We start from the raw sequence: 54,816 nt of genomic DNA on the forward strand, positions 1-54,816 counted from the left end.
GCTCATTTCCTCCTCAATCTGAGACTTGTACGAGCTCTAGTGACAGGAGGTAACATGCTGTTCTTTTTTTTCAAGCAAAAGAGCGAAATACGAGTGGCATGCCGTCTCGGGGGCTCGGAGATTTGTATAAGGGACAGTCGGTGCCCCGCCCACCATCACCGTGATGCGCCGCCCGTCCTCCTTGCGGATCATGACCCGCGCCACGTCCAGGTACGGTGGCACCAGCGAGCCGAGTTCGGTGGCACCCAGCGTCGGCAGGCGCGCGAGCAGCGGGGCGTGGATCGCCGGAATCGTGCCGCGTTCCAGCCAGACACCCTTGTCGTCGACCGCCGCGAACCAGAGGTTGCCCCCGGCCTCGGCGTCGAGCTTGTTCCAGCGCGGCTGGTCCAGCACCAACCGCCCGCCTTCACTGTGCACGGCCTTGGCCACGGCTTCAGCCATGAACATGTCCATGCCCCAGGTGTCCTTGTCGCCCCAGGTCAGGATCAGCGCAACAACTGCGAACAGCACGGTGAAGGCCTGCGCCAGGAACAACCGCCAGGCCAACCCCAGCGTGATCGAACGGATCGGACGTGTCGGACGCGCCATCTCAGGCCTCCGCCAGCAGGTAGCCGACGCCGCGGATCACGTGGATCTCCACACCGGCCCCGGCCTGCTGCAGCGCCTTGCGCAGCTTGGAAATGTGCGCATCGAGCGCATTGGACTGGATCTCATCATCAAAACCGTACACCGCCGCCTCCAGTGCGCTGCGGGTGACCGTGCGCCCCTGGCGCATCGCCAGCGCCTGCAGCACCAGTACCTGGCGCCGGGGCAGCGCCAGCAGCTGGCCCTCCACCTGCGCCTGCAGCGATTCGAAGTCGAATTCCAGCCGACCCAGATGCAGGCTTGGCGTCACCATCGCCGAGGGCCGCCGCGAGACAGCACGGATCCGCGCCATCAGCTCCTCGATCGCCACCGGCTTCACCAGGTAGTCATCGGCACCGACATCCAGGCCCTCGACCTTGTCCGACAACGTGCCCTTGGCCGTCAGCATGATCACCGCCAGGTTCGGGCGCAGCGCACGTGCAGTGGCGACGAAAGCCACGCCATCGCCATCGGGCAGCTGGCGGTCGAGCAGCATCAGCTGGTGCACCGGCTCGCGCAGCGCGACCGCGGCTTCGGCCAGGCTGCCGACCACGTCGGCGACCACGCCCTGCCGCTCCAGGCCCGATTGCAGGGCACGGGACAGATCGGGATCGTCTTCGACCAGGAGGATGCGCATCAGGGGCTCGGCTACCGGAAACGGTGCCGATCATAGTGCCTGGCGCCGGGTTTGGGCGCCTTCGCGTGCCGATTGCCAAGGCGCAATGTTCTGACAATGTTGTGCGCGCACCATACACAGCCATCCCCCGCAAAGTGGCTGATCGATGCCGTCGTTGTCCCCGACCCTGCTGCGCCCGTTGCTGTTCTCCGCTGCCATCGGCCTGCCGTTGATCGCCCACGCCGCCGACCGGAACCCGGGGGTGCAGGCCGGTATCAGTGCCGGCGCGACCTCAGGGGCGTACGCCCACTACGACGTCAAGCCGCTGGTCGTACCGTCCATTGCCTGGCAGGGCGAGCGCTTCTTCGCCAGCCCGGGCTCGCTGGGCATGTACGTGTACAAGCGCGATGGCCTGCGCCTGTCGGCGGCGGTCACGCCCTACACGCTGCGCTTCAAGACCGACGACGTGAACGATCCTCAGCTGCGTCGCCTGCACAGCCGGCAGATGTCCGCCATGGCCGGCATCAATGGTGAATACAGCGCCGACTGGGGCATCGTCGAGGCCAGCGTGATGCGCGAGGTCACCGGGCACGGAGGTGGCATGGAGTCGCGCCTGCACTACAGCTATCCGATCCAGGCCGGTCGCTTCACCTGGGTGCCCAAGGTCGGAGTGGTGCACTCCAGTGCGCGCCTGCTCGACTACTACTACGGCATCACCGACGAAGAAGCGCTGCGCTCGGGACTTGCCGCCTACAACCCGGGCAGCGCGACATCACCGAGCCTGCAGATCGCGGTCAGCACGCCCCTGGGCACGAAGTGGCGCGCGACCGGCGTCGTCGCCAACCAGTGGTTCGGCGATGCAGTAAAGGACAGCCCGATGGCCCGTCGCGGTACGCAGACGTCGGCCTTCGTTTCCCTGATGCGCTCATTCTGATCGAGCGCCCGCAACGGACAAGGACCCCCCATGGCCTCCGTCTCCCCTGCTGCTGAAGCACACGCGATCCTGCGTGCCCCGGACCTGGACAGCGCCGAGCGCGCCTACCTGGGGCTGCTGCCCGACCTGGAACACGTGAACGCGCTGACGCGCCGCGCACTGGGCCTTTCGCGTGCTGCCGATGCGGCACGCGGCTATGCGTTGTCGATGACGCTGGTGGGATTGCGCCTGCAGGAACTTGAGATGGGCGAAGCGACCGCAAAGGAACATCGCCAGGCCACCCTGCGCAGCCTGCGCCAGGCCTTCAGCGCCTGAGCGCAGGCCAGCAACGCTGCCGGTGCTGCAGGGCAGCGGGAAGACTCAGCGGAACGTGGTCCACGCCAGCACTGCCGCCAGCAGGGCCACCCAGATCACCGCCTTGAAGGTGCCCTCCAGCATGTTGCCGCCGAACAGCAGCTCGAGGATGGGATTGGGCCGGGAAACCGGAACATGCTCGCTCATCGGTGTTTGATCCTGGTGGTTGCGGGGTGCGCGTGCCTGACCGCGCAGGCACCACTCTAGTACAGGCGGCGCCTCTACGGACGTGCGGGGAACATCGCCTTAACAACCCGCGCGCCCGTTCGGGTATGTTCGGTCCAACGCTGTGTTCAAGGATGATCGATGCTCAAGCGCGTCCTGTTCCCCGTTGTCGCCCTGCTGCTGTCCGCGTTGATCGTCGCGCTGGGATGGCAGAACCGCCAGCTCCGGCAGATCAACGCGCAGATGGCTGCCCAACTGCAGAACATGCGGCTGGAAGCACATGGCCTCGGCCTGGGCAGCCGTCCGGAAGCACTGGCGCTGCGCACGACCCAGCACACCCACGTCGATATCGGCGGTGCGCGCGACGCACCTCAGATCCTGTACTTCTTTTCCACCACCTGCCGCTACTGCCTGGCCTCGATGCCGCAGTTGAAACAGATCGCAGCGGCGCGCGGCCGCAGTGAACTGATCGGTGTGGGACTGCCCCCTTACGACCAACTGGCCGACTACGCCGGACAGCATGCATTGCAGTTCCCGATCGCCATCGACAGCGAAGGCGATGCGTCCAAGCGCTACCGCGCCACGGTCACGCCGATGCTGATGGTGCTGGCCACCGATGGCAGCGTGACCTACAAGCACGTGGGCCAGCTTGATGAGCAGGTGGTACGCGCCGCCATGAACTCGCTGACGCCGGCCCCTGCACTGCCCTGATATGCCGCGCGCCGCATCGGCGCACGCGTCGTTGTTCACCGCATACGCGCCACAACCGGCACTCCGGTGCCTTCGGCAACTGCAACTCCACAACGCCAACCAAGGAGATACACATGATCGGAAAGAAAGTGCTTTCGTCCGTCGCCGGTATCGTCGTTGTCGCGGCCATGGCCTTCGGTGCCAGCCAGGCCTTCGCCGTCGCCCCCAAGACCGGCTATGCGCCCGGTTGCGAGCCGCATCCGAGCTGCCCGTTCGGCAACTCGGGCAAGCCTGGCCAGGTACTGTGCTGTGATCCGCTGTAATCGAAGCCGCGTCGCAGGTCGGCCCCGCTGATCTGCTGCAGGCCCTGCAGCGCTGATCCAGCGCTGCGGCGATGATCGGTGCCCACCCGCACATTGGGCACCACGCCGGGCCGCCTCCAGGGGCGGCCCGGCTCTTCCGGCCCCGGATTCATCCTTCCCCGGGCGCCTTGGCGCGCGCTTTACCGGCTTTCGTCGCATACCGGTTTCACACCGCAGAGGGCAGTGCCACGCTGGACTCCCTTCTCCGGAGCACCGTGCCATGCCGATGCTTGCCCTGCTGCTGTTGTGCGCTGGCCTGTTCGGCCGCGATACCGACGCCGGGGATCCTTCCCTGCGCAGCCAGATCCTGCAGGCCGACGCTGGGCAGGCAGAAACATCCTCGATGCCGGATCGGAACGCGGCCCCAGCCACCCTGCAGCTGTATCGGCTGCGCCAGGATCGCGTACTGCGCGTGGGCAATCAGCCCCTGCAGGCCGACGCCCCGCAGCGGCACGCCGGCTCGGCGCGTTTCGCGCAGGTATGGGAACGCGTGGACGGGCACTGGCGGCTGCAGCGCATGATCAGCATTGACGAATGGGTGGCCCAACGCTGATCGCGGGTTGCAGCCCACCGGCGCAAACGAAAAAAGCCGGCCCAAGGCCGGCTTCCATCGTGATCCACCGCTGCACCAGCAATGCCGGGAGCCAGGTGGTGGGCGGTACAGGGTTCGAACCTGTGACCCCTACCATGTCAAGGTAGTGCTCTACCGCTGAGCTAACCGCCCATCTTGTTCTTGCCGCCCGAAAGCTGGCCTTGCTACGTAAAAACCCGGCGCCAGGGCCGGGCTTTGCAGTTCACGACAGCCTCCTTCCGGAGACTTCGTGGTGGGCGGTACAGGGTTCGAACCTGTGACCCCTACCATGTCAAGGTAGTGCTCTACCGCTGAGCTAACCGCCCGTTTTTGCTTCTGAACGTCCGCGATTGCGTCGGTGCAGGCCGCGTATATTACGGATGCCGGCCGTGAAGCGCAACACTTTTGTGAAGAAGATGCTGCACTGCCGCGTTCAGCCCAGGCTGGCTTCCTTCAGCTGCCGGATCTGGTCACGCACGCGGGCGGCATCCTCGAATTCCAGGTCCTTGGCGTGCTGGTACATCTGCTGTTCCAGCGCCTTGAGACGGGACGCCAGCTGGGCCGGGCTGAGCGATCGATAGTCACTCCCCTCCTCGGCAACGCCGGGCCTGCCCTTGCCCTTGCCCTTCTTTGCTTCCTTCTCGGCCGCATCGGAGCGCGCACCCTCCAGCACGTCGGTGATCGGACGCGCCACCGAGCGCGGCACGATGCCGTGCTCCTCGTTGTACTCGACCTGTTTGGCACGACGGCGGTCGGTCTCATCGATCGCGGCCTGCATCGAACGGGTGACCTTGTCCGCATACAGGATCGCCTTGCCACGCACGTTGCGCGCGGCACGGCCGATGGTCTGGATCAGCGAACCGGTGGAACGCAGGAAGCCCTCCTTGTCGGCATCGAGGATCGCCACCAGTGATACCTCGGGCATGTCCAGGCCTTCGCGCAGCAGGTTGATGCCCACCAGCACATCGAACTTGCCCAGGCGCAGGTCGCGGATGATCTCCACGCGCTCGACCGTATCCACATCCGAGTGCAGGTAGCGCACGCGGATGCCGTGCTCGGTCAGGTATTCGGTGAGGTTCTCGGCCATGCGCTTGGTCAGCGTCGTGACCAGCACCCGGTCACCGGCCTTGATGCGCGCGTTGGCTTCACTCATCAGGTCGTCAACCTGGGTCCCCACCGGGCGGATCTCCACCACCGGGTCGATCAGGCCGGTCGGGCGCACCACCAGCTCGGTGATCTCGTCACCGGCCTCGCGGTACTCATAGGGGCCCGGCGTGGCCGACACATAGATGCTGCGCGGGCAGCGCTCTTCCCACTCCTCGAAGCGCAGCGGACGGTTGTCCAGCGCCGAAGGCAGCCGGAACCCGAACTCGACCAGCGTCTCCTTGCGCGAACGGTCGCCCTTGAACATGGCACCGATCTGCGGAATGGTCACGTGCGATTCGTCGATCACCAGCAGCGCGTCGGCCGGCAGGTAGTCGAACAGGGTCGGTGGCGGTTCGCCGGCGTTCTTGCCGGTCAGGTGCCGGGAGTAGTTTTCGATGCCGTTGCAGAAACCGACCTCGGCCATCATTTCCAGATCGAACTGGGTGCGCTGCGCCAGGCGCTGCGCTTCGACCAGCTTGTTCTGCGCGTACAGCTGCTCCAGGCGCTCCTTCAACTCGACCTTGATCGTCTCGATCGCTGCAAGCACACGCTCGCGCGTGGTGGCGTAGTGGGTCTTCGGGTAGACCGTGAAGCGCTGCATGTTGCGCAGCGTCTCGCCGGTGAGCGGGTCGAACAGGGTGATCTTCTCGACCTCGCCATCGAACAGCTCCAGGCGCAGCGCTTCGCTGTCCGACTCGGCGGGGAACACGTCGATCACTTCGCCACGCACGCGGAACGTACCGCGCTGCAGCTCGTACTCGTTGCGCGTGTACTGCAGCTGGGTGAGGTGATTGATCAGGTCGCGCTGGTCGATGCGCTCGCCCTTGGACAGGATCAGGCGCAGCGACAGGTAGTCTTCCGGCGCGCCCAGGCCGTAGATCGCCGACACCGTGGCCACCACGATCGCGTCCGGGCGCGACAGCAGGGTCTTGGTCGCGGCCAGTCGCATCTGCTCGATGTGCTCGTTGATCGAACTGTCCTTCTCGATGAAGGTATCCGACGACGGCACGTAGGCTTCCGGCTGGTAGTAATCGTAGTAGCTGACGAAATACTCCACCGCGTTGTGCGGGAAGAACGCCTTGAACTCGCCATACAGCTGCGCCGCCAGCGTCTTGTTCGGCGCCATGATCAGCGTCGGCTTCTGCACGTTCTGGATGACGTTGGCGATGGTGTAGGTCTTGCCCGAGCCGGTGACGCCCAGCAGGGTCTGCTTGGCGATGCCCGCTTCGAAGTTGCTGGTCAGCTTTGCGATGGCATCAGGCTGGTCGCCCGCCGGCGAATACGGCGAGACGAGTTCAAAACGGTCGCTCATGGTGTTGCCAGTTCCCGGGAACGGTGAGTATACGGGGCAAGCGGTGACGGCCGGCTGAGGGGTTTCCGGGCAGGCGGGCGCGGCGTTGGCTGATGGCGCCGCCGACGCCGGACGAGGGAGGCTGGACCCATGCGCCACTCCCCCTTCCCCAGCCCCACCGCGCCGCGAGGCATGCATCTGGTCGAACTAGTGGCGGTCGTGGCAGTGATGGCCGTGCTGCTGGCGGCGGGTTGGCCCTCCCTGCATTCGATGCTGTTGCGGCACCGTGCGGACGCCACCCGCATCAACCTGCAGTCCGGGCTCGCTACTGCGCGCTACCAGGCGATCATGCGCCGTACCTTGATCGGCATCTGCGCAAGTGCCGACGGCCATCACTGCGGCGACGACTGGAGCCAGGGCTGGATCATCTACAGGGCAAGCGGCGGGCGACAACCACCCTCTTCTGCCGACGCGATTCTGATGCACCAGGCAGGCTTTCCGAACATCAAGATCCGGGGAGCCACGAGCAGTGGTCGACCACAACTTTACTTCCAACCGGATGGCCGCAGCCCTGGCGCCAACCTGACGTTGCGCATCTGCGCGGACGGCCGTGAGCACTCCCGGATAATCGTCAGCAACAGTGGTCGCGTCCGATCAACACGGACCAGGACCGATCGACCCTGCTGATAACAAAAAAGGCCTGCGGATGACCGCAAGCCTTTGATGCGTATAACTTGGCGCCCGAAGTTGGACTCGAACCAACGACCCCCTGATTAACAGTCAAGTGCTCTAACCGGCTGAGCTATTCGGGCGGGGAGGCGCATTGTAATCACCTCGATCAGAGAGTGCAACACTCCTGTCCACGACGCCCGCTGGCGCACTTTTCCCACGTCACCAGCATTCGGACAGCGTGCCCTTGGACGTCTTCACATTGGCCTGGTTGAGAGACAGGTCACCACACTTGTCTTTGGCCTGAGCATTGGCAGCCGTCGCCGTAAATGTAAACGTCGATTGCGCGGTTTCCATGGACAAGGTGTAAGCCGCCGTACCACCCTCACGAGGAGAGTTGATCGAATCCGCGCCGCCCGGGAAGGTGAAGCCCACATAGGTGTTGTTGATGGTGTGGTAACGCTCGGCCAGCTGCGCGTACTCCACCAGGTCGGCCTTGGCCTGTGCCCGCCGCGACTTTCGCACATGTTCGCTGTAGTTCGGGTAAGCAATCGCAGCGAGGATCGCCACGACCGCCACCACGATCATCAGTTCAATGAGAGTAAATCCACGGGCCAGGCGGCCAGGGGCAAACGTCGTGTGCATTGCAGCAACTCCATTGATCGACGAAGCACGGACGCCACTCACTGGATCTGCCTCCACGACTGGCGACCACACGGGTAAGGCAAGTACATCGGTTTCGCACCTGCCACCGAAATCTGCATCAGGCAGGCCTCGCCCGGCGGCGTCGGTGGAGGAGTCCCTGGCTCACCCGGATCCGGCGGCGCAAGGCGAGGGACCACAGAGGTGGTGACATCCCTGACCGGTGCGTTACCGCCCGTTTCCAGGGGTACACCAGCCGTACCTGCCCCCGGCGACGTGCCATCCGGTGCACCGAAGCGCACCTGCGACATTGCCGCTTCGCCACTGCCGGCCTGCAGGCCAAACACCCAGTTCGCGCCATCCACCGAGCAGCCCTTGGCCTCGGACGGGATATAGGTTGGCATGAACACCACTCCGGAAACGATGCGCGGATTGCCGACTGCACGCTCCTTGTCGGACAGCGTTACGGTCCAGCCGCGGCTAAGCGTCGGAATAGTGCCCGGCAGCAGGGTACGAACGTCATTCTCAAACTGTGCCGCGAACGGACGCAGATTGGCCGAGGTCAACGTGGCACTGGGCTGCCCGGTTTCGACGTCATTGATACCATAGAGCGCCTGCACCGCGGCATCGTTCTCATCGCCGTAGTACGAGAAGCTGCCGGTCCCGAAGATCAGCATCACGCCACCGGACGGGCCCGCGGTGACCGTCATGCCGCCGGTGATCGGTTGGCGATAGGTCCGCTTGTCGCTGCGATCGACATGGGTATCGGTGGTGAACAGCGGAACTGTCGGTACCGCGTCGGCGCGCAGGTCGAACTTCCAGACCGCTCCTCGCTTGTCAGCACCATAGACGGTATCGGCAAGACCATCGCGGACCCGTTCGTTCTGTCCAGCCCCGCCCCAGCGATCGACCACGACGATGTTGCCCAGCCCATTGCTACCGGCGGGCAGATCCGTACCCGACTCGACCGCCTCGATCATGCGGATGGTCGGCGTATTGCCGGCCGCCATGTCGACCACGAACAACACGGCTTTGCCACTCTCGCTTTCATAGCCATTGCCAAAGATCGCCCGGAAGCCCACTGAGCCATCGGCGTTCTTCATCGGCACGATCACCGGCTTGCCCAGCACATGGCCGATATTCGCTCGCACATCGTCATCCAGTGCAGCGTTGAGATCACTGATTTCCCATAGCAGCGAGCCGGTGCCACCGAACTCGGCAGGATCGGACACATCCAGCGCAAACACGCTGCGGCCACCAGCACCGGCCGTACCCACCAGCGAGGTGGTCCAACCGCTGCTGCCATAGGTATCGCTGATTGTCACTGGACCATCGACGTAGTAGCGATGCTGGAAGCGCTGGATGTTCTGGTTGGTGGGATCGTTGGGCAACAACAGATTGCCCATATGACCCAACGACGTGGATGGGATATAGGCAAACAGCTCCTTGCCACCATCGCTGTCCATCTCGCCATCCGCGCCCATGCCGCCATCAAAGGCGTGCAGCATCCCGTCGTTGGCAGCCGCGTAGACCATGTAGCGTCGGTCATTGCGCTTGGTGACCATGTAGTCGGCATAACTGGTGCCCATCGCGCCTGGCAGGCGACGAAAACCGTAGTCATCCAGCGGCGAGCTCAGGGCCGGTGTAGAAGTGATGATGTCGCCAAGCACCGTACTGCGGTCGCGCAACTTGCCGCCGCTGCGCTTTTCATTGGCCGTGTCTCCACGCAGGTACGCCACCGCGGTCGCCGAATCCGTGGCGAGTCCTTCCAGTTCCGAAGCACTGCAGATCAGCATGCCCGGATACATCACACCCGACTTGTCGCACAGGTTGGCCAGGCTGACATTACTGCCAGTGAAATCAACCAGTTCGCCGTTGCGCCAGAACCGGATGCGGCGTGATGCGGCCGCTGGCATCTTCGCCGACGCTTCCCATGCCTCCTCCGAGACAATCCTGCGCGTTGAATCGTCCACTTTCAGCGAGTAGGCATGCAACCTGCCATACCAGTCGGTGCCGTTGTTGGTCGCCTCATAGAACGGCTCCACGGACAGCGAACCCACGCCGATGCGTGCACCGGTGAGAGAGCGCGAACCAGACGGTGTGGCGCCCTGCGCGACATTACTGATGATGCGACGCATGGCGGCAGTGATTTCGGCCGGGCGCGTGGCGTTGACCATTTCACCACGGGTGTCATAGACCGCGTTCCACAGTTCATCCACCGCCTCCGGCCTGAGGTCCTGCGTCGTGGTCGGGAAGTTGGGCTTGACCACGTACGGATCGGGACTGAGCACCCAGGGGCGCTTTGGATCCGGAAGATATTTGACGCCGAACTCTTTGCCCTGCGTACCCAGCGTCACACCGTAGAAATTCATGTGCAGCTTCCTGTTGCAGTCCAATGACGGGTCCGGACTGGAACTGCTGCACTCTGCAGGAACCGGCACAGAGCTGTTATCAAGGTCTTCGACCAGCGGGCCCTCGTAGTAAGGCGCCACCAGGTCCTTCATCAGAGTATTGTTGCCGCTTTCATTGATGTACCCATCAGTGAACAGCATGCCCGCATTCTTCTGGCAAGCCAGCAGCACAGGCGCACCTTCATCCGTGCGCTGGAACTGCTGGCCAAGGTATCTTGCGGCAGAACGGTTAGGCGTGGAGCCACTGGCTCGCATTCTGCTCATGATGTCGTACAGCAACTTCGACTTTTCGGTCTCGTCGGTCATGTTGTGCATCTTGACCTCCTCCCGATCGTTGATTCGGAACCAGCCCACGCGCAGGTTCGTAGTGCCATGCAGCGCATTGGTGGCCGCACCGATCAAGGCTTCGCGACGGGTCCGATACAGGCTGAACCAGTTGGCGAAGTTCCGCATCGCGTTGTTGAACTTGACCTGATCCTTGTTGAAGTTATCCAGCTTGATCTCATACTTGTAGAGCGTACCCGGGCGCCCGCCAACTGGGTTGGTCACCGCCACCGGGGATGCGGTATAGCCGTAATCGGCTGGCAGCGAGGCCGGGTTTTCCAGGAAGAACGTGGCCGGATAGAACACCATTGCGGCACTGCAGTTTCTGCTCAGCGTCACCTTCTTGTTCAGCACAGCGAAGCCGTCCTTCACACTACTGTTTCCGCCTCTTCCGCTGGTAATATCGCTGCAGCGATTGTCTTCAATCCTCGTATCTTTCGGCAGTTCCATACCGCTATAGAACTGAAAACGCCAGTTTGCGGCTTTTCCGCTCACGACAATGGACTTCATTGTCGAATCGGCGGTGAGGTCAAGGGTGCCGGTCTTCTTGCCGTCTGGCGTGCCCGGTCGCGGATCCAGGGGCGCTGCGGCCGGATCAATCGGATCACCTGGGAAATTGGCAGCCGAGCCCGTGAGCCCGGTTTTCCACGATTCATAGGTCTCGCGAGGATCAAAGTAGGAGCCGTTGACATCCGGAGATCGCACAAAGCCATAGGCATCCAATGGCGGAACTGCCAGATTTGAATCCCGGCCATAGTTTGGGAAAACATAGTGATACAAGTTCCCGAAATCGACATAGCCGTACGCCGCACTGCCACTGTAGAAGCTCGTCCCGTTCCAACGATAGACACCGTCGCGGGTATTGTTCAGCGTCTCCCACAGCATCGAACCGGAATCATCCAGTGCCATCAGGAAGGCCGGTGCCGTCTGCACCTGAATGTTCAGCGGCGCCTGTGCAAGCGTGCCCTGGCCCTGGGCCGCCATCAGGGTATAGATGAAGTAGCCCCCACCCAGCGCCAGTGCGGCGCCACCTGCGGCCATGAAGCGGAATTTGCGCGAAGCCATGGCCTGCGTCCTCAGAGTTTGAATACGGTATCGATGACAACTGCGGACGAGCTGGCATCCGCATCGTCAGTGGCGAACCCAGTGATCTGGTAGATCGGCGTGATGTCTTCCAGTGGTCGCCCCATCTCCAGTGCCGATTCACCAATTACGCAACTGTCGATCTGCCTTACATTGACGGCAGAGCGAGTATCGTCGCGGCGCTCTACGGCCCAATCGGCCGGGTCGAATCCATCATCGCAGACCCGCGACACATCGCTGGCCTGCACCAGGCTCTCGTCGCCGACATCCTTGCGATTGGCGATCTGTTCCACCGTGCGCTCGGCTGCACGCACCACGCCTTCTGAATTCTGGAACGCCCGGTTGGCGGCTCGGTAATTGGCTGCCATCTTCTCCTGCATGCCCGCCACCTGCATGCCAGCGATACCCAGCAATGCCAGCAGGATGAGCATGATCAACGAGACATACAGCACCGCACCACGCTGCTGGCGGGGAGCAGTGACCGGCCTGAACGAACGCTGGAAATGGGCCATGATCAGTTTCCGAACAAGCGATTGCGCAGGGCAATCGAGACTTCATAACTGGAGCGGTAGCGACCGTCGGGCTTGTCACTGTTGGTGAACTCAACGCCGAGCACCGATAGCGCATTGGCCGATTGGGCCGAGGACGACGGCGATGGGCTACGCGCCAGCAATCCGACCTGCACCTGCCCCACACGTAACCACTGTGCGGCACCTTCGGCATTGGCATCCGTGCTGACCCCGTCGGCTGCGGCGAGCTGGGTGATGTTGCCGGCCGGCGGAGCGCTGATACTGATGTTGGCGGTGTTGTCCAGGCCGTACATCAGCTGCAGGCTTTCGACGCCTTCCACGAGCTCTTCATTGATCTTGTACTCCCCATCGCTATCGGCACGCGCTCGCCGCAGACCAGGCTGTTTCGTCTCCGGATTGATACCCACGTAATAGACCATCGACTCGGCGCGATAGAGCATCGTCTGCCCGGTTGGCTGCGCCACGTAGCGCGACAGATCCAGAGAGGTCGCAGTCACCCGCGCAGCGCTCAACGTGCCTGCGAACACATCGGCATGCCCACAGTCAGCGATGCCGAACAGAGTGGGCGTGCTGATGCCATCGCTGGTCAGGCGCGCGACGTGGTCACTGTCCACGTCCAAGAGTGCATCGCCGCCATCGGAAGAGATCGCCGTGACCGGCACCCCCATGGGGGCGAAGAAGCGGAGCAACAGCACATCGCTGCCGCCGGCCGGTGCCGGGCTCAATCCGGCGATCGCAGCCGGCAGGCCTTGCGGCGCGGACCAGTCCGCGCCTAGCGCCAGACTGCCGCCGGGAGCCGTGTCGGGAGCGTCGAAGCCCTGGATGGAAACACTGAAATCCAACGGACTGCCAGCACCGGAGGTCGCACCGAGATGCGATACCGGGTCTCCCTGGTTCTTTACTACATGGGCCTGGTCGTTGACGCAGCCCATGTGCCCGGCCATTCGGATGTCCCGCTCCAGGAAGTCCAACGCGAATCGTGCATTTTCCTGAACGCGGGATGCTCCCTCAGACAGGCGCGAAGCCGTCTGTGAGGCAATGAACACCTGGACCACGCCCAGCATCAACACCAGGCTGATCACCAGCGCGACCATCAGTTCGACCAGCGATAGACCAGCCATGGCGGTACGACGTTTCATGGTCATGCTCACAGTTCCGTCGCCAGAGCGAAGGTGGTGGCCTTGTCCGGATCATCCGGATCCCAGCGCTGGTCGCCCCAGGTGATCGCCACGTTCACGACGCCCCCCTTGTAGGTCACCTCGGCGCCGGCATCGTCACCCAGCGCCTTTACAACCTGGCATTGCCAACGTTCAATCTTTGCACCAATAGCGACGTCGCCGGTATCGGCCGTGCACGCCTTCTCTGCAGTTTTGCTTCCTGCCGCAAACGACGCGGCGGTGTACCACGCCGCTTGATAGCGGTTGCTGCGCATCTGTTCGGTCAGGTCGTAGGCGAGATTGGTCGCTTGGGTACGGTAGTTGGCGCTCTGCACGAAGCGGACGTTCATGGTCTGCAGCAGGGCGAATCCCAGCAGGCCGAATGCCAACACGATGATCGCAATCAGCACTTCCAGCAGAGTGAAGCCCCCCGCCTGGCGCGCGCGGATGGAACGCGGATTCATGAACAGGTTTCCTTTGTGCTGCGGATCTGCCCAGAGGCATTTACCGTCAGAGTGCGTTTGTTCAGTGCGCCCTTGCTGCAGACATCCGGCTCCAGCAGGATCGACTGATCGCTGGCGGCTCTGCGGCGCCCCCGCCCATCGAAGGCGATCTCTTCCGACGGCCCACTCAGTTGCAGCTTGGGGCTGCCACTGACGAACCGCAGTACGGTTTCCTCGGAGGACATCGTGCCATCACCATCGGTGTCAGCGAAGGCCAACATGCCGGCAGACCAGCTACCGTCACAGCTCGCGCCGTTGCTGCTGCCACACACGCCACCGCCGCGGTTGCTGCGAATTGCCTCGCTTCGTGCCAGGCTGAGCAGGCCCAGGACCTCATTGTTTGCCGACGCAACCCGATTCGAGCGGAGAGTGCTTTGGAAGCTCGGAAAGGCGATCGCGGCCACGATCGCCAGCACGGCAACCGTGACCATCAACTCGACCAGCGTGAAGCCGTTTTGCCGGCGCAAAGACATTGGACGCTCCCCAGCGTGTTGATGGCCACGATGGGCCATCGCCCTGCCACCGGCAAGCGGCGGCAGGATGAACGGTCAATCCGGGGCGACGGGCGTCAACGCCTTGACTACCCGCCCTCCCCTACCGGTCCCGGCGCGATCCCCATCGCGCCGGCGCGGGCTCAGGCCAGCACCTGGTAGCAGGGCTGGTACTCGCCGGAGATCTTCATCCGGCGCTGCTCGACGAAGGCACGCAGCAGCCCGTCGAGGGCCTGCATCATGTCCGGGTCGCCATGGATCTGGAACGGCCCGAACTGCTCGATGCGGCGCATGCCGTCTTCCTTCACGTTGCCGGCGACGATGCCCGAGAACGCCCGTCGCAGGTCGGCTGCCAGCGCGTGCGGGGCACGCCCGTGGTGCAGATCCAGCGCAGCCATCGCCTCGTGAGTCGGCACGAACGGCTGCTGGTACTCCCACGGAATCTCGATCGACCAGTTGAAGAAGAACGAGTCCTTCTGCGCCAGGCGGTGCTCACGCACACGCTTGATGCCGTTGGCCATCTTCTTTGCCACCGCGACCGGGTCGCCGATGACGATCTCGTAGCGCTCGGCGGCCGCGTCGCCCAGGGTCAGGCGGATGAACCGGTCGATCTGCTCGAAGTACGGCGCCGCCACCGTCGGGCCGGTCAGGATCAGCGGGAACGGCAGGTCCTTGTTTTCCTCGCGCAGCAGGATGCCGAGCAGGTACAGGATCTCCTCGGCGGTACCGACGCCACCGGCGAACACGATGATGCCGTGACCGATGCGGACGAAGGCCTCCAGGCGCTTCTCGATGTCCGGCATGATCACCAGGTGGTTGACGATCGGGTTCGGCGACTCGGCCGCGATGATGCCCGGCTCGGTCAGGCCGATGTAACGCGTCACGGTGCGGCGCTGCTTGGCATGGGCAATGGTGGCGCCCTTCATCGGGCCCTTCATCGCGCCCGGACCGCAGCCGGTGCAGATGTCCAGGCCGCGCAGGCCCAGCTCGTAACCCACCTGCTTGGTGTACAGGTATTCGTCGCGCGAGATCGAGTGGCCGCCCCAGCACACCACAAGGTTCGGGTCGCCCGGATTGAGGATGCGCGCGTTGCGCAGCAGGCCGAACACCGCGTTGGTGATGCCCTCGGACGACTCCAGCTCGGCCGCGTAGGCCGGGCCCATCTCGATGGCCATGTAAGCCAGGTCACGCACCACGGCGAACAGCAGTTCGGCGACGCCGCGGATGATCTCGCCATCAACGAAGGCCATTGCCGGTGCATTGACCAGGTCGATGCGCACGCCGCGATCCTGCTGCGCCACCTGGATGTCGAAATCGGGATACAGATCGCGCGCCGCGCGCGGATCGTCAGAGGCACTGCCGCTGGTCAGCACGGCCAGCGCGCAGCGGCGCAGCAGCTCGTGCATGCCACCGGCAGAGGCATCGCGCAGGCGCGCCACTTCGGCTCGCGACAACACATCCAGCCCACCGCGCGGGTAGATCCGCGCGTCCTGCACCGGCAGTGCACGGGCTGATTTTTCATTCGTGGTCATGTCCAATTTTTCGCTTCCTTCAAGGTTTCCGACTGTACTGCCGCCCCCTTAAAAAGCAAAACGGCCGGGAAGCCCGACCGTTGGATGTGTGCTTCCCGCGTTCGCCTTTCCGGGACCGCATCGGCGGCGTTGGCACCGCGCACATTTCCGGATGCTACGCCGATGCCAGGTGACCTGCAAGAACTTTCGCCTGAACGGAAAACGGCCGGGTTTCCCCGGCCGTTTTCACTTACTGCTTCAGGCTCTGACGGATCAGAACTCGTAACGCAGGGTCAGCATTGCCGACCAACGCGAAACGACGCGTGACGGGTAGCCCGAGCTGAAGTCATACTCACGCAGTTCCTGCGGCGAGTTGCGGCCCAGGTCGTACTCGTACGAACCATCGGCCTTGACCTTGCCAGTGGTCAGGTAGCGGGTGTCGAAGTCAGACGCATTGCGGGTCCGGCCCCAGCTCTTGTCCAACATGTTCAAGAAATTGTAGATATCCAGTCGCAGGATCGACTTGTGCTCCTTGAAGAAGCCCGGCAGTTCCTGCTGGATGGCCACGTCCAGCTGGTTGACCCACGGGTTGCGGGCACCGTTACGCTCGGCGACCGAACCGCGACGAGCTGCCAGATACGGATTTTCGTCAATGCGGCGCTGGAACTCGGCGATCTCGTCGGCGGTCGCAGCACGATTGCCCTTCACGTACGAAACCTTCGCGTCATTCAGCAACGGAATGTACGCCGGATCCTGGAAGATGCCGTCACCGTTCATGTCACCATCAACCAGCCACGTGTAAGGCAGGCCGTTGCGACCGGTGTAGAAGCCGGTAATGCTGGTCTTGTAGTCACCGAAGAACGCGTGTTCCCAACCCAACGACAGCTTGATCTGATTGCGGATCTCGCGAGTGGCAGTGCCGGCATACTCCTCGTTCGGGTTCAGGCGCGAAACGAACTGGTAGCTCGACCACGCCTGTGAACTGGTGTCCGAACCCACCTCCGTTGCCTTGGTGTAGGTGTAGGACAGGTTGCCGTACCAACCATTCGCCATCGGCTTGTCCAACGAGAAGGTGACTGCAGTGGAGCTACCCTTGTCGGAGTTGGTCAGGTAGGTCGAGTTGGTGGTGTAACCCGGCTTGCTACCATTGTTCTTCACGCCGCCCGGAGTGACCCAGTAGCTATCACGACCATCGAACAGCTGGCCATTCGGCGTACCAATGTTCAGAGCGTTGTAGAACACCGCATCCTTGTTCTTCAGGTACTGCACTTCGACGGTGCCCACCAGGCCCATCCACGGCAGCTCATGATCGTAGCCCAGGCTAGCCTTCCAGACGGTCGGCAGCTTGAAGTCCGGATCAATGGAATCCATCTGCGCATTGGTCGGCGCGGCGGCACCGCTCGGGAACGGCTGATTGAATGCATCCGGACTGAACGCGTACTGGCCATTGTTCGGGACACAGCCGCGAACCACGGTGTTGCCGTAGGCGCAGAACGAGGCCGAGGTCATGCCGTTGTTCTGGTACGGATTGGCAAGCCAGACGAACGGCGGGACCGACTGGAACAGGCCCACGCCACCGCGCAGCTGCGAGTAGCGCTCGGTATCGAAGGTGTAGTTGAACGAGAAGCGCGGCATGATCACCTTATTGCTGCTGCCGAGCTTGTAGTCATTGCGGAAGCCGAAGGTTTCCTCGAAACCCGGCTTGCGCGGCGGCGCCTTGTCGGCCTTCGGGATATTGGCGCGCACACCATAGGTGATCGACAGGTTGTTATTTACCTGCCAAGTATCCTGCAGGTACGGACTGAACATGGTGAAACCAATCGCAGCCGCAGTGTCGGCTTCTGAGTACCCGCCGATCGGACGGCGCACATCGTAGCGGTAGTACTTGCCTGCTTCGAAGTCAGCGATGCTGTCAAAGGTATACACACCGTGCAGATCGCGACCATACAGATTCAGCGCGTCGGTATCTTCATAGTCGAAACCACCCTTGATGGTGTGATCACCGGCGTAGTAGGTACCGAAGATCGAGGCGGTCTTCTTCTTGGTGTTGATCGCATTCTCGTGTCGATTGCGGTCTTCACCCAGGCGCACACCGTTGCTCGAGCCAGACTGGGTGCTGGCCACACCCACATTGATGGTCGGCAGGTTCTGCGAAGCGCCCGAGACCTGCTCGAACTTCTGGTAGCTGAACTTGGCCTCGGTCGTGAAGTTGTCGGTCCAATCGCTGAACAGCTGCAGTGCAGTGTTCTTGGTCTCGCTGGTCTTGGTGAACCAACGGCTGGTAAGGATCACAGAGTTTGCGTTGCTGTCGTACGGCTGCGGCAGCGACTCCTCAGTCTGCTGGTAGGTCAGGCTGGCGCGATGTGAGTCGTTGATGTTCCAGTCGATTTTGCCCAGATAGCGCTTGTTGGTCAGATTCACGCCACCGGCCGCACCATAGGTACCCGGGTCGATCCCGTACTTGTTCTTGGAAATGTCGATGACCCGGTCGATCTCCGCGCGGGTCACCGCACCAGTGCTCAGACCGTCGGAAGACGCCGCACCACCGAAATCAGTGATTTCCTGTTCTTCATACGACCCAAAGAAGAACAGGCGATCCTTCAGGATCGGACCGCCCAGGGTGAAGCCCTTGGTGGTGTCCTTGCCGAAAGCATCGTAGTCCTCGCCGTTGCGCTTGCCCACCATGCTGTCGGCCTTCTTGTACACGTAGTACGCCGAACCGTGGAACTCATTGGTACCGGACTTGGTGACCGCATTGATCGCAGCGCCGACCACGTCCTGAGACACGTCATAGTCGCTGACTTTGATGTCGTAGGCAGCGATCGTGTCCACCGAGATCGGCGAGCCGGTGTACGGCATGCCGTTGGCGTTGAGGCCGAACGGGTCACCCTGAGACAGGCCGTCGACCGAGATTTTGTTGTAGCGGTTGTTGATACCCGCGACCGAGATTGCGCCGGTGGCCTGGTCAGTCACGCTGATGCGCGGATCCAGGCGAGCGACGTCATCCAACGAACGGTTGCCCTTCGGCGCCAGCTCCAACTTGCGGCCGTCAACCGAGGTACCGACGCCCTTGTTTTCCGAGCTGAAGACGCTCGAACCGGCAGTGGCAACAACGTTCACGGCATCCAGGTTCGTTGCAGCCAGATCACCGCCGAGGTTGGCGTTGACCGTGTTGACCTGGTTCAGGTTCAGGAAGACTCCCTCTTCGGTCTTGGTCCCTGCACCCGGCTTGGTGATGGTGATGGTGTACGGGCCACCCACGCGCAGGCCGCGCGCGGTGTAACGACCCGACGCGTCGGTGGTGGCACGCGAAACGGTGCCCGACTCGGTGTGGGTGATGGTGACTTCAGCGCCGACCACAGGCTGGCCTGCAGAGGACATCACCTGGCCGCCGACACCGGCAGAGGTGCTCTGGGCGAAGGCGGGAGCGGCGGCGAGCGCAGCCACGAGACCAAGGGTGAGCTTGGACATCCGGAGTGGGTGGGTCATTTTTCGGTAGCCTCGATGCGAGTTGGCGATGGCGGAAAAAAAGCGCATCCAAACAGCCCTGCGGGTGGCTGGTCGGACATTTATCTGGGGTTCCCTACCGTGAACGGCAGCTGCCGCTACGGTTAACACTAGATTAACACGCTACGCCACGGATGTGACGGTTGTGCGACAAACGGCACCGGATCGCAACGCAATCGTGACGGGTTCTTCACTCCGTCTTTCCCCGGGACTTACTCGACCGGGGTCATTCCACTGGCGTCAAGGACCTGCCCGCGCCATGCGCTTCCCGCGCTGGACAGCAGGGTCACGGCCGCCGCCGCGGCAGCTTCCGGCCCTTGGGCGGCCGGATCCTGGTCCACGGAATAGGCACGGGCACGCAGGGCCGTGCGCAGCGGGCCGGGGTACAGGCCACTGACCCGTACCGGGCTGCGGCCGAGTTCGTCGTGCAGGCTGGCGATCAGGCCACGCAGGCCATGCTGGGCCACGCCGTAACCGCCCCAGTAGGCCTGCCCGACCCGTTCGGGGGCATCGACCGCAAACACCAGCGCCGCATCTTCGCGCTGCCGCAGCAGCGGCAGGCAGGCCTGGGCCAACCAGGCCGGCGCGGTCAGGGTAACGTGCACCGCGCGGGCGAAACTGGCCGGGTCGGCCAGTTCGAACGGGGTCAGGCCCGGGAAGTGAGCGGCACAGACCAGCAGGCCGTCCAGCCGCCCGAGCTCGCGCTGCAGGGCCTGGGCCAGTTCGGCATAGTCATCGGGGCCGGCGCCTTCCAGGTCCAGCGGGTACAGCAGGGGTTCCGGGCCGACCGCCTGGACCTGGGCGTAGACCCGGTCCAGGCGCCGCGGCTTGCGGCCCAGCAGGACCACGGTAGCCCCAGCGGCTGCAGCAGCCACTGCCGCAGCACTGCCCAGCCCACCACCGGCGCCGGCGACCAGTACCACGCGATCCTGCAACGAGCGGCCATCGAGCGCCCCGTCGGTCGGTGACGTCGATGGCCAGGCACTCATCCCTGGGTCGCCTCTTCGACGATGCGCTTGAGCTCGCCGGCTTCGAACAGCTCCAGCACGATGTCACAGCCACCAATCAACTCGCCGTTGATGAACAGCTGCGGAAAGGTCGGCAGGTTGGAAAAGCGCGGCAGGTTGGCGCGGATCTCGGGCTCTTCCAGCACGTTGACGGTGCGCAGGGTGACCGCGCCGGCCGCCATCAACGCCTGTACGGCGCGGCTGGAGAAGCCGCACATCGGGTATTGCGGGGTGCCCTTCATGAACAGCACGAGCGGGTAACGATCGACCTCGGCCTGGATTTGCTGCATTACCGCCACAACCACACTCCTTGCTTCGCCGGACAAACCGACCGTGATGGTCGGCTAGACTGCCCACGGTAGCCGCCATTGTAAGCGGATGGAACCGGCTGCCGCCGCCCCTTGGCCACGAACCTGTCCATGCCTGTCGAATTGCCTGCCCTGCCCTACCTTCCCGGCTCCCTGCAGCCGCACCTGTCCGCACAGACCGTGGAACTGCATCACGGCCGCCACCATCGCGCCTATGTGGATGCCGTCAACGCCGGCATCCTCGGCACCGAGTGGGAGGAAGCGTCGCTGGAGGAGATCGTCCGCCATGCCCAGGGCACGCTGTTCGATGCCGCAGCCCAGGCCTGGAACCATGGCTTCTACTGGCAGTGCCTGCGCCCGCGCGGCGGCGGTGAGCCGCAGGGGCGGCTGGGCGAACTGGTCAAGCGCCAGTTCGGCGACGTGCAGCGCCTGCGCGAGGAATTCAACCGCACCGCGCTGGGCCTGTTCGGCTCCGGCTGGGTCTGGCTGGTGCAGCATCCGGGCGGGCAGCTGGGCCTGCAGGCCACCCGCAATGCAGGCACGCCATTGACCGGTGAAAGCACCCCGCTGCTGTGCTGCGACGTCTGGGAGCACGCTTACTACACCGACTACCAGAATGATCGCGCGCGCTATCTGGACGCGTTCTGGCAGATGGTCAACTGGGAATTCGCTGAGAGCCAGCTACGCTGAGGCAGCGGCTCCGCCCCGGGGTCGTGCCGGCCGCTGGCCGGCATCCCCATCGGTGTACAGAGATTGCGAATCTGCCGGCCAGCGGCCGGCACTACCGGGAATCAGAACAGAGCTTCACGCGCTCTCGTGCGCGGCCACGGCATCCATCACCCGCGCCGAATATACCAGCGCCGCACCGGCATTGAGCGACACCGCCACACCCAGCGCCTCGGCGATTTCCTCGCGGCTGGCGCCGTGCTTCAGCGCCGCGTCCACATGTACGGTGATGCAGCCGTCGCAGCGGGTGGTGACCGCCACTGCCAGCGCGATCAGTTCGCGGGTCTTGGCATCCAGGTGGTTGGTCTGGGCGCCGGCGTTGGCCAGGGTGGCGTAGCCCTTGACCGTGTCCGGCGAGAGCTTGCCGATCTCGCCGATGCGGCCCTTCAGTTCCTTGCGGTAGGCATTCCAGTCGAGCATGGTCGTGACTCCTGTAAAAGGAGCTCCACGCTACCACCGGGAATGTTGCGCCGATGCCTGCATCGGCGCGTCACAGCGTTGCACTGCCGGCCAGCGGCCGGCACTACCGGACTCAGCGATTGCGCAGCGCGTGTACCGCCGGCGCCACCTGGGCCTGGCGGTCCAGCTCCAGGCCAACCTGGTCCAGCGCATCGGCCAATGCGGCGGCATCATCGTCGCGCAACGTGGCGTGGCCGACCTTGCGGCCTTCGCGCGGCTCCTTGCCATAGTCGTGCCAGTGGCCGCTGGCTTGGCCCAGCACCGGTGCCGGGTCGGGCATCGCGCCCAGCCAGTTCAGCATGCAGGCATGGCCGAGCATGCGGGTGCTGCCCAGCGGCAGGCCCAGCACGGCACGCAGATGGTTCTCGAACTGCGAGGTTTCGCTGCCTTCGATGGTCCAGTGGCCGGAGTTGTGCACCCGCGGCGCCATCTCGTTGGCCAACAGCTCACCATCGCGGCAGAACAGCTCCAGCGCGAACACACCGACGTACTGCAGGTGCTCGGCGACGCGGCGGGCATAGCCGATCGCAGCCTGCTGCTCGGCGTCGGACAGCACGGCCGGGGCCACGCTGGCCGACAGCACGCCGTCGACATGCCAGTTGCCGGTGACCGGCCAGGCCTCGAAGCTGCCATCGCGGCCACGCACAGCGACCACACTGACCTCGCGCTGGAAAGCAACGAAGCCTTCCAGGATCAACCCGGTGCGCTCGACCTGTGCGCCCAGCGCGTCCCATGCAGCGTCGATGTCGGCTTCGCTGCGCAGGCGGAACTGGCCCTTGCCGTCGTAACCGAGGCGGCGGGTCTTGAGGATGCACGGCAGGCCGAACTCGGCGGCCTTCGCGGCCAACTCGTCACGGCTGCTGATGTCGGCAAAGGCCGGCAGCGGAATGCCCAGCTGCTGGAACAGGGTCTTCTCGCTCAACCGGTCCTGGGCCACCGCCAGCGCGGCCGGCGGCGGGTAGACCGGCACGCGGTCGGCCAGGAACTGCGCGCTGTCGGCAGGCACGTTCTCGAAATCGAAGGTGACCACGTCGGCCTTGGCGGCGAAATCCGCCAGCGCCTGGCGGTCATCGAAGGCACCGACGGTGAGCGGCGCCAGCGGGCCGCTGCAGGCGTCGGCTGCCGGATCGTACAGTTCGAAGCGCAATCCCAGCGGCGCACCGGCCAGAACCATCATGCGGGCGAGCTGGCCGCCGCCCAGGATGCCGACGGTCAGGCTCATTGGCGCGGATCGTCGTGGGCCATCACGTCTTCGGTCTGGCGCGCACGGAACGCGTCGAGCGCCTGGCCGATCGCCGGCTGGTCGCTGGCCAGCATCGCAGCGGCGAACAGCGCGGCGTTGGAGGCGCCGGCATTACCGATGGCGAAGGTGGCGACCGGGATGCCGGCCGGCATCTGCACGATCGACAGCAGCGAATCCATGCCGTTGAGGGCCTTGGACTGCACCGGCACGCCCAGCACCGGCACGGCGGTCTTGGCGGCGATCATGCCCGGCAGGTGCGCGGCCCCGCCGGCACCGGCGATGATCGCGCGCAGGCCACGCGGGCCCGCCTGCTCGGCGTAACTGAACAACACATCCGGCGTCCGATGCGCGGACACCACCTTCACTTCGAACGGAACACCCAGGGCTTCAAGCTTCTGGGCGGCGTGCTGCATGGTTTCCCAGTCGGAACGGGAACCCATGACGATGCCGACAAGCGGCGCGATCGGGTTGGGGGTCATTGGCCGTCACCTGCCTTAAAGACGTATTCTAGCCATCTTCCACGCAAGACGAAGAACCATGGATCGCAAGCTGCTCGACCTGCTGGTGTCGCCGGACACCCGCCAGCCCCTGTCCCTGCTGGATGGCAAGGGTCTGGAAGCCCTCAACAAGGCCATTTCCGCCGGCGCGGTGAACAAGGCCGATGGCAACCCGCTGGCGCAGCCGCTGCGCGAAGCACTGGTCACCCGCGACCGCAAGCAGGTGTTCCGCGTTGACGACGGCATCCCGGTGCTGCTGGCCGAGGAAGCCATCCCCACCGCCCAGATCGCCGACTTCCCGGCCGCATGAGCGCGCTGCCGACGCCGGATGCGGCCGTTGTCGCCGCCGATGTCGCGCGTGCGCTGGCCGAGGACCTGGGCAGCGGTGACGTCACCGCCGCCCTGTTGCCCGACCAGGCCGACAGCGCCTACCTGCTGTGCAAGCAGGATGCGGTGATCGCCGGGCGCCCCTGGTTTGACGCTACACATCGCGCGCTCGACCCCGAAGTACGCATTGAATGGCGTATCTCCGAAGGCGATGCCGTCACCGCCGGCACCGTGCTGGCCCTGCTGCATGGGCGCAGCCGCAGCCTGGTCAGCGCCGAACGCACCTCGCTGAACTTCCTGCAGACGCTGTCCGGCACCGCCACGACCACCGCACGCTACGTGGCGGCCGTGGCCGGTACCGGCACGCGCATCCTCGATACCCGCAAGACCCTGCCCGGCCTGCGTCTGGCGCAGAAGTACGCGGTGCGCTGCGGCGGTGGCGAGAACCACCGCTTCGGCCTGTACGACACGGTGATGCTGAAGGAGAACCACATCCGCGCCGCCGGTTCGCTGGCCGCGGCGGTCGCCGCCGCACGCCGACAGTGGCCCGCGCTGCCGCTGGTGGTCGAGGTGGAGGACCTGGCACAGCTGCGCCAGGCGCTTGAAGCCGGTTGCGAGCGCATCCTGCTGGACGACTTCAGTCCCGACCTGCGGCGCGAGGCGGTGCGCATCACCGCCGGCCGCATTCCGCTGGAAGTCTCCGGCAGCGTCGGCCTGGGTGGCCTGCGCTCGATCGCCGAGGATGGCGTCGACTGCATCTCCATCGGCGGCCTGACCAAGCACGTGCAGGCGATCGATCTGTCGCTGAAGCTCGGCCCGCCGCCGGGCTGAGGCCTGGCCCGGGGTCAGCTCCCTTTTCCATGGGAAAGGGATCTGACCCCGTTCTCACACCCGGCGTTCACGACAGCGCTGCGACGCTGCCGGCATCCCCCACAGGAGCCGCGCATGCGCCGGATGCTCTTGCCTGCCTGCCTGCTGCTGGCCGCGGCGCCGTTGTCCGCAGCGGCGGCCGAAGCCTGCGATGTACCGCCCCGCTTCGGCCTGAGTCCGCTGGCGGTAGCCATCCGCAACACCGCCTGCAACGAGCACCGGCTGTGGTTCCGGCCCTTCATTGATCGCGATGGCCGCGCCGCCAGCCTCAGCGTCACCGAAGCCGAACGTGATCACCTGGCCGACAACGGCCTGATCGCCTGGCAGCGCGTGGCCGGTTACTGGCGCGACAGCGGCACGCTCAACGCAATGGGCAGCATCGCCGGCGCCAGCAGCTGTCTGGCACCGCTGGGTACGCGCTACACCGACAGCGACTGCCGCGCCTTCCTGGTCGACAACCCGTGGTCGGCCGCTTTCATTTCCTGGGTGATGGTGCGCGCCGGTGTGCCCGGCTTCAACACGTCACCACGCCATATCGACTACATCCGCGCCGCGTACCAGGGCGGTCCCTCGGGCGTGCCGTACCGGCTGGTCGACCCGGCCACCGCCAAACCCGCGCCAGGCGATCTGCTGTGCTTCCTGCGCGACCGCAGCACCACGCTCAGCTACAGCGGGCTGGTGCAGGCGCTGGGCAAAGGCTCGGTGGGCCACTGGAAATCGCATTGCGAAGTGGTGGTAGCGGCCAATCTTGGCGGTGACCAGACCCTGTACCTGGTCGGTGGCAACGTCATGAACACCGTGGCGATGCGGTTGCTGCAGCTGGATCGTACGGGGCTGATCAAGCTGCCTCCGGCGCGCGAACGCAACAGCACCGGCATCGACCCGAGCTGCACGCCGGGCCGCGAGGACGAATGCAGCTTCAACCGCCAGGACTGGGCGGCGCTGCTGCAGTTGACCGCCACGGCGCCGCTGGTGATGCCGTCGCCCACTGCGACGCCAATGCAGCCCATGCCTGCGCCGCAACCGGTCGTCATACCGCCTCAACCAGTCTCAACTGGCCCACAACCAACGCGCTGATGCCAGGCGCTTGATCCAGCGCGCGTTCGCCGCCATCTTTGCGGGATCGACCTCTGACGGCTGACGCCATGCCCACCCTGCTGCTGTTGCTGATTGCCGGCGGAATCATCTATTTCTTCTGGAATGCCGCACGTTCGGCCGCCGAGCGCGCCGTTGAGCTGGGCCGCAATGCCTGCCGCGCCGCCGATGTGCAATGGCTGGACCAGGCAGTGCACGCCACCGGCCTGCGCCTGTCGCGCGGCGAGGATGGCCGGCTCGGTTTCGAGCGCACCTTCAAGTTCGAGTACTCCTACGATGGCATCGATCGCCACGTGGGCCGCATGGTGCTGCGCGGCGACCAGCTGATCTCATTCACTGGCCCGGGCGCGGCGCGGATCAGCCAGATCCGCGCGGATGTGGACGATGCCGAGGATGTGTAGGGGCTTTGAGTGCCGACCAACGGTCGGCACCTACCGGTAAATCCTGCATCGGCACCCACCGGTAAATCCTGCAAAGGAAAACGCCGCCCATCGGGGCGGCGTCGGAAACATTACTTGACCACGCGCAGGTTCGGGCGCCCCTTCGGCGGCGGACTGGCCGGCGGCGTATCGTCCGGCGGCGTGCCTTCCTCGTGCAGCAGCTCGTCGCTGGCCGGCGCGGTTTCGTTGCCCGGAATGTCATCCGGCAATGCCATGCCCTGCCCGGTCTCGCGGGCATAGACGGCCAGCACGGCGCTGATCGGCACCTGTACCGGGTAGCTGGTACCGGAGAAGCGCGCCGAGAAGCTCACCATCTCGTTGTCGATCATCAGCCGCACGACAGCACGTTCGGCGATGTTGAGCACAACCCGGCCATCCTTGACCGCCGAAGGCGGGACCTGCACGCCGGGGACGCCGGCGTCGACCAGGATGTGCGGGGTCAGCTGGTTGTCGTTGATCCATTCCACCAGCGCCCGCAGCAGGTACGGGCGGTGGCTGGTCATGTGGAAGAAGTCTTCGGTCATGCGTGAAGTGTACGCGCCCGGCGCCCTGCCGGGGCGGATCGTCTGCACGCCGGTCGGCGTGCAGACGGGTAAGGCAAGACGGGATCAGCCCGGCAGATCGCGCAGTTTCTTTTCCTGGTCGGTCAGGCTGCGGACAAAACCCGGATGGCGGAAGATGCGGTTGCCGTAGTCTTCAATCGCCTTGCCGTCCTTCGGCAGCGGCACATCCAGCGACTGCAGGCGCCAGATGATCGGCGCCATCGCGCAGTCGGCCAGGCTCATTTCCGGGTTGAGGAAGAACTTGCTGGCCTTGAACAGCGGCAGCGACGCGGTCAGCAGTTCCTTCAGGCGCTTGCGGCCGGCCTCGGCCTGGGTCTTGTTGCCCAGCTGGATGGCCTGCACCTGCGGCACCCAGTCGTGCTCGATGCGCAGCATGGCCAGGCGGATGCGCGCACGCGACAGCGGGTCGACCGGCATCAGCGGCGGATGCGGGTAGCGCTCGTCCAGGTATTCGCTGACCACCGACGCGGCGTAGAGCACCAGTTCGCGTTCGACCAGGGTCGGCACCGAGTGGTACGGATTGAGGTCGATCAGGTCTTCAGGCGGGTTCTGTGGATCGACCGGAACGAAGTCGAAGGTCACACCCTTGGCCGCCAGGACCAGGCGTACACGGTGGCACAGCACATCGTCGTTCGAGGAAAACAGCGTCAGTGTATTGCGCATGCGTACGCTCGCCGCCATCAAAGGCTCTCCCACGACAGGAGACCGCCTGCCGCATCGGCGCCGCCGGCACCGTGCCAGCGATCGACTCCTCCCCGAGTGTGCAACCGACCATCACAAAAGCCAATAGGCCCGTGCGATGGTCGGCGGCAGATTCAGTGAACGTCCTTCCAGTATTCCTTCTTCAACAGATACAGCAGGAAGGTCAGCAGGGCCAGGAACAGGATCACCCACACGCCCAGCTGCTGGCGCTTGAGCGCGGCCGGTTCGCCGGCATATTCAAGGAAGTTGGTGATGTCCCGCACTGCCTGGTCGTACTGTCCGGCATCGACGTTGCCTGGCGTTTCCAGGCGCAGGCCGGTCACCGGCGGATCCATGCCCGGCGCCTCCGGCTTGCCATGCACGGCATGCTGCAGACCCTGCATTTCCCACAGCGGGTTGGGCATGGACGCGTTGGCGAACAGCGCGTTGTTCCAGCCCAGCGGCCGGCTGCTGTCCAGGTAGAACGACTTGAGGTAGGTGTACACCCAGTCACTGCCCCGCACGCGCGAGATCAGGCTGAGGTCCGGCGGCATCTTGCCGAACCACTTCTCGGCATTCTCCTTGGGCATCGCCACCGGGATCGGATCGCCGATCGCCGAGCCGGTGAAGTTGAGGTTGTTCATCACCTCTTCCTCGGTCAGGCCCAGGTCCTGCGCCATCCGCGAATAGCGCAGGTACTTCAGCGCATGGCAGCCGGAGCAGTAGTTCATGTACAGCTGCGCGCCGCGCTGCAGCGACGCGCGGTCGCCCAGGTCGTTGCCGGCCTGCAGCAGCTTGGTGCCGCCTTCGGCGGCGGAGGCCAGGAAACTGCCCAGCATCAGGGCGGCCGTCAGGGCCAGCCGGACCATCCAGCGTTCAGTCATGGGTGGTCACCCTCTCCGGTACCGGTTTGGTCCTGTCCAACCTTGTCCATAGCGGCATGGTGATGAAGAACGCGAAATACAGGAAGGTCAGCACCCGCCCGACATAGGTCTCGTGCGCGTCGGTGCCCGGGCCGGAGCCGATCACGCCCAGCCAGACGAAGCACACCGCGAACACCCCCAGCAGCACCTTCGAGAGCAGGCCACGGTAGCGGTAGGACTTCACCCGCGCGCGGTCCAGCCACGGCACCAGGAACAGGATGGCGATGGCCGAGAACATCACCAGCACGCCGCCCAGCTTGTTCGGCACCACGCGCAACATCGCGTAGTACGGCGTGTAGTACCAGACCGGCTTGATGTGCTCGGGGGTCACCAGGCGATTGGCCTCGGTGAAGTTGTCGTGCTCCAGGAACAGGCCACCGAATGCAGGTGCGAAGAAGATGATGAAGGCGGCGATGATCAGCAGGAAGCCGGCGCCGACACCATCCTTGAGCGTGTAGTACGGATGGAACGGAATGCCGTCGGCCGGTGCGTTCGGCGACCAGCGGTTGCCCTTCGGCCCCTTCTTGATCTCCACGCCGTCCGGGTTGTTCGACCCCACTTCGTGCAGTGCACCCAGGTGCAGCACCACCAGCAACAACAGCACCAGCGGCAGTGCGATGACGTGCAGCGCGAAGAAGCGGTTGAGCGTGGCGTCACTGGGCAGGTAGTCGCCCATGATCCACTCGGTCAAGCCGTTGCCGATCACCGGTATCGCGCCGAACAGCGAGATGATCACCTTGGCGCCCCAGAACGACATCTGGCCCCACGGCAGCACGTAGCCCATGAACGCTTCGGCCATCAGCACCAGGTAGATCAGCATGCCCAGGATCCACACCAGCTCGCGCGGCTTCTGGTAGCTGCCGTACAGCAGGCCGCGGAACATGTGCAGGTAGACCACGATGAAGAACAGCGAGGCACCGGTGGAGTGCATGTAGCGGATCAGCCAGCCCCACTCCACATCACGCATGATGTATTCGATGGAGCCGAACGCCTCGGCGGCGTTGGTCTTGTAGTGCATCGTCAGGAAGATGCCGGTGACGATCTGGTTGACCAGTACCAGCAGCGCCAGCGAACCGAAGTAGTACCAGATATTGAAGTTCTTCGGCGCGTAATACTCGCTGACGTGCTTGCGGTAGACCGGCATCAGGCCGGGCGCGCGCGCATTGACCCAGTCGGCCACGCCGCTGGCGGTACGGCTGAGGATATTGGCCATCAGGCAGCCCCCTGCGGATCGACACCGATGATGATGGTGTTGTCGTCCTGGTAGTGGTGCGCGGGCACCTTCAGGTTGATCGGCGCCGGCACGTCCTTGAAGACGCGGCCGGACATGTCGAAGCGCGACTTGTGGCAGGGGCAGAAGTAGCCGCCCTTCCACTGCGGGTCGTAGGGCTCAGGCCGGATCTCGGCCACCATCTCCGGCGAGCAGCCCAGGTGCGTGCACAGGCCGACCAGCACGGAAATATCCGGCTTGATCGAGCGCAGCTCGGGGTTCTGCTTCAGCACGTACTCCGGCTGCTGGTCCTTCTCGCCGGACTCGGGGTCCTTGAGACGGCCGTCCAGCCCGTGCAGCGCATCGAGGATCGCCTTGGACCGTTTGACGATCCAGATCGGCTGGCCACGCCATTCCACGATCAGGCGTTGGCCTTCCTGCAGGGCGCTGATGTCGGCCACCACCGGTGCGCCGGCAAGCTTGGCGCGGGCACTGGGGTTCCAGGATTTGATGAAAGGAACTGCGGTGAATCCGACGCCGACGGCGCCCACCACGGCTGTGGTGGCAGAAAGAAAACGCCGACGTCCGGTGTTGACTGGATCGTGTACCCCATCGTTGGCCATCCGGCACTCCGATATTGATTAGGTAGCTTTAAGGCTGCCAGCGGATCCGGTGGGGGCCAGAGCCGCATTGAATCACGGTCGAGTGTAGCGGAACCGTCGCGCGCCACACAACGCATTGCAACAACATTGATTGCGGGGTTGCCGGCCAGCGGCCGGTCAGTACCGGCCATTGCCCAGGGATTGCCGGCCAGCGGCCGGCACTACTGGTGCGTCAATGCGGTGCGGTAACGCTCGGCCAGCTGCCCGACCCGACGCACGTAGTACTGGGTTTCGCTGTAAGGCGGTACGCCACCGTGGCGGTCGACCGCGCCTTCGCCAGCGTTGTAGCCGGCTGCGGCAAGGGTCAGGTCGCCATTGAAGCGCTTCAACAACCACGCAAGATACTGCACGCCGCCGCGGATGTTCTGCCCGGCATCGTAGGAGTCACTGACGCCGAAGCGCGCGGCGGTTGGCGGCATCAACTGCATCAGGCCCTGCGCACCGGCACGGCTGAGCGCGGTCGGGTTGTAGGCCGACTCGGCATGGATGATGGCCCGCACCACCGCCTCCTCCACGCCGAACTCGCGCGCGGCCGAGGTGATCTCGGTCTGGAAGGCCGAGGTGTTCAGGCGCACGGTGCCGAAGTCCACGCGTGGATTGACCCCGCATGCGTAGCAGCGCTCCATGAAACTGTAGCGGATGGTCCTGACCGGGCCGAGGTTGGCGACCTGGGTCGGGCGCGCACTGGTGTAGTGGCGCACGCCATCCTTCATGAAGGAATAGACCTGGCCGCTGACCATGCGCCCGGCGCGCGAGGCGACCGGCTGTGCCGGAGCAGCTGCAGGCGCGGCTGCAGCAGGCGCAGGCGCGACCGTTACCGGCGTGGCGGCGCTGGCGGCAACGGCAACCGGGTTGCGTTCGATGCTGGCCACCGTGGCCGGCGCCGGCCTGGGCGCGGCCACCACCGGGCGTGGCGCCGGACGGGTGTCGCGGCTGTAGCTGATGGTGCTGCAGCGCGCACCCGCCACCCGCTTGCTCACATAACTGGTGACGCCATCAGGCCCCTGGCACTTGTACAGGGTTCCAGCGCTGGCCGGCGCAGCGGTCAGCGCAGCGATGATGATCGCCGTTGTCCCCAGTATCCCCTTCATGGCGGCGAGTGTCCCAGCTTCGCCGGGGCTTGCCAAGCGATGTGGCTCAGCCTGTGACCGGCGGCACAGCCAGCACCTGGCCCAGCCCGGCCAGGCGCTGGGCCAGTTCGTCGCGCAGGCCCGGCGGCGTGGTCCACAGCGCCACCGGCACGCGGTCCAGGCTGAGGATCTGCGCCAGCATCATGCCCCGGCTCTCGGCCCCCATGCGCAGCAGGCAGTGCTCGGCACCGTCCGCCTCCAGCACCCCGCACCAGGGCGGAATGCGACCTTCCAGCTCGGCGCGGCTGCCGGCCAGGCGGATGATGGCCTGCAGCGCGAACGGGGCCTGGCTGACCGCCTGCCGCACCATCACGTCCGGCGGCGCCGGGGTGCGCCGGTGCATGCCCGGCTCGGAGCACTCACGTACCGCGCCCATCCGGTCCACGCGCAGGGTGCGCCAGTCCTGCCGGCCCAGGTCCCAGGCCAGCAGATACCAGCGCCGCCCGTAATTGACCAGGTGCTGGGCCTCGACCTCGCGCTGGGTCACCGCATCCTGTGCACTGCGGTATTCAAAGGCCAGCCGCGAGGCCTGCCGGCAGTGCTGGGCCAGCCGTCCGAGCAGGCGTGCGTCGGTGGACGGAAGGTCGGACAGGGTAGCCGTCGCCGCATGCACCTCGCCGGCCTGTTGGCGGCGACGGGTCGGCACCAGCGGGTCGAGCTTGGACAACAGGCCACGAGCGGTGTCGTCGATGCCGGCGACGGTCGCGGACGCGGCACGCAGGGCGATCGCCAGGGTGGTCGCCTCCTCCTCGTCCAGCAGCATCGGCAGCACCGGCGCCCCTGCCCCGAGCTGGTAGCCGCCGCCAACCCCGGACGAGGCCTGGACCGGATAGCCCAGTTCGCGCAGGCGCTCGATGTCACGGCGGATGCTGCGCCGGTCCACGCCCATGCGCTCGGCGAGCTCGGCCCCGGACCACTGACGGCGGGCCTGCAGCAGGGCGATCAGGCGCAGCAGTCGATGGGCGGTATGGCGCATGAAGGATCGAGGACAGAAGTCGTCCGCAATAGTGCCTCAGGATGACCTCCAGTTCACCACCCACCGCAAGGAGCAATGCCATGAATTCACGCCAGATCACCCTGTACCACGCCGCCCGTTCCCGCTCGAGCGGCGCCGTGGCCCTGCTCGAAGCGCTGGGTGCCGACTACCGTATGCAGGTGCTGGACCTGAAGGCCGGCGCCAACCTCGCCCCGGCCTATCTGGCCATCAACCCGATGGGCAAGGTGCCGGCCATCGTCCACAACGGCGCGCTGGTAACCGAACAGGTGGCGATCTACCTGTACCTGGCCGACCTGTACCCGGAAGCCGGGCTGGCCCCGCCGATCGGTGACACCCTGCGTGGCCCCTACCTGCGCTGGATGGCCTTCTATGGCGCCTGTTTCGAGCCGGCGATGATCGACAAGGCGATGCATCGCGAGCCGCCGCCGCGCCTGATGTCGCCCTACAACGACGCCGAGACCGTGCTGCAGGTGATCGAGGCCCAGCTGGCACAGGGGCCGTACCTGCTCGGCGAGACGATGAGCGCCGCCGACGTGCTGTGGGGCAATGCGCTGGGCTGGACCAGTGATTTCGGCCTGCTGCAGCTGGCCCCGGCCACCAAGGACTATGTCGCAAGGATCGGCGCGATGACCGCGTTCGAGCGTTCGCGACAGATCGATGCGGAGCTGGTGGCGGCCTGAGGCGTGCCGCCGGGCGCGGCCCGGCGTTACCAGGGGGCGGACCCGGAATTCCAGTAGATCCATGCCATGCGTGGATGAATGCAGCCAGGCTTGGCCTGGCTCTACTGGGCCGGCGCCCGCGCCGGGATGCGGGTAGAATTGCCCGCTTTCCCGCCACCCGAATGGATTAAGCGCCATGACCGGGACGCCAGACGTCTTTCCGCCCGCCACGCCGGGCGGCACCCCGCTTGTTGCCCTGCCCGCTGGTCCGCGCAAGCCCGACCAGGTCAAGGGCAAGCTGTACATCAAGACCCACGGTTGCCAGATGAACGAGTACGACTCGGCCAAGATGGCCGACGTGCTTGCCGCCAGCGATGGCCTGGAACTGACCGACAGCCCGGACGACGCCGACGTCATCCTGGTCAACACCTGTTCCATCCGCGAAAAGGCGCAGGAGAAGGTGTTCAGCCAGCTCGGCGTCTGGAAGGGCCTGAAGAACAAGGGCCGTGAGGTCATCATCGGCGTGGGCGGCTGCGTAGCCTCGCAGGAAGGGGAAGCGATCATCAAGCGCGCGCCGTTCGTCGACCTGGTGTTCGGGCCGCAGACCCTGCACCGACTGCCGGAGCTGATCCGCGCCCGGCGCGAGCAGAAGCGCCCGCAGGTGGACATCAGCTTCCCCGAAATCGAGAAGTTCGACCGCCTGCCGGAACCGCGCGCCGAAGGCGCTTCGGCGTTCGTATCGATCATGGAAGGCTGCTCGAAGTACTGCTCGTTCTGCGTGGTGCCCTACACCCGCGGCACCGAAGTCAGCCGCCCGTTCGAGGACGTGGTGGTGGAAGTGGCCCAGCTGGCCGCGCAGGGCGTGCGCGAGATCAACCTGCTCGGCCAGAACGTCAACGCCTACCGTGGGCCCTATGGGGATGGCGAATTCGCCGACCTCGGCCTGCTGATCCGCACCATCGCCGAGATTGATGGCGTCGGCCGCATCCGCTTCACCACCTCGCACCCGCTGGAGTTCAGCGATTCGCTGATCGATGCGTTCCGCGACGTGCCGCAGCTGGCCAACTTCCTGCACCTGCCGGTGCAGGCCGGCAGCGACCGCGTACTGTCGGCGATGAAGCGCGGCTACACCGCGCTGGAATTCAAGTCGAAGATCCGCAAGCTGCGCGCAGTGCGCCCGGACATCTCGATCAGCTCGGACTTCATCGTCGGCTTCCCCGGCGAGACCGATGCCGACTTCGAGAAGACCATGAAGCTGATCGAAGACATCGGCTTCGACCACAGCTTCTCCTTCATCTATTCGCGTCGCCCTGGCACCCCGGCCGCCGACCTGGAGGACACGATCAGCGATGTCGAGAAGCATGCGCGCCTGTCGCGCCTGCAGGAGCGCATCAATGCGCATGCCGCCGGCATCTCCGAGAAGATGGTCGGCACCGTGCAGACCGTGCTGGTGGAAGGGCCCTCGCGCAAGAACCCGAACGAGCTGACCGGCAAGACCGAGAACATGCGTTCGGTGAACTTCCCGGCGCCGGCACGGTTGATCGGCCAGTTCGTGGATGTGGTGATCACCGAAGCGTTGACCAATTCGCTGCGCGCGCGGGTGGTGGCGGAATAAGGTTAGGGTGTGCCGACCGTTGGTCGGCATTTCCTAATCCAGCCGCTTGCGGAAACGCAGGATCGCCAGTGTCATCATCACCACGATGAAGGCCAGCAGCGCCAGCGCGTCGTGCCATAGTTCCCACAGCGAGGCGCCGCGCAGCATGATCCCGCGCACCAGGCGAAGGAAATGGGTCAGCGGCAGCACCTCGGCCAGCCATTGCACCGGCCGCGGCATGCCCGCAAACGGGAACATGAAGCCCGACAGCAGGATCGACGGCAGGAACAGGAACAACGTCATCTGCATCGCCTGGAACTGCGAGCGAGCGCGCGTGGAAATCAGCAGGCCCAGCGCCAGGTTGGCCAGCACCAGCAGTACCGCAGCCAGGTAGATATCGAGCAGGCTGCCGCGGATCGGCACCTGGAACAGCCAGGTGCCCAGCACCAATACCAGCGTGGTCTGCAGCAGACCGATGGCCGCATAGGGCAGCACCTTGCCGACCATCAGTTCGCTGCGCGACACCGGCGTGGCGATCAGTAGTTCCATGTTGCCGCGCTCGCGTTCGCGCACCACCGCCACCGCCGTGAACATCACCAGGGTCATGGTCAGGATCACCCCGATCAGGCCCGGCACGATGTTCACTGCCGAACGCCGCTGCGGGTTGTAGAAGCTGGTCACGCTGATTGGACCACCGCCAATGCTGCCTTCGCGCAGCGGCCGCGTGTTGCTGGTCGGCCGCGTCTCCAGCGGCACCTGCGCCAGCTGGATCGCCGCGCTCTGCACCACGGTGTCGCTGCCATCAACCAGCACCTGCACCGCCGCGCGTCCATCGAAGCGACGACGCTCGAAGTCGGCCGGCACTACGATGCCGACACTGATTTCGCCATGGCGCAGCGCCTGCATCAACTGGTCGGGCGTGTAGGCTTCGCTGCGCGGTGTGATCACGCCGGTGGCGACCATGTCCTGCACCAGCGCGCGCGAGGCGGCACTGTTGGCCTGGTCGGCGACACCGGCGTCGAGGTGGCGCAGGTTGAGATTGATCGCATAGCCGAAGAGCAGCAGCTGCATCACCGGAATGCCGACGATCATCGCCAGCGTGATGCGGTCGCGGCGCAGCTGCCGCAGCTCCTTGAGCATGATCGCCCACAGCCGGCGCAGGTTCATGCCGCCGGCTCCCGGCCACGGCCGCGGGTAGCGGCGACGAATACGTCTTCCAGGTTCGGCGCCACCGCCTCGATGCGGGCCTGCGGATCGGCGCTGGCCAGCGCACGCCGCAACGCTGGCGTATCGGCGGCCCCTTCGCTGCACAGCACGCGCAACTGGGTACCGATCTGCGCCACGCTCAACACGCCGGGCAGCTCAGCCAGCGCACGGCTGGCCTGACGCGGCTGCGCCGACGTGACCTGCAACGTGCGGCCGTCCAGCCGTGCACAGAGCTCGGTCGGCGTGCCGTCGGCAACCAGCGCGCCTCTATCGAGGATCGCCAGCCGGTGGCAGCGCTCGGCTTCGTCCATGTAGTGGGTCGATACCAGCACCGTGGTGCCCGCATCAGCCAGCTCGAACAGGGCCTCCCAGAAATCGCGGCGCGATTCCGGGTCGACCGCGCTGGTCGGCTCGTCCAGGAACAGCAGTTCGGGCGAATGCACCACGGCACCCGCCAGGGCGAGGCGCTGCTTCTGCCCACCACTGAGCGTGCCGGCCAGTTGTGGTTGGCGGTCCTGCAACCGGTACTGCTGCAGCAAACTATCGACCCGCTGCCGGGCCTGCGCGCGTGGCAGATCCTGGATGGCGGCGAGGAATTCGAGGTTCTCGCGCACCGAAAGGTCTTCATACAACGAGAAGCGCTGGGTCATGTAGCCGATGCGCCGGCGCAGTGCCTCGGCCTGCTCGGGAACCGCCAGCCCCAGCACCTCGATCTGCCCGGCACTGGGTTCCAGCAGGCCGCACAGCATGCGGATGGTGGTTGACTTGCCCGACCCGTTCGGGCCCAGGAAGCCATAGACCTGGCCACGCGGCACGGTCAGGTCGACATTGTCCACGGCCAGCAGATCGCCGAAGCGGCGGGTCAGGCCCTGCGCATGCACCGCGATGTCCGCACCGGTGTTCAGAAGCGCACCTGTACCGGAAGACCCGCTGGCAGCTTCTGCATGTCGCTGTTCCCGTCCACTTCAATCTCGGCAAGATAGCTCAGGCGCTCGACGTCATCACCGGTCAGTGCGTAGTACGGCGTGAACGACGGTTCGCTGCGGATCGCACGCACGTGCCCCGTCAGCACCGTGCTGCCTCCTTCCAGCTGTATCTGCGCGGCCTGTCCGACCTTGACCTGCAGGCGCAGCGGCTGCGGCAGGTAGACGCGTGCATAGGGGCGCTCGCCGACCAGCATCACCGCCAGTGGCGCGCCGACCGGCGCCTGGTCGCCCTGCCGGTAAGGCAAGGCATCGACCACGCCATCGCGCGGCGCACGCAATTGCAACTTCTGCAGGTTCACGGCCTGCACTACCTGTTGCGCCTGCGCGGCATCGGCGGCGGCCTGGCCCTGGGCGATATCCTGCACACGGCTGCCGTGCACCCGCTCCAGCCAGGCCTGCTCGGCAGCACGCACGCTGGCCTCGGCATTGCCGGCGGCGGCACGTGCACGATCCAGCTCAGCGGCGGCAATCAAGCGCTGCTGTGCCAACGGCTGGACCCGTCGGTAATAGGCACTTGCTTCGGCAGCCTGTGCGCGCAACGCGGCCAGTTGTGCCTGGGCCTGCGCGATCTGCTCCTGGCGTGGGCCGATCTGCAGTTCTTCCAGCTGCGCCTGCGCGCGCGCCGTATCAGCCTGCGCTGCGGCGAACTGCGCGTCTCCGCGCGCCGGATCCAGCTGCATCAGCACGGCCCCGGCCTTGACCTGCTGGCCCTCGCGCACCTCCACCGTGGCGATCACTTCGGCCGCCGGCGCCGGCACCGTGATCCGGTCCCACTCCAGCGTGCCCAGTGCAGTCGGCGTTGACTGCCCACACCCCGCCAGCAGGCCGATGCCCGCCAGTCCGATTCCACGCATCCCGTTGCCGATGCCCATGCCATCCCCTCCTGCGACGGCGACACGGTGCCATGTGCCCCGTGCACCCTCAATGATTCCGATCAGCCCTGACGGTTTTTTCACCACGCGCGGGCAAGCCTTTTGCTGCAAGGCTCCGCACCACCTATCCACAGGTTGATTCGGCATCATTCCACAACCGTTGTGGAAATCCGGCAGGACGTGGCGTTGTTGCTCGCCCGGCAACGAAACCTGCACTGCCATCACGATGAATGCCCCCGTGCAGGCCACCCGTGGCAGTGCTGCCGCGGCGACGAGCGACCATGACGCTTTTTTCACCAGGACCTCATGGGCCTTGTGGCACAAGCATTGCGAAGGTCTATCCACAGGTTTCCGCGCACCCCGTCCACACCGGGTGTGGAAAACGCTGTATCGACCGTCTGCTGGCCGTGTGCCCCGCACGCGCGCTACCCTTGTCCTCCCTGAATACACTGCGGTGGAAGGCGTCCGCCCCACCCCAAGCAATGAAAAGCATCGATCATCGAGACTTCACCCTGTCGCCGGAAGACAACGAGCGACTGGCCAACCTGTGCGGCCCCTTCGACGGGCACCTGCGCCAGATCGAGCTGAAGCTCGGCGTGGAGATCGCAAATCGTGGCTTCGTGTTCCGCATCAGCGGGCCCAACGAAGCCATCGTCGAGGCGCAGAAGCTGGTTGAAGCGCTGTACGCCGAAGCCGGCGAAACCACCTTCGACAACCACGCCATCCATCTGCGCCTGGCGCAGGCCAATGTCGAGCAGATCGCCGAGCGCTCCTATGAAGCGCAGGACGTGGCGATCAAGGTCAAGCGCGGCACGGTGCGCGGCCGCGGCGCCAACCAGGGCCGCTACCTGCACCAGATCGCCACCCACGACATCAACTTCGGCATCGGCCCGGCCGGTACCGGCAAGACCTTCCTGGCCGTGGCCAGCGCGGTCGAAGCACTGAACGAATCGCGGGTGCAGCGCCTGATCCTGGTGCGCCCGGCGGTGGAGGCCGGCGAGAAGCTGGGCTTCCTGCCCGGCGACCTGAGCCAGAAGGTCGATCCCTACCTGCGACCGCTGTACGACGCCCTGTACGAGATGATGGGCGTGGAGAAGGTGGTCAAGCTGCTGGAGAAGAACGTCATCGAGATCGCGCCGCTGGCCTACATGCGCGGCCGCACGCTCAACGATGCGTTCGTGATCCTGGACGAGGCACAGAACACCACCATCGAGCAGATGAAGATGTTCCTGACCCGCCTGGGCTACGGCTCCACTGCGGTGGTCACCGGCGACCTGACCCAGACCGACCTGCCCAAGCATGTAAAGTCCGGCCTGCGCGACGCCATCGACGTGCTGCGCGAGGTCGAGGGCGTCAGCTTCACCTTCTTCGAATCCCGTGACGTGGTCCGCCACCCGCTGGTGGCGCGCATCGTCAGCGCCTACGACCGCCGCGACCTGCATCAGATCCAACCTGGAGCAACTCCATGACCCGTGGTCCCGTGCGACTGGACGTCGCCGTCAGCTATGCCCTGCCGCGTGCCGGCCTGCCGGCGGCAGTGAGCTTCCGCAAGTGGGTGGCCGCCGCGTTGAAGGGCCGCATCCGCGAGGCCGATCTGGCCATCCGCGTGGTCGATGCCAAGGAAGGACAGTCGTTGAACCGCCATTACCGCGGCAAGGACTACGCCACCAATGTGCTCAGCTTCCCGGCCGAAGTGCCCGAAGGCCTGCCCAAGGGCGTCAAGTTCCCGCTGCTGGGTGACCTGGTGATCTGTGCACCGGTCGTGGCGCGCGAGGCCGACGAACAGGGCAAGGCGCTCAACGCCCACTACGCGCACCTGACCGTGCACGGCGTGCTGCACCTGCTCGGCTGGGACCACGAGGACGACAAGGAAGCCGAGGCGATGGAGCAGTTGGAGCGCGACATCCTGGCCGAGCTGGGCATCGCCGATCCGTACGCGGGCGAGCGCTGAGCGGGCCACCGCCCGTCGCCACGACTACAAGGGGATCAAGGATGACCTCGGGAAACAGCTTCACGACGTTTGCAATGAGCGCCGGCCTGTTCGCCGGCCTGCTGGTGCTGGGCGCCTACACCGTGCGCCGCATCAGCGCCCGCGACCCCAGCGGCAGGCACTGGCTGCTGCGCAGCCTGGCCCTGCTCTCGCCTTTGTGCCTGCTGGCCGGGCTGGCGATCGGCATGATCGGCCCCCACCTCACGGGTAGAGCGGAACCCGCGCACCTGCCCGGGCTGTGGGAAACGTCGATGGTGCTGATACTGGTCGGTGCCTTGACCCTGCCGGTGCTGTGGCGAACGCTGCTGCAGCAGCGGTTTGGCAGGCCGGTCAACGCGCTTCCGTTCTTCCACGCCAGCCGCACCTCGCTGCTGGTGCTGTTCGTGCTGGCCGTGATCTACATGAAAGTGGCCAGGACCGCCGCAGCGGAACTGATGCCCTGGCTGACCAGCCCGGGCCTGTGGCCGGCGGTGGCGCGCATCGCGGGGCAATCGATGCAGGTCGCCATGCTTGCGGTCGTGCTGACCCTCTCACTGATGGTCGTGCGGCGGGCGATGACCGGTTTCCTGCGCCTTCTCAGCGGGCTGTTCAGGCGCTCGCCGGGGCTATGATGGCGGCCCTTCGCCTGCGGAAACCGACCGTGTCACTGCGCTGCTGCCTGCCCCTGCTCTGTGCCCTCGCCGCTCCCTCCGCCTTCGCCACCAGCCTGGACCTGCCGGCCCTGATCGAATGCCGCCAGGGCGTGGCCGAGCAGGCCGCGCTGGCGCCGCTGCTGGCCGATCCGCTGAAGGCCGTGGCCCAGGGCCTGCAGCCGCTACCGCAGGGCAACCAGTTCATGAGCGAGTTCCGGCTGGCCAGCCCGATCACCGTCTTCGGCCAACAGACCGAGCGGCTGGCGGTGGCCGGCGCCAGCGTCATGGCCGTCCTCGACCAGGCCGACCCACGCCCACTGGCCAAGCGCCTGGCGCTGGAGACCGGCTACGACCAGGACGGCAAGTTCATGGCCGGCCGCGAGCTGGTCAGCCGCGACGTGACCGACCCGAAGACCGGCGAGGCCCAGATCGAGTCGATCATCCTCAGCGTCTCCACCGTGGCCTCCCACCCGGGCAAGACCCTGGCCGGCTGCACCTACAGCCTGGACCTGCCCGAAGAGGAGCCGGCCACGGCCGCCCCAGCCCCGGCCACCGGCAGTCACTGACAGGCCGTCACATCCTGCTAGACTTGGGCCAACGCCCGGCCTGCCGGGTGCCTTTTTTCCAGAGATGTCAGAAGACGACAGTAGTAGCTCCCCTGCGGAGCACAGTGAAAAGAAGCGCGGCTGGCTTGAACGCCTGACCTCCGCCTTCTCCGGCGAACCCCATACCCGCGACGAGCTGGTCGCTGTCCTGCACACCGCGCAGGAAGAGGGTCTGATCGCCGCCGATACCCTGAAGATGATGGAAGGCGCCATTTCGGTCGCCGAGCTGACCGTGGGCGACGTGATGATTTCGCGCTCGCAGATGGTCTCGCTGCCGGTTGAAGCGCCCTTCCTGGAACTGATGAAGCAGGTGGTCGAATCCGGCCATTCACGCTTCCCGGTGCACGGCGAGAACAAGGACGACATCCTTGGCATCCTGCTGGCCAAGGACCTGCTGCGCGGCGTGGTCGCCGACAACGGTCCAGCCAACGTGCGCGAGCTGCTGCGCCCGGCGGTACTGATTCCGGAGGCGAAGAAGCTCAACGTGCTGCTGAAGGAATTCCGCCTGTCGCGCAACCACATGGCCATCGTGGTCGACGAGTACGGCGGTGTCGCCGGCCTGGTCACCATCGAGGACGTGCTGGAACAGATCGTCGGCGAGATCGACGACGAGCATGACGAGGCTGAAGATCCCTCGGCGCAGATCGCGATCCAGTCCGACGGCCAGTACGTGGTCGACGCGCTGACCCCGATCGGCGACTTCAACGAGCGGTTCGGCGCGACGTTCTCCGACGAGGACTACGACACCATCGGCGGCCTGGTCACCGAGGCCGTGGGCCATCTGCCGGAAGTCGGTGACGAGCTGGCGCTGGACCGTTTCATGTTCCGCGTGGCCCGCGCCGATGCGCGCCGGGTACAGGCCTTCCACGTGACCGTGCTGCCGCCGGACGCGCAGGACGACGCTTGAAGCGCCGCGGCCTGATCCTCATGGTGTGGCTGGCACTGTGCGTGCTGGCCATGGTCCTGCCGCTGGCCGCCTTCGCGCAGCCGGTGGCAGCCACACCTGCCGTACCCGCGACCAACGCTGAGGCCCCTGCCCCGCGCATCGGCGTGGTGACCATGCAGCCGGGCACGGTATTCTTCGAACGCTTCGGCCATGACGCCATCGTGGTGGTTGATCCGGTCAGCGGCGAGGCAACCTCGTACAACTTCGGCTACTTCGACCCGTCCGAGGATGATTTCATCAGCCGCTTCGCACGCGGCGACATGATGTATTACCTGGTGGCACTGCCGCTGCAGCAGGATCTGTCGTACTACGACGAGACCGGCCGTGGTGCCAGCGTGCAGTGGCTGGACCTGCGCCCGGACCAGGCACGTGCGCTGGCTGCCGACCTGGCCGAGCGGGCCAAGCCGGAAAACGCGCGCTACCACTACGATTACTACACCGCCAACTGCGCCACGATGGTGCGCGACACGGTGGACAAGGCACTCGGCGGCGGCCTGCAGTCGCAGCTGTCGGGGCGCTCGCGCGGCAACACCTACCGCAGTGAGTCGGTGCGCCTGGCGTCGCCGGCACCGTGGATGTGGCTGGGCTTCGATGTAGGCCTTGGACCGTTCGCCGACCAGCCGCTGTCGCGCTGGCAGGAAGCCTTCGTGCCGATGCGCCTGGCCGATGCGCTGCGCCAGGCACGTAACAGCGATGGCCGTCCGCTGGTGCAGTCCGAACAGGAACTGCTGCCGCACCGTATCGATGCGGAGCCGAAGGAATTCGCGCGCCGCTGGTGGCCATGGCTGCTGCTCGGGCTGATCGTGGCCGGCGGCGTGCTGGCGCTGCGCAGCCGCCCGCGCCTGCTGGCCGGGCTGGCCCTGCCGTTCTGGCTGCTGTGCGCCCTGTTTGGTGGCGTGCTGGTGTTCCTGTGGGGCTTCAGCATCCACTACGCCGCATGGGCCAACCGCAACCTGCTGTTGCTCTCGCCGCTTGCGGTGCTGCTGCTGCCGGGTGCAATCGCCCTGCTGCGCCGGCGCGTACCGGGCCGCATGTTCAGGATCGTGCTGTGGCTGCTGGCGGTACAGGCGGTGGCCGCGCTGGTGCTGCATTGGCTGAGCCTGCAGGCACAGTACAACGTGCAGTGGATCGTGCTGCTGCTGCCCGTCCACGTCGCGCTGGCATGGGTGCTGGGGCGTACTCCTCACTTGTCCAAAACACAGCCCTGACGCACGATGGCGGGCATGTCATTGCCCGCCTCTGCTGCCGCGCCCGCCTCGGCCAACCCCGCCTGCGTCATCAACTGCGTCCACTACGATGACGAGGGCAGGCGCCACGACATCACCCTGGACGCCATCAGCGATGTCATTGCCAGTGGCAATGGCTTCGTCTGGGTCGGCCTGTACGACCCCAATGATGATGTGCTGTTGAAACTGCAGGAAGAGTTCTGCCTGCACGACCTGGCCATCGAGGATGCGCGCAACGCGCACCAGCGGCCCAAGGTCGAGACCTACGGCAATTCGATGTTCGTGGTGGTGACCACCGCGCAGATGGTCGACGAGCGCATCCAGTACGGCGAAACCCATGCCTTCCTCGGCCCGCGCTTCCTGGTGACGGTGCGCCATGGCGCTTCGCTGTCCTACGCGCCAGTGCGTGCGCGGGTGGAACGTGAGCCGCAACTGCTGAGGATGGGCCCGTCGTACTGCCTGTACGCGGTGACCGACTTCGTGGTCGACAACTACCTGCCCATCGTGCACCGCTTCCGCGACACCCTGGAGCTGCTGGAGAAGGACATCTTCGCCGACACCTACAAGCGCAGCACGGTGGTGCGGCTGTACGAGCTCAAGCGCGAGCTGAACAAGATGCGGATGGCGGTGGCGCCGCTGCAGGACGTACTGGCGCAGCTGCGCCGCTACCAGGGCGAACTGATCCCCGACGAAGTGAAGCTGTACATCCGCGACGTCCACGACCACGCGGTACGCATCAGCGATGTGATCGACACCCTGCGCGAGATGCTGGGCACCGCGCTGAGCGTGAACCTGTCGCTGGTGACGCTGGCGCAGGGCGAGACGGTCAAGCGGCTGGGTGCATGGGCGGCGCTGCTGGCGGCGCCGACGCTGATCACCAGCTGGTACGGCATGAACTTCAGCCACATGCCGGAGCTGAGCGAGCCGTGGTCCTACCCGCTGATGATTGTTGGCGTGGGCGGTGTGTGCGTGGGGCTGTATCGGTTGTTCAAGCGCGCGAAGTGGTTGTAGCGCGCTTTGGGTAGTGCCGGCCGCTGGCCGGCAACCAGGCAATGCCGGCCAGTGGCCGGCACTACCGTTCGGCATCAAGCCACGTAAACGGTCTTGATGTTCATGAACTCATGGATGCCGTGGTCGGCCAGCTCCCGACCGAAGCCGGACTGCTTGCTGCCACCGAACGGCAACCGCGCATCGCTCTTGACGATGGCGTTGACGAACGCTGCACCGCATTCCATGCGCTGGGCGAAACGTTCGCCGCGCACCGGGTCGCGCGTCCACACGCTGCCGCCCAGGCCGAAGCGGGTGTCGTTGGCCACGCGCAGTGCCTCGGCCTCATCCTTGACCCGGATCACCGCAGCGACAGGCCCAAACAGCTCCTCGTCGTAGGCCGGCATGCCCGGGCCGACCTGATCGAGCACGGTCGCCGGATAGCCGGCATGTGTACCGGCAATCGTCTCACCACCCAGCAGCACCCGCGCGCCCTTGGCCACGCTGGCCTGCACCTGCTTGTGCAGTTCGTCGCGCAGGTCGGCACGGGCCATCGGCGCCAGCGTGGTGCCGCGTTCGTCTGGATCGCCATACTGGCGCTGGCCCGCCGCTTCAACGAAGCGCCGGGTGAAGTCATCGGCCACCGCATCGACCACGATGAAGCGCTTGGCCGCAATGCAGGTCTGCCCGCTGTTGTCGAAGCGCGACTTCACCGCCGCCGCCACGGTCTTGTCGAGATCGGCATCGTCGAGCACCACGAAGGCATCGCTGCCACCCAGTTCCATCACCGACTTCTTCAGCTGGCTGCCGGCATTGGAGGCGATCGAGCGCCCTGCCCGCTCGCTGCCGGTCAGCGTCACCGCCTTCACCCGCGCGTCGCGCAGCACCTCGGCAGCCTGGTCGTTGTCGATGTGCAGTACATCGAACACGCCATCCGGAAGCCCGCCGTCACGGCACACCGCCAGGATCAGGTCAGCGCACTGCGGCACGTTGCTGGCGTGCTTGAGCAGGGCCACGTTGCCAGCCATGAACGCCGGGGCCAGGAAACGGAACACCTGCCAGATCGGGAAATTCCACGGCATCACCGCGAACACACAGCCGATCGGCTCGTAGCGCACATAGCTGCGCTGGGCTTCGGTGTCGATCAGCTGCGGCTTGAGATAGTCGGCCGCGTGGTCGGCGTAGTACTCGCAGGCGGCAGCGCACTTGTCGACCTCGGCCAGCGCCTCGGCCTTGAGCTTGCCCATCTCGTGGGTCATGGCCCGCTGCAGGTCATCACGACGGGCGCGCAGCTGCGCGGCGATCTGGCGCAGGATGGCACCGCGATCCTGCAACGAGCGATCGGCCCAACCGGGGAAGGCATCGGCAGCGGCCTGCAGGCGCTGCTCGATGTCGGCTGCGCCCATCAGTTCATGGCGGTAGGTCACCTGGCCGGTAGCCGGGTCGATGATCTCGACGGTCATGGGGGATCTCCATCTGGAAGACCCCCATTGTGCGCCGCTGTCCGTGAGCCGGGTGTTGCCACCGCTGTCGACAAACCGTGTGCTCAGCCGTTGTCCTGGCGTGCCAGCTGCAGGTCGCGCTGGCGCCGCTTCTCGGCGCGGGCATTGATGTACCAGCCGATCACCGCAGCGATCGAGACCGCCGATACCAGCAGGGTGGCCAGTGCGTTGATCTTCGGGCTGATGCCCATGCGCACCGAGGCGAACACCTTCATCGGCAGCGTGGTCGAGCCCGGCGTGGCCACGAAGCTGGCCACCACCACGTCATCCAGCGACAGGGTGAACGCCAGCAGCCAGCCCGCCACCAGCGCCGGCGCGATGATCGGCAGGGTGATGCGGCCGAACACGGTCAACCGGCTGGCGCCCAGATCCATCGCCGCTTCTTCCAGCGACAGGTCCATTTCCTGCAGGCGCGAGGACACCACCACGGTGACGAAGCACAGGGTGAAGGTGACGTGGGCGATCCAGATGGTGGTCAGGCCGCGTGCCGGGAAGCCGGGAATCGCGCCCATCGAAGCCAGCAGCGCCATCAGCGAGAAGCCCAGGATCACATCCGGCATCACCAGCGGCGCGGTCACCAGCGCGCCGAACAGCGGCTTGCCACGGAAGCGCTTGAAGCGGGTCATCACCATCGCCGCCAGCGTACCCAGCACGGTGGCCGTGCAGGCGGTCCAGAACGCGACCACCAGGCTGGTCCACATCGCATCCATCAGCGCGCGGTCGGCGAACAGGTCGCTGTAGGCGCGGGTGGAGAACCCGGCCCAGACCATCGCCAGCCGCGAGCTGTTGAACGAATAGAACATCAACAGCAGGATCGGCAGGTACAGGAAGGCGAAGCCGAGCAGCAGCACGCCCAGCCCCAGGCCCTTAGCGCTACGCGGGCTCATGCCTGCTTCCCTTCCAGCAGGCGCTGCTGGGAACGGTTGAACAGCAGGATCGGCACCAGCAGCAACAGGATCATCGCCACCGCCATCGCCGAGGCGCCCGGCCAGTTGCGGTTGTTGAAGAACTCGTTCCACAGCTGGCGGCCGACCATCAGTGTCTCCGAGCCACCCAGCATCTCGGGGATCACGAATTCGCCGATGGCCGGAATCATCACCAGCATGCAACCGGCGATGATGCCCGCCTTCGACAGCGGCAGGGTAATGCGCAGGAACGCCTGCCACGGCTTGGCACCGAGGTCGTAGGCGGCTTCCAGCAGGCGGTGGTCATGCTTGACCAGGTTGGCGTACAGCGGCAGCACCATGAACGGCAGGTAGCAGTAGACGATGCCGATATAGGCGGCGGTCGGGGTGTCGATCAGCTGCAGCTTGGGCAGGCCCATGCTGGTCATCAGCGATTGCAGGCCGGTGAACTGCAGGAACTGGTCGAGCAGGCCGTTGCGGTCCAGGATCGCCTTCCATGCATACACGCGGATCAGGAACGAGGTCCACGACGGCAGCACCACCAGCATCATCGCCACGTTGCGCGCGGCCGGCGACAGGCGCGCAATGGCATAGGCCATCGGGTAGCCGATCAGCAGGGTCAGGAAGGTCGAGATCGCCGCGATCCTGATCGAGCTCAGGAAGGCCTGCGCATAGATCGAATCGCGGAACAGCGCCAGGTAGTTTTCCAGGTTCAGCTTCAGCGAGAAGCCGCCGTCGGCGTACTGCAGCAGCCAGGTGTACGGCGGCGAGCCGACCCGGCTGAGCGAGAAGCTGATCATCAGCACGATCAGGAACGGCACTGCGAAGAACAGCAGCAGCCACAGATACGGAATGCCGATCACCGTGGCACGCAGCCCCGGCAGCCAGCGCTTCAGTCCGGCCGTGCTCATGAGGTCAGCACCACGCCGTCGTTGTCGCGCCAGTGCACCCACACCTCGTCACCCCAAGTCAGGCCATCGCTGGCCCAGCGCTGCGAGTTGGCAAAGTTGGCCAGCACCTTGGCACCGCTGGGCAGGCGCACGTGGTAGACCGAATGGCTGCCGAAGTAGGCGATGTCCTCGATCACGCCCTGGGCCTTGTTGGTGTGCCCTTCCGGCTCGTCCTTGCCGATCATCACCTTCTCGGGGCGCAGCGCGAACGCGACCGGCTGCCCTTCATACCCGGTGATGCCATGGGCGATGTAGATCGGCGCCGGGAACAGCGGCGAGCGCACGGTCACGTACTCGGGCAGGTCCTCGTCGATCACCCCGTCGAACAGGTTGACCGAACCGATGAACTCGGCGACGAAGCGGTTGGCCGGCTGCTCGTAGACCTCGTCCGGCTTGCCGACCTGCTGGATCCAGCCGGCATCCATCACTGCGATGCGGGTAGCCATGGTCATCGCTTCTTCCTGGTCGTGGGTGACCATCACGCAGGTCACGCCCGACGACTCGATGATGCTGACCAGTTCCAGCTGCATCTGCGAGCGCAGCTTCTTGTCCAGCGCGCCCATCGGTTCGTCCAGCAGCAGCAGCTTCGGCCCCTTGGCCAGCGACCGCGCCAGCGCAACGCGCTGCTGCTGGCCGCCGGACAGCTGGTGCGGCTTGCGCTTGCCCAGGTGACCCATCTGCACCAGGTCGAGCATCTCGCCGACGCGCTTGCTGATCGCGTCCTTGCCCAGGCCATCCTGCTTCAGGCCGAAGGCGATGTTCTGCTCGACCGTCATGTGCGGGAACAGCGCATAGGACTGGAACATCATGTTGACCGGCCGCTGGTACGGCGGCAGCGCGTCCAGGCGCTGGCCATCGAGGGTGATGCTGCCCTTGGTGGGCGTCTCGAAGCCGCCCAGGCAGCGCAGCAGGGTCGATTTGCCACTGCCGGAGCCACCGAGCAGGGCAAAGATCTCGCCCTTGCGCACGTCCAGATTGACGTCGTCGACGGCGACGAAACCGTCGAATTCCTTGCGCAGGTCACGAATGGAGAGATAGCCGGGCGCACCGGTCGTGTCGACGACGGCGGCTGCCGGCTGGGCTTCAACGGGCATGGGGGCTCCGGGAGCGGGCGGTGGACAGCGGCCGCCATTCTAACGGCCGGGGGCCGCAGGGGATATGACGGAGGCAGGCGGAAGCGGTCGCTGGCCGGCCCCGGAGGCCCGAGGAGTGTCGGTTTTCCCCCGCCACGGTGGCCTGTCCGCACAAAAGGCCCGGCCCCCCTGGACGCCCCTGCGGCCGTCCCGGCCAGACACCACGGGCGACGCCCCGATCTGCAACGTTTTTCAGAACCGGATCTGTTGAAGGCCCGGGCCATTGCCCGCGCAATGCCCCGGATCAAGGCCTTGCATGGACCCACACTGGTGATTTCCCCGGACAGCTCCTCCCCTTTCCCGCCCCGCCTGCCAGGCTCCCTGCCTGCACGGCTGCCGCTGGTCATCATCGGCGCCGGCCAGGCCGGGTTGTCACTCAGCGCGCTCCTGCAGGAGGCCGGCGTCGAGCATCGCGTGCTGGAGGCCGAAACCGTGGGCGCCAGCTGGCGGCGGCGCTGGGAGTCGTTCCAGACCAACACCGCCAACGCGACGATGGCCCTGCACGGTCATGCCTATGCCGGCGATGACCCGGAAGGCTTCATGGGGGCCCCGGAGGTGATCCGGCGGCTGCGCGACTATGCCGACGAACGCTCGTTGCCGATCAGCGAGGGATGCGGGGTACATCGGGTTGGACCTGACCACGGTGGCTACGCCATCGACAGCAGCCAGGGGCCGCTCCACGCCCGCGCAGTGGTGGTCGCCACGGGTGAATACCGCCGCGCGCGGATGCCCCGGGTGCCTTTCGCGGCCGCGCCAGGCCTGACCGTGCTGCACTCGGGCGACTACCGCAGTGCCCGCCAGCTGCCCGATGGCGCCGTGCTGGTCATCGGGGGTGGGCAGTCAGGCGCACAGATCGCCCAGGACCTGCGCGACAGCGGTCGCAGCGTGTCCTGGTCACTGGCCCAGCGTCATTCGCATACCCGTCGGCTGCGCGGCAAGGACTCGATGACCTGGTGGGACATGGCCGGGCGCATCCACCAGCATGTGAGTGAAGCGGCCGCCGTACTGGCCGGACAACCGGATGCGCTGCGCAAGGCCCGCACCGCCGAGTTCCCGCTGATCTCCGGCAAGGGAAGTGCCGGCCTGGGCAGCTCGATCAGCCTGCTGGCGATGCACCGCGCAGGCATCAGGTTGCTGGGCCGGTTGCAGGAGTTCAGTGGAAACAGCGCCCGCTTCGCCGATGTCCGCCCGCAGCTGCGCACCGCGATCGAGGCGACACGGAGCGAATATGACTATCTCGATTCGCTGGCCAGCGCGTACTACGCCACGCGGCCCGAACCACGCACCGACGATGCCCGCTACATTCCCGAAGAGGTCTATCTGCACTGGGACCCGGAACCGTCCCCGTGCGAGCTGGATCTGCAGGCCGCAGGCATCCGCTCGGTGGTGCTGGCCACCGGTTTCGTCGCCGAATGGCCCTGGCTGGACGTGCAGGGCGCGCTGGATGCACACGGCTACCCGCTCGGTGATTTCGGTGTTTCACCGCAGCCGGGGCTGTTCTTCATCGGCATGCACAACCTGCAGCGGATGAGTTCGTCGTTCCTGTGCAACGGCGGTCGCGATGCACGCGACCTGTTGCCGGCCATCCTGCGGCACCTGGGCCGAAGCGGGAGTACCGGCTTCGGCGCAGGGTAAGGGAGCCGCCGGGCATGACCCGGTGGCGCCAGACCGGCTTAACGGCCGGTCTTCACCTCGGTCCACAGCCGGGTGTAGAGCTTGTCGGTCTCCGGCGTGTTGATCGAATAGGTGAACATCTTCTCGGCCACGTCGGCCGGCGGGTAGATGGTCGGGTCGGTACGGATCGCCTCATCCACCAGCGGAGTCGCAGTCGGCACCGGGTTGGCGTAGTGGATGAAGTTGGTGTTGGCCGCGGCAACCTTCGGCTGCAGCAGATAGTTGATGAACGCGTAAGCGGCTTCCGGATGCTTGGCATCCTTCGGGATCGCCAGCATGTCGAACCACTGCGGGGCACCTTCCTTCGGGATCGAATAGGCCACGTGCACGCCATTGCTGGCTTCCTCGGCGCGGTCGCGGGCCTGGATGATGTCACCCGACCAGCCCACCACCAGGCAGGTGCCGCCATTGGCCAGCGAACCCACGTACTGCGAGGAGTGGAAATTCTGCACGTAGGGGCGGATCGACTTCAGCAGGTCGGCAGCCTTCTGCAGCTCGGCCGCATCGCCGCTGTGCGGGTCCAGGCCCAGGTAATGCAGCGCGATCGGGATCATGTCCGCCGGCGTGTCCAGGATGGTCACGCCGCAGTCCTTCATCTTGCTGATGTTCTCCGGCTTGAACACCAGGTCCCAGCTGTTGGCGATGTCGGTGCTGCCGCCAAAGCGCTGCTTCAGCATCTCCACGTTGTAGCCGATGCCGGTGGTGCCGATCATGTACGGCACGCCGTACTGGTTGCCCGGGTCCTGGGTGGCGATGCGCTTCATCACCGCCGGATCGAGATTGGCCAGGTTCGGAATCTTGCTCTTGTCCAGCGGCAGGAACACGCCGGCCTGGATCTGGCGGCCGAAGAAGTTCAGGGTCGGCACCACCACGTCGTAGCCGCTGTTGCCGGCCAGCAGCTTGGTCTCGACCATCTCATCACTGTCGAACACATCGTAGGTCACCTTGATGCCGCTCTCCTTCTCGAAGGTCGGGATGGTGTCCTCGGCGATGTAATCGCTGTAGTTGTAGACGTTCAGGACCTGGCTGTCCTGCGCGCCGCCGTTGCCACCGCTGCAGGCGGCGAGCATGGCGGAGGCCAGGCTGAGCGTGAGGATACGCAGCTTCATCGGGTGCTCCAGAATGCGGAAAGGGGGGCCGGCGGGGCCGGCAACGGGTGCCAGCCTACCCCCCGGCGGCGGATTTTTCTATTCCAGATGCTCAGACGTTCAGCAGCAGGAACTCGCGCTCCCACGAGCTGATGACGCGGAAGAAGGTCTCGTATTCCTTGCGCTTGACCGAGATGTAGGCGCGGCAGAAGCGCTCGCCGAGCAGTGCCTGCAGCTCGCTGCACTGCTCCAGTCCGTCCAGCGCCTCGCCCAGCGAGCGCGGCAGGTTGTAGCCCAGTTCCTTGGCACTGCCGGTCACCGGCGCATCCGGTGCCAAGCGCTCGCGGATGCCCAGCAGGCCGCAGGCCAGGGTCGCCGCCATCGCCAGGTAGGGGTTGGCGTCGGACCCGGCGAAGCGGCTTTCCACGCGCATGTTTTCCGGTGTATCCAGCGGCACACGCAGGCCGCAGGTACGGTTGTCGTAGCCCCAGTGCACGTTGCTGGGCGAGACCTCGCCGAACACCAGGCGGCGGTAGGAATTGACGTTGGGCGCGAAGAAGGCCATCGCCTGCGGCACGTACTTCTGCAGGCCGCCCAGGTAGTGGCCGAACACCGGGCTGAACTCGCCCTCGGCATCGGTCTCACCGGCGAACACATTGCTGCCATCGCTCACCCGCACCAGGCTCTGGTGGATGTGCATGGCGCTGCCCGGCTCGTTCTCCATCGGCTTGGCCAGGAAGGTGGCATACACGCCGTGGCGCATCGCCGCCTCGCGCATGGTGCGCTTGAACAGGAACACCTGGTCAGCCAGGTCCATCGCATCGGCGTGGGTGAAGTTGACCTCCAGCTGCGCCGCGCCGGATTCGTGGATCAGCGTGTCCACGTCCAGCTTCATCGCATCGGCGTAGTCGTACATCAGGTCGAGGATCGGGTCGAATTCGTTGACCGCGTCGATCGAGTACGACTGCCGCGCGGTTTCCGGGCGCCCGGAGCGGCCGGCCGGTGGCAGCAGCGGGAAGTCCGGGTCGGTGTTCTTCTGCACCAGGAAGAACTCCAGCTCCGGCGCCACCACCGGGCGCAGGCCCAGTTCGGCGTAGGCCGCCAGCACGCGACGCAGCACATTGCGCGGTGCCAGTTCGTGTGGCTCACCGTTCTTGGTGTAGCAATCGTGGATGACCTGCGCGGTGGCATCGGCCGCCCACGGCACCATGCGCACCGTGTCCGGATCGGGGCGCAGCATCATGTCCGAGTCCGACGGCGACGTCAGGTCGTAGTAATCGTCAGGGAACTCGCCGGTGACGGTCGTGGCGAAGATGCCTTCGGGCAGCCGCGTACCGTAGTCGTGCGAGAACTTGTCGGCGGGAATGATCTTGCCGCGCGCGTTGCCGGTGATGTCCGGCACCAGGCACTCGACCTCGGTGATGCGCCGTTCTTTCAGCCAGCGCAGCAGGCTGCTTTCCTGCGGTGCGGGGGGCGTGGCCGTCTTGCGCGGGCGCGTTCGGGAACTCATCGGGAATCCAGTCGGTTCTGTTGGTGCTGCCGGCAAGCTTGGCCGAACGCACGGAAAATAGCGTGATAGAACGGCGTCTGCATGACACGCCACTCCGGGTGCCACTGTACGCCGAGCACGAAACCATGGTGCAGGCTGCGCGCCGCCTCGACCAGTCCATCATCGGCCACGGCCTCGACCTGCAGGCCCTGCGCGAGGCGGGCAAGGCCCTGCCCGTGCACTGAATTGACCTGCGTCCGGTCACTGCCGTGCCACTGCGCCAGCCAGCCATCGGCAACCAGGGTAACCGCGTGGGCCGGCCCATACTGCACCTCCACCGGCGCCTGTGGGTCTTCGCGATGGTCGGCCAGGCCAGGCACCGCGTGCACCTGCGGATGCAGGCTGCCACCCAGCGCGACGTTCAGTTCCTGGAAGCCGCGGCAGATCGCCAGTACCGGCAGGTCCAGCGCCAGCGCCTCGCGCAGCAGCGCGAAGGCATTGGCATCACGGGCCGGGTCATGCGGATTGCCCGGCCAGCTGCGGCCGCCCTCGTAGTGCTGCGGTTCGATGTTGCTGACCGCGCCGGTCAACAGCAGGCCATCGAGCCCCTGCAGCCAGTCGCCGGCCGGCAACGGCGGCTGCAGGCTTGGCAGTACCACCGGGGTCACTTCGGCGGCCTCGGCCAGCGCGCGCACGTACTTCTCGCCAGCCACCGCAAAGCGGTGGTGGCCGAGCACGGTACTGTCGGTGGGCAGGCCCACCCAGGGCAGGCGGCGCATGGGAAAACTCCTTGGCGTGCCAACACGTTACCCGTCGCCCGGCGAAGGCGGCAAGTCGTCGCCGTCACACCATGGCTGTCACGCATCGGCGAAACTACGCGGGTGAATGCTGATCGTCCTGCCCCACTCCCCCGTCCCGCACTGCGCCCGCGAGGCCCGCTGTGAGCGCCGCCTTCCCGCCCAGCTGGTATGCCGCCAGCCTGCCCGAACCACCCGCGCTGCCCCCGCTGCAGGGTGAGGTTCAGGCCGATGTCGCAGTGCTCGGCGCGGGTTATACCGGCCTGACCACCGCACTTGAACTGGCTACGCGTGGCCAGCGCGTGGTGGTGCTGGAGGCGCAGCGGATCGGTTGGGGCGCGTCCGGCCGCAATGGTGGCCAGGCGCTGGTCGGCTACGGCTGCGAGGTGGACGAACTGGAGCGTCAGCTCGGTCGTGATGATGCGCGCCACCTGTTCGACTGGTCACGCGATGCGGTGCAGGCAATGCGCACACGCATCGATCGCCACGGCATCGACTGCCATTGGGTGGAAGGCCACGCCAGCGTCGCCATCCGCGAACGCCATGAGCGCGACCTGCGGGCCAACTGCGAGCATCTGCAACGCCACTACGACTACCCCATGCAGTGGTGGGACCGTGATGTCCTGCGCGCCCAGCTGGACAGCCCACGCTACCGCGCCGCGATGTTCGATCCGCTCAGCGCGCACCTGCAGCCGCTGGCCTATGCGCGCGGCCTGGCCGATGCGGCGCGTGCGGCCGGCGTGGTGATTCACGAAAACTCCGCAGTGACCCGCGTGCAGCGCGGACCGCAGCCCACCCTGCATACCGCGCAGGGAAGCGTGCGCGCTGCGCATCTGGTGGTGGCCGGCAATGCCTG

General features: G+C 65.7%; 55 protein-coding genes, 3 tRNA genes and 1 pseudogene (1 of these 59 only partly in view). 22 read left to right on the forward strand and 37 right to left on the reverse strand.

The annotated features are described in order from the left end of the window. Positions 1–138 precede the first annotated feature (138 nt). Together EKL94_RS10055 and EKL94_RS10060 are read right to left on the reverse strand one after the other, a co-directional pair. Positions 139–588, reverse strand: a pseudogene (locus EKL94_RS10055) (sensor histidine kinase); the annotation flags it as partial. A gap of 1 nt (position 589) precedes the next feature. Then, positions 590–1,261: a response regulator transcription factor gene (locus tag EKL94_RS10060; RefSeq protein ID WP_057503598.1), complete on the reverse strand. Its 672-nt coding sequence runs from the start codon at positions 1,259–1,261 to the stop codon at positions 590–592. Between the two features lie 145 nt (positions 1,262–1,406). Here EKL94_RS10060 and EKL94_RS10065 point away from each other — a divergent pair, with 145 nt between their 5' ends. Further along, the gene (locus tag EKL94_RS10065; RefSeq protein WP_126928988.1) at positions 1,407–2,174 is read left to right on the forward strand and encodes a MipA/OmpV family protein; all 768 of its coding nucleotides are present in this window, start codon (positions 1,407–1,409) and stop codon (positions 2,172–2,174) included. 30 nt (positions 2,175–2,204) lie between these two features. After that, on the forward strand, positions 2,205–2,489 hold the full coding sequence (locus EKL94_RS10070; RefSeq protein ID WP_019337170.1) for a hypothetical protein: 285 nt from the start codon (positions 2,205–2,207) through the stop codon (positions 2,487–2,489). Between the two features lie 45 nt (positions 2,490–2,534). Here EKL94_RS10070 and EKL94_RS22410 read toward each other — a convergent pair whose 3' ends face one another. Continuing rightward, the gene (locus EKL94_RS22410; RefSeq protein ID WP_185830014.1) at positions 2,535–2,675 is read right to left on the reverse strand and encodes a hypothetical protein; all 141 of its coding nucleotides are present in this window, start codon (positions 2,673–2,675) and stop codon (positions 2,535–2,537) included. Positions 2,676–2,834: 159 nt separating this feature from the next. Between EKL94_RS22410 and EKL94_RS10075 the strand changes: the two genes are divergently transcribed. The 3 genes from EKL94_RS10075 (at position 2,835) to EKL94_RS10085 (ending at position 4,298) form a co-directional block, all read left to right on the forward strand. Then, positions 2,835–3,404, forward strand: a complete 570-nt coding sequence (locus EKL94_RS10075; protein ID WP_126928989.1) for a TlpA family protein disulfide reductase — start codon at positions 2,835–2,837, stop codon at positions 3,402–3,404. 113 nt (positions 3,405–3,517) lie between these two features. After that, a complete protein-coding gene (locus EKL94_RS10080; RefSeq protein ID WP_049444507.1) occupies positions 3,518–3,706 on the forward strand; it encodes a hypothetical protein in 189 nt (62 codons plus the stop codon). Positions 3,707–3,965: 259 nt separating this feature from the next. Next, entirely contained in the window at positions 3,966–4,298 is a 333-nt protein-coding gene (locus EKL94_RS10085) for a hypothetical protein (RefSeq protein ID WP_126928990.1), read from the forward strand. A 96-nt stretch (positions 4,299–4,394) separates the two neighbouring features. Here the strand turns inward: EKL94_RS10085 and EKL94_RS10090 are convergent. The 3 genes from EKL94_RS10090 to uvrB all read right to left on the reverse strand — a co-directional run bounded on the left by EKL94_RS10090 (position 4,395) and on the right by uvrB (position 6,774). Continuing rightward, positions 4,395–4,469 (reverse strand) — tRNA-Val (locus EKL94_RS10090). A gap of 98 nt (positions 4,470–4,567) precedes the next feature. Next, positions 4,568–4,642, reverse strand: a tRNA-Val gene (locus tag EKL94_RS10095). 107 nt (positions 4,643–4,749) lie between these two features. After that, positions 4,750–6,774, reverse strand: coding sequence for an excinuclease ABC subunit UvrB (gene uvrB, locus EKL94_RS10100; RefSeq protein WP_126928991.1), 2,025 nt, complete (start codon positions 6,772–6,774; stop codon positions 4,750–4,752). Between the two features lie 129 nt (positions 6,775–6,903). On the opposite strand from uvrB, the gene EKL94_RS10105 reads away from it, so the two are divergent. Beyond that, entirely contained in the window at positions 6,904–7,440 is a 537-nt protein-coding gene (locus EKL94_RS10105; protein ID WP_126928992.1) for a GspH/FimT family protein, read from the forward strand. Between the two features lie 48 nt (positions 7,441–7,488). Here the strand turns inward: EKL94_RS10105 and EKL94_RS10110 are convergent. From EKL94_RS10110 to grxD, 11 genes are all read right to left on the reverse strand, one after another. After that, positions 7,489–7,565: transfer RNA gene (locus tag EKL94_RS10110), tRNA-Asn, on the reverse strand. 79 nt (positions 7,566–7,644) lie between these two features. Beyond that, on the reverse strand, positions 7,645–8,067 hold the full coding sequence (locus EKL94_RS10115; protein WP_126928993.1) for a type IV pilin protein: 423 nt from the start codon (positions 8,065–8,067) through the stop codon (positions 7,645–7,647). 38 nt (positions 8,068–8,105) lie between these two features. After that, positions 8,106–11,864, reverse strand: coding sequence for a pilus assembly protein (locus tag EKL94_RS10120; RefSeq protein ID WP_126928994.1), 3,759 nt, complete (start codon positions 11,862–11,864; stop codon positions 8,106–8,108). Positions 11,865–11,875: 11 nt separating this feature from the next. Continuing rightward, on the reverse strand, positions 11,876–12,394 hold the full coding sequence (locus EKL94_RS10125; protein ID WP_126928995.1) for a pilus assembly PilX family protein: 519 nt from the start codon (positions 12,392–12,394) through the stop codon (positions 11,876–11,878). Between the two features lie 2 nt (positions 12,395–12,396). Then, a complete protein-coding gene (locus tag EKL94_RS10130) occupies positions 12,397–13,557 on the reverse strand; it encodes a PilW family protein (protein ID WP_126928996.1) in 1,161 nt (386 codons plus the stop codon). Between the two features lie 2 nt (positions 13,558–13,559). Then, the gene (gene pilV / locus EKL94_RS10135; RefSeq protein WP_126928997.1) at positions 13,560–14,033 is read right to left on the reverse strand and encodes a type IV pilus modification protein PilV; all 474 of its coding nucleotides are present in this window, start codon (positions 14,031–14,033) and stop codon (positions 13,560–13,562) included. After that, entirely contained in the window at positions 14,030–14,545 is a 516-nt protein-coding gene (locus tag EKL94_RS10140; RefSeq protein WP_126928998.1) for a GspH/FimT family pseudopilin, read from the reverse strand. The genes pilV and EKL94_RS10140 overlap by 4 nt, the downstream gene beginning before the upstream one ends. A gap of 161 nt (positions 14,546–14,706) precedes the next feature. Continuing rightward, complete coding sequence (ppnN, locus tag EKL94_RS10145; protein ID WP_049436550.1) at positions 14,707–16,095, reverse strand: nucleotide 5'-monophosphate nucleosidase PpnN; 1,389 nt, start codon at positions 16,093–16,095, stop codon at positions 14,707–14,709. 252 nt (positions 16,096–16,347) lie between these two features. Next, on the reverse strand, positions 16,348–19,563 hold the full coding sequence (locus tag EKL94_RS10150) for a TonB-dependent receptor (RefSeq protein WP_126928999.1): 3,216 nt from the start codon (positions 19,561–19,563) through the stop codon (positions 16,348–16,350). Positions 19,564–19,793: 230 nt separating this feature from the next. Beyond that, the gene (locus EKL94_RS10155) at positions 19,794–20,570 is read right to left on the reverse strand and encodes an SDR family NAD(P)-dependent oxidoreductase (RefSeq protein WP_126929000.1); all 777 of its coding nucleotides are present in this window, start codon (positions 20,568–20,570) and stop codon (positions 19,794–19,796) included. Continuing rightward, positions 20,567–20,887, reverse strand: coding sequence for a Grx4 family monothiol glutaredoxin (gene grxD / locus EKL94_RS10160; protein ID WP_005408852.1), 321 nt, complete (start codon positions 20,885–20,887; stop codon positions 20,567–20,569). The genes EKL94_RS10155 and grxD overlap by 4 nt, the downstream gene beginning before the upstream one ends. Before the next feature lie 120 nt (positions 20,888–21,007). Between grxD and EKL94_RS10165 the strand changes: the two genes are divergently transcribed. Continuing rightward, positions 21,008–21,586, forward strand: a complete 579-nt coding sequence (locus tag EKL94_RS10165; protein WP_049423333.1) for a superoxide dismutase — start codon at positions 21,008–21,010, stop codon at positions 21,584–21,586. A gap of 114 nt (positions 21,587–21,700) precedes the next feature. Here EKL94_RS10165 and EKL94_RS10170 read toward each other — a convergent pair whose 3' ends face one another. From EKL94_RS10170 to purE, 3 genes are all read right to left on the reverse strand, one after another. After that, a complete protein-coding gene (locus EKL94_RS10170) occupies positions 21,701–22,042 on the reverse strand; it encodes a carboxymuconolactone decarboxylase family protein (RefSeq protein WP_004152082.1) in 342 nt (113 codons plus the stop codon). 112 nt (positions 22,043–22,154) lie between these two features. Continuing rightward, the gene (locus tag EKL94_RS10175; RefSeq protein ID WP_126929001.1) at positions 22,155–23,303 is read right to left on the reverse strand and encodes a 5-(carboxyamino)imidazole ribonucleotide synthase; all 1,149 of its coding nucleotides are present in this window, start codon (positions 23,301–23,303) and stop codon (positions 22,155–22,157) included. Beyond that, a complete protein-coding gene (purE, locus tag EKL94_RS10180; RefSeq protein WP_005412808.1) occupies positions 23,300–23,803 on the reverse strand; it encodes a 5-(carboxyamino)imidazole ribonucleotide mutase in 504 nt (167 codons plus the stop codon). Before purE ends, EKL94_RS10175 begins: the two co-directional genes overlap by 4 nt. Positions 23,804–23,861: 58 nt before the next feature. Here purE and EKL94_RS10185 point away from each other — a divergent pair, with 58 nt between their 5' ends. The 4 genes from EKL94_RS10185 (at position 23,862) to EKL94_RS10200 (ending at position 26,514) form a co-directional block, all read left to right on the forward strand. After that, a complete protein-coding gene (locus tag EKL94_RS10185) occupies positions 23,862–24,131 on the forward strand; it encodes a Trm112 family protein (RefSeq protein WP_005408847.1) in 270 nt (89 codons plus the stop codon). After that, positions 24,128–24,979 carry a carboxylating nicotinate-nucleotide diphosphorylase gene (gene nadC / locus EKL94_RS10190; protein WP_126929002.1) on the forward strand — a complete coding sequence of 284 codons (852 nt, stop codon included), beginning with the start codon at positions 24,128–24,130 and terminating at the stop codon, positions 24,977–24,979. Before EKL94_RS10185 ends, nadC begins: the two co-directional genes overlap by 4 nt. Before the next feature lie 114 nt (positions 24,980–25,093). After that, positions 25,094–26,095, forward strand: coding sequence for a DUF2272 domain-containing protein (locus EKL94_RS10195; RefSeq protein WP_126929003.1), 1,002 nt, complete (start codon positions 25,094–25,096; stop codon positions 26,093–26,095). 68 nt (positions 26,096–26,163) lie between these two features. Beyond that, entirely contained in the window at positions 26,164–26,514 is a 351-nt protein-coding gene (locus EKL94_RS10200; RefSeq protein WP_005408844.1) for a DUF3301 domain-containing protein, read from the forward strand. Between the two features lie 110 nt (positions 26,515–26,624). Here EKL94_RS10200 and EKL94_RS10205 read toward each other — a convergent pair whose 3' ends face one another. The 7 genes from EKL94_RS10205 to EKL94_RS10235 all read right to left on the reverse strand — a co-directional run bounded on the left by EKL94_RS10205 (position 26,625) and on the right by EKL94_RS10235 (position 32,698). Continuing rightward, a complete protein-coding gene (locus EKL94_RS10205; protein WP_126929004.1) occupies positions 26,625–27,077 on the reverse strand; it encodes a ClpXP protease specificity-enhancing factor in 453 nt (150 codons plus the stop codon). 84 nt (positions 27,078–27,161) lie between these two features. Beyond that, positions 27,162–27,797, reverse strand: coding sequence for a glutathione S-transferase N-terminal domain-containing protein (locus EKL94_RS10210; RefSeq protein ID WP_032128879.1), 636 nt, complete (start codon positions 27,795–27,797; stop codon positions 27,162–27,164). 134 nt (positions 27,798–27,931) lie between these two features. After that, positions 27,932–28,681 carry a cytochrome c1 gene (locus EKL94_RS10215; RefSeq protein WP_049463567.1) on the reverse strand — a complete coding sequence of 250 codons (750 nt, stop codon included), beginning with the start codon at positions 28,679–28,681 and terminating at the stop codon, positions 27,932–27,934. Next, positions 28,674–29,933 carry a cytochrome b gene (locus tag EKL94_RS10220; RefSeq protein ID WP_053442777.1) on the reverse strand — a complete coding sequence of 420 codons (1,260 nt, stop codon included), beginning with the start codon at positions 29,931–29,933 and terminating at the stop codon, positions 28,674–28,676. The genes EKL94_RS10215 and EKL94_RS10220 overlap by 8 nt, the downstream gene beginning before the upstream one ends. Continuing rightward, on the reverse strand, positions 29,933–30,553 hold the full coding sequence (gene petA, locus EKL94_RS10225) for a ubiquinol-cytochrome c reductase iron-sulfur subunit (protein ID WP_010486121.1): 621 nt from the start codon (positions 30,551–30,553) through the stop codon (positions 29,933–29,935). The genes EKL94_RS10220 and petA overlap by 1 nt, the downstream gene beginning before the upstream one ends. 200 nt (positions 30,554–30,753) lie before the next feature. Next, positions 30,754–31,683, reverse strand: a complete 930-nt coding sequence (locus tag EKL94_RS10230; RefSeq protein WP_126929005.1) for a lytic transglycosylase domain-containing protein — start codon at positions 31,681–31,683, stop codon at positions 30,754–30,756. A gap of 46 nt (positions 31,684–31,729) precedes the next feature. After that, a complete protein-coding gene (locus EKL94_RS10235) occupies positions 31,730–32,698 on the reverse strand; it encodes a helix-turn-helix transcriptional regulator (RefSeq protein ID WP_126929006.1) in 969 nt (322 codons plus the stop codon). Positions 32,699–32,778: 80 nt separating this feature from the next. On the opposite strand from EKL94_RS10235, the gene EKL94_RS10240 reads away from it, so the two are divergent. Both EKL94_RS10240 and miaB read left to right on the forward strand, forming a co-directional pair. Next, complete coding sequence (locus EKL94_RS10240) at positions 32,779–33,399, forward strand: glutathione S-transferase family protein (RefSeq protein ID WP_126929007.1); 621 nt, start codon at positions 32,779–32,781, stop codon at positions 33,397–33,399. Between the two features lie 175 nt (positions 33,400–33,574). After that, the gene (gene miaB, locus EKL94_RS10245) at positions 33,575–34,993 is read left to right on the forward strand and encodes a tRNA (N6-isopentenyl adenosine(37)-C2)-methylthiotransferase MiaB (protein ID WP_126929008.1); all 1,419 of its coding nucleotides are present in this window, start codon (positions 33,575–33,577) and stop codon (positions 34,991–34,993) included. 33 nt (positions 34,994–35,026) lie between these two features. On the opposite strand, the gene EKL94_RS10250 is transcribed toward miaB, so the two are convergent. Genes EKL94_RS10250 through EKL94_RS10260 form a run of 3 tightly spaced genes read right to left on the reverse strand, consistent with a single transcriptional unit; the run spans position 35,027 to position 38,036 of the window. Beyond that, positions 35,027–36,139, reverse strand: a complete 1,113-nt coding sequence (locus tag EKL94_RS10250; protein ID WP_126929009.1) for an ABC transporter permease — start codon at positions 36,137–36,139, stop codon at positions 35,027–35,029. Beyond that, the gene (locus tag EKL94_RS10255; RefSeq protein WP_126929010.1) at positions 36,136–37,059 is read right to left on the reverse strand and encodes an ABC transporter ATP-binding protein; all 924 of its coding nucleotides are present in this window, start codon (positions 37,057–37,059) and stop codon (positions 36,136–36,138) included. Before EKL94_RS10255 ends, EKL94_RS10250 begins: the two co-directional genes overlap by 4 nt. A 20-nt stretch (positions 37,060–37,079) precedes the next feature. Beyond that, complete coding sequence (locus EKL94_RS10260; RefSeq protein WP_126929011.1) at positions 37,080–38,036, reverse strand: HlyD family secretion protein; 957 nt, start codon at positions 38,034–38,036, stop codon at positions 37,080–37,082. Between the two features lie 482 nt (positions 38,037–38,518). Between EKL94_RS10260 and EKL94_RS10265 the strand changes: the two genes are divergently transcribed. From EKL94_RS10265 to EKL94_RS10295, 7 genes are all read left to right on the forward strand, one after another. Then, entirely contained in the window at positions 38,519–39,505 is a 987-nt protein-coding gene (locus EKL94_RS10265) for a PhoH family protein (RefSeq protein ID WP_005415936.1), read from the forward strand. Then, positions 39,502–39,987, forward strand: coding sequence for an rRNA maturation RNase YbeY (gene ybeY, locus EKL94_RS10270; protein ID WP_019659039.1), 486 nt, complete (start codon positions 39,502–39,504; stop codon positions 39,985–39,987). The genes EKL94_RS10265 and ybeY overlap by 4 nt, the downstream gene beginning before the upstream one ends. 41 nt (positions 39,988–40,028) lie before the next feature. Next, positions 40,029–40,637, forward strand: coding sequence for a hypothetical protein (locus EKL94_RS10275; RefSeq protein ID WP_126929012.1), 609 nt, complete (start codon positions 40,029–40,031; stop codon positions 40,635–40,637). Beyond that, complete coding sequence (locus EKL94_RS10280) at positions 40,637–41,224, forward strand: hypothetical protein (RefSeq protein WP_185830015.1); 588 nt, start codon at positions 40,637–40,639, stop codon at positions 41,222–41,224. Before EKL94_RS10275 ends, EKL94_RS10280 begins: the two co-directional genes overlap by 1 nt. Before the next feature lie 64 nt (positions 41,225–41,288). Continuing rightward, the gene (locus EKL94_RS10285) at positions 41,289–42,170 is read left to right on the forward strand and encodes a CorC family transporter (protein ID WP_005408827.1); all 882 of its coding nucleotides are present in this window, start codon (positions 41,289–41,291) and stop codon (positions 42,168–42,170) included. Further along, positions 42,167–43,417, forward strand: a complete 1,251-nt coding sequence (locus tag EKL94_RS10290; RefSeq protein WP_126929014.1) for a lipoprotein N-acyltransferase Lnb domain-containing protein — start codon at positions 42,167–42,169, stop codon at positions 43,415–43,417. The genes EKL94_RS10285 and EKL94_RS10290 overlap by 4 nt, the downstream gene beginning before the upstream one ends. 6 nt (positions 43,418–43,423) lie before the next feature. Beyond that, positions 43,424–44,446 (forward strand): magnesium and cobalt transport protein CorA, encoded by a 1,023-nt coding sequence (locus tag EKL94_RS10295; protein WP_126929015.1) that lies wholly within the window; start codon positions 43,424–43,426, stop codon positions 44,444–44,446. 74 nt (positions 44,447–44,520) lie between these two features. Here EKL94_RS10295 and EKL94_RS10300 read toward each other — a convergent pair whose 3' ends face one another. The 4 genes from EKL94_RS10300 to EKL94_RS10315 all read right to left on the reverse strand — a co-directional run bounded on the left by EKL94_RS10300 (position 44,521) and on the right by EKL94_RS10315 (position 48,873). Beyond that, the gene (locus EKL94_RS10300; RefSeq protein ID WP_126929016.1) at positions 44,521–45,885 is read right to left on the reverse strand and encodes an NAD-dependent succinate-semialdehyde dehydrogenase; all 1,365 of its coding nucleotides are present in this window, start codon (positions 45,883–45,885) and stop codon (positions 44,521–44,523) included. Between the two features lie 83 nt (positions 45,886–45,968). After that, positions 45,969–46,811: an ABC transporter permease subunit gene (locus tag EKL94_RS10305; RefSeq protein WP_008267688.1), complete on the reverse strand. Its 843-nt coding sequence runs from the start codon at positions 46,809–46,811 to the stop codon at positions 45,969–45,971. Then, positions 46,808–47,740 (reverse strand): ABC transporter permease subunit, encoded by a 933-nt coding sequence (locus tag EKL94_RS10310; protein ID WP_126929017.1) that lies wholly within the window; start codon positions 47,738–47,740, stop codon positions 46,808–46,810. Before EKL94_RS10310 ends, EKL94_RS10305 begins: the two co-directional genes overlap by 4 nt. Further along, positions 47,737–48,873: an ABC transporter ATP-binding protein gene (locus EKL94_RS10315; RefSeq protein WP_126929018.1), complete on the reverse strand. Its 1,137-nt coding sequence runs from the start codon at positions 48,871–48,873 to the stop codon at positions 47,737–47,739. Before EKL94_RS10315 ends, EKL94_RS10310 begins: the two co-directional genes overlap by 4 nt. Before the next feature lie 273 nt (positions 48,874–49,146). On the opposite strand from EKL94_RS10315, the gene EKL94_RS10320 reads away from it, so the two are divergent. Beyond that, positions 49,147–50,547, forward strand: coding sequence for a flavin-containing monooxygenase (locus EKL94_RS10320; RefSeq protein WP_126929019.1), 1,401 nt, complete (start codon positions 49,147–49,149; stop codon positions 50,545–50,547). 38 nt (positions 50,548–50,585) lie between these two features. Here EKL94_RS10320 and EKL94_RS10325 read toward each other — a convergent pair whose 3' ends face one another. The 3 genes from EKL94_RS10325 to EKL94_RS10335 form a co-directional block, all read right to left on the reverse strand. Further along, the gene (locus EKL94_RS10325; protein ID WP_126929020.1) at positions 50,586–51,695 is read right to left on the reverse strand and encodes a polyamine ABC transporter substrate-binding protein; all 1,110 of its coding nucleotides are present in this window, start codon (positions 51,693–51,695) and stop codon (positions 50,586–50,588) included. 91 nt (positions 51,696–51,786) lie between these two features. Further along, the gene (locus EKL94_RS10330) at positions 51,787–53,184 is read right to left on the reverse strand and encodes a glutamine synthetase family protein (protein WP_094000138.1); all 1,398 of its coding nucleotides are present in this window, start codon (positions 53,182–53,184) and stop codon (positions 51,787–51,789) included. Continuing rightward, entirely contained in the window at positions 53,181–53,942 is a 762-nt protein-coding gene (locus EKL94_RS10335; protein ID WP_126929021.1) for a gamma-glutamyl-gamma-aminobutyrate hydrolase family protein, read from the reverse strand. Before EKL94_RS10335 ends, EKL94_RS10330 begins: the two co-directional genes overlap by 4 nt. A 161-nt stretch (positions 53,943–54,103) precedes the next feature. Here EKL94_RS10335 and EKL94_RS10340 point away from each other — a divergent pair, with 161 nt between their 5' ends. Continuing rightward, positions 54,104–54,816, forward strand: partial view of an NAD(P)/FAD-dependent oxidoreductase gene (locus tag EKL94_RS10340; protein WP_126929022.1) — the 5' portion only. Its footprint extends 565 nt past the window's final position; only the first 713 of its 1,278 coding nucleotides appear in the window; it begins with the start codon at positions 54,104–54,106; its stop codon lies beyond the right edge, outside the window.

The organism is Stenotrophomonas maltophilia (assembly GCF_003970865.1).
GTDB classification, from domain to species: domain Bacteria; phylum Pseudomonadota; class Gammaproteobacteria; order Xanthomonadales; family Xanthomonadaceae; genus Stenotrophomonas; species Stenotrophomonas maltophilia_AR.

What these genes read in the sequence shown, in the direction of transcription:
- EKL94_RS10060 (WP_057503598.1), bottom strand. Translation starts at nt 1,261, where the DNA reads ATGCGCATCCTCCTGGTCGAAGACGATCCCGATCTGTCCCGTGCCCTG.
- EKL94_RS10065 (WP_126928988.1), top strand. Translation starts at nt 1,407, where the DNA reads ATGCCGTCGTTGTCCCCGACCCTGCTGCGCCCGTTGCTGTTCTCCGCT.
- EKL94_RS10070 (WP_019337170.1), top strand. Translation starts at nt 2,205, where the DNA reads ATGGCCTCCGTCTCCCCTGCTGCTGAAGCACACGCGATCCTGCGTGCC.
- EKL94_RS22410 (WP_185830014.1), bottom strand. Translation starts at nt 2,675, where the DNA reads ATGAGCGAGCATGTTCCGGTTTCCCGGCCCAATCCCATCCTCGAGCTG.
- EKL94_RS10075 (WP_126928989.1), top strand. Translation starts at nt 2,835, where the DNA reads ATGCTCAAGCGCGTCCTGTTCCCCGTTGTCGCCCTGCTGCTGTCCGCG.
- EKL94_RS10080 (WP_049444507.1), top strand. Translation starts at nt 3,518, where the DNA reads ATGATCGGAAAGAAAGTGCTTTCGTCCGTCGCCGGTATCGTCGTTGTC.
- EKL94_RS10085 (WP_126928990.1), top strand. Translation starts at nt 3,966, where the DNA reads ATGCCGATGCTTGCCCTGCTGCTGTTGTGCGCTGGCCTGTTCGGCCGC.
- uvrB (WP_126928991.1), bottom strand. Translation starts at nt 6,774, where the DNA reads ATGAGCGACCGTTTTGAACTCGTCTCGCCGTATTCGCCGGCGGGCGAC.
- EKL94_RS10105 (WP_126928992.1), top strand. Translation starts at nt 6,904, where the DNA reads ATGCGCCACTCCCCCTTCCCCAGCCCCACCGCGCCGCGAGGCATGCAT.
- EKL94_RS10115 (WP_126928993.1), bottom strand. Translation starts at nt 8,067, where the DNA reads ATGCACACGACGTTTGCCCCTGGCCGCCTGGCCCGTGGATTTACTCTC.
- EKL94_RS10120 (WP_126928994.1), bottom strand. Translation starts at nt 11,864, where the DNA reads ATGGCTTCGCGCAAATTCCGCTTCATGGCCGCAGGTGGCGCCGCACTG.
- EKL94_RS10125 (WP_126928995.1), bottom strand. Translation starts at nt 12,394, where the DNA reads ATGGCCCATTTCCAGCGTTCGTTCAGGCCGGTCACTGCTCCCCGCCAG.
- EKL94_RS10130 (WP_126928996.1), bottom strand. Translation starts at nt 13,557, where the DNA reads ATGACCATGAAACGTCGTACCGCCATGGCTGGTCTATCGCTGGTCGAA.
- pilV (WP_126928997.1), bottom strand. Translation starts at nt 14,033, where the DNA reads ATGAATCCGCGTTCCATCCGCGCGCGCCAGGCGGGGGGCTTCACTCTG.
- EKL94_RS10140 (WP_126928998.1), bottom strand. Translation starts at nt 14,545, where the DNA reads ATGTCTTTGCGCCGGCAAAACGGCTTCACGCTGGTCGAGTTGATGGTC.
- ppnN (WP_049436550.1), bottom strand. Translation starts at nt 16,095, where the DNA reads ATGACCACGAATGAAAAATCAGCCCGTGCACTGCCGGTGCAGGACGCG.
- EKL94_RS10150 (WP_126928999.1), bottom strand. Translation starts at nt 19,563, where the DNA reads ATGACCCACCCACTCCGGATGTCCAAGCTCACCCTTGGTCTCGTGGCT.
- EKL94_RS10155 (WP_126929000.1), bottom strand. Translation starts at nt 20,570, where the DNA reads ATGAGTGCCTGGCCATCGACGTCACCGACCGACGGGGCGCTCGATGGC.
- EKL94_RS10165 (WP_049423333.1), top strand. Translation starts at nt 21,008, where the DNA reads ATGCCTGTCGAATTGCCTGCCCTGCCCTACCTTCCCGGCTCCCTGCAG.
- EKL94_RS10170 (WP_004152082.1), bottom strand. Translation starts at nt 22,042, where the DNA reads ATGCTCGACTGGAATGCCTACCGCAAGGAACTGAAGGGCCGCATCGGC.
- EKL94_RS10175 (WP_126929001.1), bottom strand. Translation starts at nt 23,303, where the DNA reads ATGAGCCTGACCGTCGGCATCCTGGGCGGCGGCCAGCTCGCCCGCATG.
- purE (WP_005412808.1), bottom strand. Translation starts at nt 23,803, where the DNA reads ATGACCCCCAACCCGATCGCGCCGCTTGTCGGCATCGTCATGGGTTCC.
- EKL94_RS10185 (WP_005408847.1), top strand. Translation starts at nt 23,862, where the DNA reads ATGGATCGCAAGCTGCTCGACCTGCTGGTGTCGCCGGACACCCGCCAG.
- nadC (WP_126929002.1), top strand. Translation starts at nt 24,128, where the DNA reads ATGAGCGCGCTGCCGACGCCGGATGCGGCCGTTGTCGCCGCCGATGTC.
- EKL94_RS10195 (WP_126929003.1), top strand. Translation starts at nt 25,094, where the DNA reads ATGCGCCGGATGCTCTTGCCTGCCTGCCTGCTGCTGGCCGCGGCGCCG.
- EKL94_RS10200 (WP_005408844.1), top strand. Translation starts at nt 26,164, where the DNA reads ATGCCCACCCTGCTGCTGTTGCTGATTGCCGGCGGAATCATCTATTTC.
- EKL94_RS10205 (WP_126929004.1), bottom strand. Translation starts at nt 27,077, where the DNA reads ATGACCGAAGACTTCTTCCACATGACCAGCCACCGCCCGTACCTGCTG.
- EKL94_RS10210 (WP_032128879.1), bottom strand. Translation starts at nt 27,797, where the DNA reads ATGGCGGCGAGCGTACGCATGCGCAATACACTGACGCTGTTTTCCTCG.
- EKL94_RS10215 (WP_049463567.1), bottom strand. Translation starts at nt 28,681, where the DNA reads ATGACTGAACGCTGGATGGTCCGGCTGGCCCTGACGGCCGCCCTGATG.
- EKL94_RS10220 (WP_053442777.1), bottom strand. Translation starts at nt 29,933, where the DNA reads ATGGCCAATATCCTCAGCCGTACCGCCAGCGGCGTGGCCGACTGGGTC.
- petA (WP_010486121.1), bottom strand. Translation starts at nt 30,553, where the DNA reads ATGGCCAACGATGGGGTACACGATCCAGTCAACACCGGACGTCGGCGT.
- EKL94_RS10230 (WP_126929005.1), bottom strand. Translation starts at nt 31,683, where the DNA reads ATGAAGGGGATACTGGGGACAACGGCGATCATCATCGCTGCGCTGACC.
- EKL94_RS10235 (WP_126929006.1), bottom strand. Translation starts at nt 32,698, where the DNA reads ATGCGCCATACCGCCCATCGACTGCTGCGCCTGATCGCCCTGCTGCAG.
- EKL94_RS10240 (WP_126929007.1), top strand. Translation starts at nt 32,779, where the DNA reads ATGAATTCACGCCAGATCACCCTGTACCACGCCGCCCGTTCCCGCTCG.
- miaB (WP_126929008.1), top strand. Translation starts at nt 33,575, where the DNA reads ATGACCGGGACGCCAGACGTCTTTCCGCCCGCCACGCCGGGCGGCACC.
- EKL94_RS10250 (WP_126929009.1), bottom strand. Translation starts at nt 36,139, where the DNA reads ATGAACCTGCGCCGGCTGTGGGCGATCATGCTCAAGGAGCTGCGGCAG.
- EKL94_RS10260 (WP_126929011.1), bottom strand. Translation starts at nt 38,036, where the DNA reads ATGGGCATCGGCAACGGGATGCGTGGAATCGGACTGGCGGGCATCGGC.
- EKL94_RS10265 (WP_005415936.1), top strand. Translation starts at nt 38,519, where the DNA reads ATGAAAAGCATCGATCATCGAGACTTCACCCTGTCGCCGGAAGACAAC.
- ybeY (WP_019659039.1), top strand. Translation starts at nt 39,502, where the DNA reads ATGACCCGTGGTCCCGTGCGACTGGACGTCGCCGTCAGCTATGCCCTG.
- EKL94_RS10275 (WP_126929012.1), top strand. Translation starts at nt 40,029, where the DNA reads ATGACCTCGGGAAACAGCTTCACGACGTTTGCAATGAGCGCCGGCCTG.
- EKL94_RS10280 (WP_185830015.1), top strand. Translation starts at nt 40,637, where the DNA reads ATGGCGGCCCTTCGCCTGCGGAAACCGACCGTGTCACTGCGCTGCTGC.
- EKL94_RS10285 (WP_005408827.1), top strand. Translation starts at nt 41,289, where the DNA reads ATGTCAGAAGACGACAGTAGTAGCTCCCCTGCGGAGCACAGTGAAAAG.
- EKL94_RS10295 (WP_126929015.1), top strand. Translation starts at nt 43,424, where the DNA reads ATGGCGGGCATGTCATTGCCCGCCTCTGCTGCCGCGCCCGCCTCGGCC.
- EKL94_RS10300 (WP_126929016.1), bottom strand. Translation starts at nt 45,885, where the DNA reads ATGACCGTCGAGATCATCGACCCGGCTACCGGCCAGGTGACCTACCGC.
- EKL94_RS10305 (WP_008267688.1), bottom strand. Translation starts at nt 46,811, where the DNA reads ATGAGCCCGCGTAGCGCTAAGGGCCTGGGGCTGGGCGTGCTGCTGCTC.
- EKL94_RS10310 (WP_126929017.1), bottom strand. Translation starts at nt 47,740, where the DNA reads ATGAGCACGGCCGGACTGAAGCGCTGGCTGCCGGGGCTGCGTGCCACG.
- EKL94_RS10315 (WP_126929018.1), bottom strand. Translation starts at nt 48,873, where the DNA reads ATGCCCGTTGAAGCCCAGCCGGCAGCCGCCGTCGTCGACACGACCGGT.
- EKL94_RS10320 (WP_126929019.1), top strand. Translation starts at nt 49,147, where the DNA reads ATGCCCCGGATCAAGGCCTTGCATGGACCCACACTGGTGATTTCCCCG.
- EKL94_RS10325 (WP_126929020.1), bottom strand. Translation starts at nt 51,695, where the DNA reads ATGAAGCTGCGTATCCTCACGCTCAGCCTGGCCTCCGCCATGCTCGCC.
- EKL94_RS10330 (WP_094000138.1), bottom strand. Translation starts at nt 53,184, where the DNA reads ATGAGTTCCCGAACGCGCCCGCGCAAGACGGCCACGCCCCCCGCACCG.
- EKL94_RS10335 (WP_126929021.1), bottom strand. Translation starts at nt 53,942, where the DNA reads ATGCGCCGCCTGCCCTGGGTGGGCCTGCCCACCGACAGTACCGTGCTC.